Annotated in this window: 53 protein-coding genes (2 of these 53 only partly in view); 30 read left to right on the forward strand and 23 right to left on the reverse strand. The window is 35.3% G+C overall.

Annotation, left to right across the window (positions count from 1 at the left end):
* The 5 genes from BHE19_RS08770 to ychF all read right to left on the reverse strand — a co-directional run.
* Positions 1-344: the 5' portion of a transglutaminase domain-containing protein gene (locus tag BHE19_RS08770; RefSeq protein WP_070906754.1), read on the reverse strand. Its footprint begins 634 nt before the window's first position; only the first 344 of its 978 coding nucleotides appear in the window; the start codon lies at positions 342-344; its stop codon lies beyond the left edge, outside the window.
* Between the two features lie 3 nt (positions 345-347).
* Positions 348-872, reverse strand: a complete 525-nt coding sequence (locus tag BHE19_RS08775) for an NADPH-dependent FMN reductase (RefSeq protein WP_017498405.1) — start codon at positions 870-872, stop codon at positions 348-350.
* A 96-nt stretch (positions 873-968) separates the two neighbouring features.
* Entirely contained in the window at positions 969-1,898 is a 930-nt protein-coding gene (locus BHE19_RS08780; RefSeq protein ID WP_070907135.1) for a YihY/virulence factor BrkB family protein, read from the reverse strand.
* Positions 1,899-2,285: 387 nt separating this feature from the next.
* Positions 2,286-2,963: a TIGR02117 family protein gene (locus BHE19_RS08785; RefSeq protein WP_070906755.1), complete on the reverse strand. Its 678-nt coding sequence runs from the start codon at positions 2,961-2,963 to the stop codon at positions 2,286-2,288.
* Positions 2,964-3,393: 430 nt separating this feature from the next.
* On the reverse strand, positions 3,394-4,488 hold the full coding sequence (ychF, locus tag BHE19_RS08790; protein WP_017498408.1) for a redox-regulated ATPase YchF: 1,095 nt from the start codon (positions 4,486-4,488) through the stop codon (positions 3,394-3,396).
* 315 nt (positions 4,489-4,803) lie between these two features.
* Between ychF and BHE19_RS08795 the strand changes: the two genes are divergently transcribed.
* A complete protein-coding gene (locus BHE19_RS08795) occupies positions 4,804-7,470 on the forward strand; it encodes a TonB-dependent receptor (protein ID WP_070906756.1) in 2,667 nt (888 codons plus the stop codon).
* Between the two features lie 123 nt (positions 7,471-7,593).
* Here BHE19_RS08795 and BHE19_RS08800 read toward each other — a convergent pair whose 3' ends face one another.
* A complete protein-coding gene (locus BHE19_RS08800) occupies positions 7,594-7,944 on the reverse strand; it encodes a 4Fe-4S dicluster domain-containing protein (RefSeq protein ID WP_070906757.1) in 351 nt (116 codons plus the stop codon).
* A gap of 152 nt (positions 7,945-8,096) precedes the next feature.
* On the opposite strand from BHE19_RS08800, the gene BHE19_RS08805 reads away from it, so the two are divergent.
* The 6 genes from BHE19_RS08805 (at position 8,097) to BHE19_RS08830 (ending at position 13,290) form a co-directional block, all read left to right on the forward strand.
* Complete coding sequence (locus BHE19_RS08805; RefSeq protein ID WP_070907136.1) at positions 8,097-9,170, forward strand: acyl-CoA reductase; 1,074 nt, start codon at positions 8,097-8,099, stop codon at positions 9,168-9,170.
* A gap of 93 nt (positions 9,171-9,263) precedes the next feature.
* Positions 9,264-10,334, forward strand: a complete 1,071-nt coding sequence (serC, locus tag BHE19_RS08810; RefSeq protein WP_070906758.1) for a 3-phosphoserine/phosphohydroxythreonine transaminase — start codon at positions 9,264-9,266, stop codon at positions 10,332-10,334.
* A 227-nt stretch (positions 10,335-10,561) separates the two neighbouring features.
* Positions 10,562-11,512, forward strand: coding sequence for a D-2-hydroxyacid dehydrogenase (locus tag BHE19_RS08815; protein WP_017498414.1), 951 nt, complete (start codon positions 10,562-10,564; stop codon positions 11,510-11,512).
* A 108-nt stretch (positions 11,513-11,620) separates the two neighbouring features.
* The gene (locus tag BHE19_RS08820; protein ID WP_017498415.1) at positions 11,621-12,178 is read left to right on the forward strand and encodes a hypothetical protein; all 558 of its coding nucleotides are present in this window, start codon (positions 11,621-11,623) and stop codon (positions 12,176-12,178) included.
* 320 nt (positions 12,179-12,498) lie between these two features.
* Positions 12,499-12,939 (forward strand): DUF6146 family protein, encoded by a 441-nt coding sequence (locus BHE19_RS08825; protein WP_070906759.1) that lies wholly within the window; start codon positions 12,499-12,501, stop codon positions 12,937-12,939.
* Between the two features lie 33 nt (positions 12,940-12,972).
* On the forward strand, positions 12,973-13,290 hold the full coding sequence (locus tag BHE19_RS08830; protein ID WP_070906760.1) for a DUF6787 family protein: 318 nt from the start codon (positions 12,973-12,975) through the stop codon (positions 13,288-13,290).
* An 89-nt stretch (positions 13,291-13,379) separates the two neighbouring features.
* Here BHE19_RS08830 and BHE19_RS08835 read toward each other — a convergent pair whose 3' ends face one another.
* On the reverse strand, positions 13,380-13,673 hold the full coding sequence (locus BHE19_RS08835; protein WP_017498418.1) for a hypothetical protein: 294 nt from the start codon (positions 13,671-13,673) through the stop codon (positions 13,380-13,382).
* Positions 13,674-14,030: 357 nt separating this feature from the next.
* On the opposite strand from BHE19_RS08835, the gene BHE19_RS08840 reads away from it, so the two are divergent.
* The 8 genes from BHE19_RS08840 to BHE19_RS08875 all read left to right on the forward strand — a co-directional run bounded on the left by BHE19_RS08840 (position 14,031) and on the right by BHE19_RS08875 (position 23,397).
* The gene (locus tag BHE19_RS08840) at positions 14,031-14,696 is read left to right on the forward strand and encodes an ABC transporter ATP-binding protein (RefSeq protein WP_070906761.1); all 666 of its coding nucleotides are present in this window, start codon (positions 14,031-14,033) and stop codon (positions 14,694-14,696) included.
* 38 nt (positions 14,697-14,734) lie between these two features.
* A complete protein-coding gene (locus tag BHE19_RS08845) occupies positions 14,735-15,499 on the forward strand; it encodes a TIGR02757 family protein (RefSeq protein ID WP_070906762.1) in 765 nt (254 codons plus the stop codon).
* Positions 15,500-15,570: 71 nt separating this feature from the next.
* A complete protein-coding gene (locus BHE19_RS08850; protein ID WP_070906763.1) occupies positions 15,571-16,632 on the forward strand; it encodes a HEAT repeat domain-containing protein in 1,062 nt (353 codons plus the stop codon).
* The gene (locus BHE19_RS08855) at positions 16,629-18,065 is read left to right on the forward strand and encodes a glycosyltransferase family 2 protein (protein WP_070906764.1); all 1,437 of its coding nucleotides are present in this window, start codon (positions 16,629-16,631) and stop codon (positions 18,063-18,065) included. The genes BHE19_RS08850 and BHE19_RS08855 overlap by 4 nt, the downstream gene beginning before the upstream one ends.
* A gap of 7 nt (positions 18,066-18,072) precedes the next feature.
* The gene (locus BHE19_RS08860; protein ID WP_165607917.1) at positions 18,073-19,338 is read left to right on the forward strand and encodes a YaiO family outer membrane beta-barrel protein; all 1,266 of its coding nucleotides are present in this window, start codon (positions 18,073-18,075) and stop codon (positions 19,336-19,338) included.
* A 5-nt stretch (positions 19,339-19,343) separates the two neighbouring features.
* Positions 19,344-21,557: a DUF4838 domain-containing protein gene (locus tag BHE19_RS08865; RefSeq protein ID WP_233431366.1), complete on the forward strand. Its 2,214-nt coding sequence runs from the start codon at positions 19,344-19,346 to the stop codon at positions 21,555-21,557.
* Between the two features lie 9 nt (positions 21,558-21,566).
* Entirely contained in the window at positions 21,567-21,935 is a 369-nt protein-coding gene (locus BHE19_RS08870) for a response regulator transcription factor (RefSeq protein WP_070906771.1), read from the forward strand.
* A gap of 109 nt (positions 21,936-22,044) precedes the next feature.
* Positions 22,045-23,397, forward strand: coding sequence for a DEAD/DEAH box helicase (locus BHE19_RS08875; protein WP_017498426.1), 1,353 nt, complete (start codon positions 22,045-22,047; stop codon positions 23,395-23,397).
* Between the two features lie 167 nt (positions 23,398-23,564).
* Here the strand turns inward: BHE19_RS08875 and BHE19_RS08880 are convergent, their stop codons facing one another.
* The gene (locus BHE19_RS08880; protein WP_070906773.1) at positions 23,565-24,677 is read right to left on the reverse strand and encodes a lactonase family protein; all 1,113 of its coding nucleotides are present in this window, start codon (positions 24,675-24,677) and stop codon (positions 23,565-23,567) included.
* A 269-nt stretch (positions 24,678-24,946) separates the two neighbouring features.
* On the opposite strand from BHE19_RS08880, the gene BHE19_RS08885 reads away from it, so the two are divergent.
* The 7 genes from BHE19_RS08885 to BHE19_RS08915 all read left to right on the forward strand — a co-directional run bounded on the left by BHE19_RS08885 (position 24,947) and on the right by BHE19_RS08915 (position 30,947).
* Positions 24,947-26,875 carry a BatA domain-containing protein gene (locus BHE19_RS08885; protein ID WP_070906774.1) on the forward strand — a complete coding sequence of 643 codons (1,929 nt, stop codon included), beginning with the start codon at positions 24,947-24,949 and terminating at the stop codon, positions 26,873-26,875.
* A gap of 143 nt (positions 26,876-27,018) precedes the next feature.
* Complete coding sequence (locus BHE19_RS08890) at positions 27,019-28,275, forward strand: dihydroorotase (RefSeq protein ID WP_070906776.1); 1,257 nt, start codon at positions 27,019-27,021, stop codon at positions 28,273-28,275.
* 5 nt (positions 28,276-28,280) lie between these two features.
* Entirely contained in the window at positions 28,281-28,607 is a 327-nt protein-coding gene (locus BHE19_RS08895) for a membrane protein (RefSeq protein WP_017498824.1), read from the forward strand.
* A 190-nt stretch (positions 28,608-28,797) separates the two neighbouring features.
* The gene (locus BHE19_RS08900; RefSeq protein ID WP_070906777.1) at positions 28,798-29,442 is read left to right on the forward strand and encodes an alpha/beta hydrolase; all 645 of its coding nucleotides are present in this window, start codon (positions 28,798-28,800) and stop codon (positions 29,440-29,442) included.
* Between the two features lie 164 nt (positions 29,443-29,606).
* The gene (locus BHE19_RS08905; RefSeq protein WP_394332173.1) at positions 29,607-29,984 is read left to right on the forward strand and encodes a type II toxin-antitoxin system RelE/ParE family toxin; all 378 of its coding nucleotides are present in this window, start codon (positions 29,607-29,609) and stop codon (positions 29,982-29,984) included.
* 16 nt (positions 29,985-30,000) lie between these two features.
* Positions 30,001-30,288, forward strand: a complete 288-nt coding sequence (locus BHE19_RS08910; RefSeq protein ID WP_070906779.1) for a helix-turn-helix domain-containing protein — start codon at positions 30,001-30,003, stop codon at positions 30,286-30,288.
* Positions 30,289-30,377: 89 nt separating this feature from the next.
* Positions 30,378-30,947 (forward strand): cysteine hydrolase family protein, encoded by a 570-nt coding sequence (locus tag BHE19_RS08915; RefSeq protein WP_070906781.1) that lies wholly within the window; start codon positions 30,378-30,380, stop codon positions 30,945-30,947.
* A 70-nt stretch (positions 30,948-31,017) separates the two neighbouring features.
* Here BHE19_RS08915 and BHE19_RS08920 read toward each other — a convergent pair whose 3' ends face one another.
* The 3 genes from BHE19_RS08920 to BHE19_RS08930 are packed head-to-tail and all read right to left on the reverse strand — an operon-like array spanning position 31,018 to position 32,778.
* The gene (locus BHE19_RS08920) at positions 31,018-31,449 is read right to left on the reverse strand and encodes a hypothetical protein (RefSeq protein ID WP_070906783.1); all 432 of its coding nucleotides are present in this window, start codon (positions 31,447-31,449) and stop codon (positions 31,018-31,020) included.
* Positions 31,450-31,496: 47 nt separating this feature from the next.
* Positions 31,497-32,000, reverse strand: a complete 504-nt coding sequence (locus tag BHE19_RS08925; protein ID WP_035747178.1) for a hypothetical protein — start codon at positions 31,998-32,000, stop codon at positions 31,497-31,499.
* A gap of 13 nt (positions 32,001-32,013) precedes the next feature.
* Positions 32,014-32,778 (reverse strand): MBL fold metallo-hydrolase, encoded by a 765-nt coding sequence (locus BHE19_RS08930; RefSeq protein ID WP_070906785.1) that lies wholly within the window; start codon positions 32,776-32,778, stop codon positions 32,014-32,016.
* A gap of 90 nt (positions 32,779-32,868) precedes the next feature.
* Between BHE19_RS08930 and BHE19_RS08935 the strand changes: the two genes are divergently transcribed.
* Positions 32,869-34,329 (forward strand): TonB-dependent receptor, encoded by a 1,461-nt coding sequence (locus BHE19_RS08935; RefSeq protein WP_070906787.1) that lies wholly within the window; start codon positions 32,869-32,871, stop codon positions 34,327-34,329.
* Positions 34,330-34,600: 271 nt separating this feature from the next.
* On the opposite strand, the gene bcp is transcribed toward BHE19_RS08935, so the two are convergent.
* Entirely contained in the window at positions 34,601-35,053 is a 453-nt protein-coding gene (gene bcp, locus BHE19_RS08940; RefSeq protein ID WP_070906789.1) for a thioredoxin-dependent thiol peroxidase, read from the reverse strand.
* A gap of 170 nt (positions 35,054-35,223) precedes the next feature.
* Between bcp and BHE19_RS08945 the strand changes: the two genes are divergently transcribed.
* Positions 35,224-35,880 (forward strand): endonuclease III domain-containing protein, encoded by a 657-nt coding sequence (locus BHE19_RS08945; protein WP_070906791.1) that lies wholly within the window; start codon positions 35,224-35,226, stop codon positions 35,878-35,880.
* A gap of 17 nt (positions 35,881-35,897) precedes the next feature.
* On the opposite strand, the gene BHE19_RS08950 is transcribed toward BHE19_RS08945, so the two are convergent.
* The 3 genes from BHE19_RS08950 to BHE19_RS08955 form a co-directional block, all read right to left on the reverse strand.
* Positions 35,898-36,962, reverse strand: a complete 1,065-nt coding sequence (locus tag BHE19_RS08950; RefSeq protein ID WP_017498747.1) for a tetratricopeptide repeat protein — start codon at positions 36,960-36,962, stop codon at positions 35,898-35,900.
* A 671-nt stretch (positions 36,963-37,633) separates the two neighbouring features.
* Positions 37,634-37,777 (reverse strand): hypothetical protein, encoded by a 144-nt coding sequence (locus BHE19_RS22760; protein WP_017498746.1) that lies wholly within the window; start codon positions 37,775-37,777, stop codon positions 37,634-37,636.
* A 50-nt stretch (positions 37,778-37,827) separates the two neighbouring features.
* Positions 37,828-38,412, reverse strand: coding sequence for an RNA polymerase sigma factor (locus BHE19_RS08955; RefSeq protein WP_017498745.1), 585 nt, complete (start codon positions 38,410-38,412; stop codon positions 37,828-37,830).
* Between the two features lie 502 nt (positions 38,413-38,914).
* Between BHE19_RS08955 and uvrA the strand changes: the two genes are divergently transcribed.
* A complete protein-coding gene (uvrA, locus tag BHE19_RS08960) occupies positions 38,915-41,710 on the forward strand; it encodes an excinuclease ABC subunit UvrA (protein WP_070906792.1) in 2,796 nt (931 codons plus the stop codon).
* Between the two features lie 81 nt (positions 41,711-41,791).
* On the opposite strand, the gene BHE19_RS08965 is transcribed toward uvrA, so the two are convergent.
* The 6 genes from BHE19_RS08965 to BHE19_RS08990 all read right to left on the reverse strand — a co-directional run bounded on the left by BHE19_RS08965 (position 41,792) and on the right by BHE19_RS08990 (position 49,766).
* Positions 41,792-42,040, reverse strand: coding sequence for a hypothetical protein (locus tag BHE19_RS08965; protein ID WP_123923492.1), 249 nt, complete (start codon positions 42,038-42,040; stop codon positions 41,792-41,794).
* A gap of 291 nt (positions 42,041-42,331) precedes the next feature.
* Positions 42,332-43,984, reverse strand: a complete 1,653-nt coding sequence (locus tag BHE19_RS08970) for a mechanosensitive ion channel family protein (protein ID WP_070906793.1) — start codon at positions 43,982-43,984, stop codon at positions 42,332-42,334.
* A gap of 94 nt (positions 43,985-44,078) precedes the next feature.
* Positions 44,079-45,548 carry a lipopolysaccharide biosynthesis protein gene (locus BHE19_RS08975; RefSeq protein ID WP_070906795.1) on the reverse strand — a complete coding sequence of 490 codons (1,470 nt, stop codon included), beginning with the start codon at positions 45,546-45,548 and terminating at the stop codon, positions 44,079-44,081.
* Positions 45,549-45,588: 40 nt separating this feature from the next.
* Positions 45,589-46,872: a glycosyltransferase family 4 protein gene (locus BHE19_RS08980; RefSeq protein ID WP_070906796.1), complete on the reverse strand. Its 1,284-nt coding sequence runs from the start codon at positions 46,870-46,872 to the stop codon at positions 45,589-45,591.
* A gap of 63 nt (positions 46,873-46,935) precedes the next feature.
* Positions 46,936-49,395, reverse strand: coding sequence for a YfhO family protein (locus tag BHE19_RS08985; protein ID WP_070906798.1), 2,460 nt, complete (start codon positions 49,393-49,395; stop codon positions 46,936-46,938).
* A gap of 50 nt (positions 49,396-49,445) precedes the next feature.
* Positions 49,446-49,766 carry a DUF4834 family protein gene (locus tag BHE19_RS08990; RefSeq protein WP_017498738.1) on the reverse strand — a complete coding sequence of 107 codons (321 nt, stop codon included), beginning with the start codon at positions 49,764-49,766 and terminating at the stop codon, positions 49,446-49,448.
* A gap of 89 nt (positions 49,767-49,855) precedes the next feature.
* Between BHE19_RS08990 and BHE19_RS08995 the strand changes: the two genes are divergently transcribed.
* A complete protein-coding gene (locus BHE19_RS08995) occupies positions 49,856-50,833 on the forward strand; it encodes a transporter (RefSeq protein WP_070906800.1) in 978 nt (325 codons plus the stop codon).
* Between the two features lie 757 nt (positions 50,834-51,590).
* Entirely contained in the window at positions 51,591-52,709 is a 1,119-nt protein-coding gene (locus BHE19_RS09000) for a GTP cyclohydrolase (RefSeq protein WP_070906802.1), read from the forward strand.
* A gap of 97 nt (positions 52,710-52,806) precedes the next feature.
* On the opposite strand, the gene BHE19_RS09005 is transcribed toward BHE19_RS09000, so the two are convergent.
* Both BHE19_RS09005 and BHE19_RS09010 read right to left on the reverse strand, forming a co-directional pair.
* Positions 52,807-53,289 (reverse strand): hypothetical protein, encoded by a 483-nt coding sequence (locus BHE19_RS09005; protein ID WP_070907138.1) that lies wholly within the window; start codon positions 53,287-53,289, stop codon positions 52,807-52,809.
* A gap of 117 nt (positions 53,290-53,406) precedes the next feature.
* Positions 53,407-54,666: an aminotransferase class I/II-fold pyridoxal phosphate-dependent enzyme gene (locus BHE19_RS09010; RefSeq protein WP_070906804.1), complete on the reverse strand. Its 1,260-nt coding sequence runs from the start codon at positions 54,664-54,666 to the stop codon at positions 53,407-53,409.
* A 288-nt stretch (positions 54,667-54,954) separates the two neighbouring features.
* Between BHE19_RS09010 and BHE19_RS09015 the strand changes: the two genes are divergently transcribed.
* The 3 genes from BHE19_RS09015 to BHE19_RS09025 all read left to right on the forward strand — a co-directional run.
* Positions 54,955-55,737 (forward strand): NYN domain-containing protein, encoded by a 783-nt coding sequence (locus BHE19_RS09015; RefSeq protein ID WP_070906806.1) that lies wholly within the window; start codon positions 54,955-54,957, stop codon positions 55,735-55,737.
* Between the two features lie 33 nt (positions 55,738-55,770).
* Complete coding sequence (locus BHE19_RS09020) at positions 55,771-57,282, forward strand: FMN-binding glutamate synthase family protein (protein WP_070906808.1); 1,512 nt, start codon at positions 55,771-55,773, stop codon at positions 57,280-57,282.
* A 120-nt stretch (positions 57,283-57,402) separates the two neighbouring features.
* Positions 57,403-57,671, forward strand: partial view of a hypothetical protein gene (locus tag BHE19_RS09025; protein ID WP_083342498.1) — the 5' portion only. The gene runs 205 nt beyond the window's last position; only the first 269 of its 474 coding nucleotides appear in the window; its start codon is at positions 57,403-57,405; the stop codon falls past the right edge of the window.

Genomic DNA, 57,671 nt, shown 5'->3' on the forward strand with positions numbered 1-57,671 from the left:
CGGGATTCGAAAGTGTTCTGCCATGTTTTTTCCTTTAAAACTGCAATTTTCGCTTGTTTATCCGATTCATTAATATAGGTAAATCTGAGCGGTTTTGGCGGATTCAGATAGGCTTTGTAATCGTATTTTATGTTTAAAGCAATCCAGCTGTAAATAGCCCTCGCTTTATCATAATCTGAAGTAAAATCTTTTTGTATTCTTTCTGCCAGACTTTCTACTGAATTAAAATTAGTGGGATACTTTAATACCGTATTATCAATCGTATTGTACTTTTGCGCGTTTACACGAAACAGAAAGATAAAACTCAGTAAGAAAACAGTAAGGACAATCTTTTTTGGAATCATAAATTAGAAACTAGACTTAATAATGTCTTTTAATTCTTTATTTAACTCTTCATTTGAAATTTTATTTTCCTCCAAATCAAAATTCGCGTTAAATGCAGGCAATGAAAAAGTAGCCTTAATCTGTGCTCCATATCTTGGCAAAGCGTTATTGGCGATTTCCAAAACCGAAGCTCCTCCTCTTGCTCCCGGCGAAGTAGCCATTAAAAGCATTGGTTTTTGCTGAAAAATTTCTTTCATGATCCTCGAACTCCAATCAAACAAATTCTTGAAAGCTGCAGAGTAATTTCCGTTGTTTTCTGCCAAAGAAATTACCAAAAGATCTGCATTTTCAATCTTTTGCAAAAATGTTTTTGCCAACTCATGCTGACCAATTTCTTTTTCTAAATCGACACTAAACAAAGGCATGGCAAAATCATTAAGATCTAAAACCTCAACCGTTCCATTGTCGAATAAACTTGCCGCATAAGTCGCCAGTTGTTTGTTTATCGAGTGCTGACTATTACTTCCTCCAAAGGCTACAATTTTCATATACTTTATTTTAAAATTTGCTGTTTTTTGTTACCCGTTTCACCTGTTTTAAGTATTTCCATAAAACCATAAACTACATTTTTGAATCATCAAAACTTATGAAATTTCTGTTTGTTCTTTAATTTCAAATATCTCTTTTTTAATTTCGACCGAATAGCCGTTCGGAGCAATCTTCCCTCCGTACGTTTTAGCATATACTTTAGTGAACTCGGCTCCAAAATATAAAATAATTGCGGAATAATACACCCAAACCAAAATGATTATTACGGATCCTGCTGCACCATAAACACTTGCAATTGTTGAGTTTCCTAAATAAAATCCAATTGCAAATTTACCTATCATAAAAAGGATTGCGGTACATCCGGCGCCAATGAAAGCGTCTTTCCACTTTATAAGCCCGTCTGGTAAAGTTCGGAATATAATTGCAAAAAGCAAGGTGATACTACCTAAAACAATGATCAAATTTATGACGTAAAACAAATACACTGTACTGTCGGCTAAATATAGTTTTAATCTCGCATTTAAGACATCTAAAACCGCATTTAACATTAAACTTACGAGCATTAGAAATCCCACAGAAACAATCATAGAGAAAGACATAATCCGATTCTGAATGAATTTTTTAAGTCCTTTGTTCGGTTTCGCACGCAGCCCCCAGATAAAATTAATTGAACTTTGTATTTCGGCAAAAACTCCCGAAGCTCCTATTAAAAGCATCACAACTCCAAAAATTGTGACAAAAACATTACTATCAGACAATTGCACATTTTTGATTGCGTCCTGAATTTGAATTGCAGCATCGTTACCTACTAAGCGGTTGATTTGCCCATACAACTCCCCTGTTACCGCCTCTTCCCCAAAAAAGAAACCACAGATGGTTATAATAATGATCAATAAAGGCGGTAATGCAAATATGGTATAGTACGACAAAGCAGCGCTTAGCTTAATGGCATTATCGTCGTTGAACTCTAAAATAGTGGTTCGTAACAAATACCAGGTTTTAGACAAAATATTTTGACTTTCCACAAGATTCGTTTTTTGATATTCTTTCAAATTTAAAGAATAATTAAAAGATTAAATTCCTGTATTACAGACAATTTTTACATTTTTACCATGCCATATTTTTTCTATAAAATCTCATATGGAAACACATATAATCCCTACGGGACATTTTTTCAATGGGGGCCTTATTCTTTCTACCGATATTTTACTCCTAGCGGAGTTTATTTTATTGCGCCTAAATGGTATTGCCACTTGTAATCAACTATAGTTATTGTCTCCTTAAACTACAAATTACCATCATCTAACCTCAAAAAAATTATCTCGTAAAGATTCAATATCCGTAACATCCACAATCATCCAAAGCTTTTTGTCCCCTAGCGACCGAACACTCTTAAGGCCGTCTTTTTCTTTTTACTGGTAATGATAAAAAATCCCTTTGTCATAAATCGTCCATAAACTCGCTTTCTGATTGGCCGCTTTTAACGCGCAGTTTGCCCAGGTGTTACACGTATAAAAAAGACTATAACTTCCTTTAGCCTCATAAAAAGCATCCTTTTTCCCATAACTATGACCTTCAATCCATTCAGGATTCTCCGGATTATTAAAACTCTCTGAAATATAGTTTACTAATTTTTGATAGTTTTCTTTAGAAACCAGAATGCGTTTGCAATCTTCGCCTTCGCGTAATTGCTTAAAAAATGTGGTGTGCATGGCTGACGAACTCACTCCAAAAATCGCTTTTAAAGCCGTACTCGCTTTTAAATCTGACCATTCAGGCGTATCGAGATAAAAACCTTTATCACCCCAGCCAAAAGCTACAAATTTTGCCAGTGTATCATTGGACTCTGTCTGATCAAACTGAATTTCCTTTCTCCAATCTTTGACTTCACTAACGATCGGAACCACTATATCTGTGTGCACTCCGTTGGAAAGAATATAAATCGGAATCGCGTTTTGTTCGTCAATTTTGTTAATAGTGGAGTTAACTGTAATTCTGGAAATCAATAAGACAGCTGTCACATATAAAGCAAGGAAAGTAAAGATTCCGAAAAGTGTCCAGCCCAGAAATTTGAAAGATTTTTTTAGCATTTTGATTGGTTGTTTTTAGATTGATAATTGGTTGATTTTTCTGTAACCAATTTTTGAGCCATTTTTTTTGCTTCTTACAAATTACACAAAGATTATACAGATTCGCGCATGCGAAAGCGCGGATTTAAACGGATTTTTAAGTTCATTTTTTTTATTTCGAGGAACGAGAAATTACACTAGAAACTCCATTCCAAATGTTATCAATCTTTGTCGATATACGGGTGTGATTTGCTTCGCCTGTTCGTTATCTCTCGAGTCTCGTTCCTTGAAATGGCAAACTATGCGGAGCTTCGACTTCGCTCAGCCTGACAATGGCTTTCTTTAACCTCAAAATACAGATAACAATAACTTTTGTGCATAAAAAAACTGCTGAATTGCTCCAGCAGTTTTAGTCTATATTCTATAATCTTTATTCTATTCTCTAAAAAAATTACACGTTGAAACGGAAATGCATTACATCACCATCTTTTACAACATATTCTTTTCCTTCAACTTTGAACTTACCTGCTTCTTTTGCTTTTGCTTCAGAACCGTACTGAACGTAATCTTCGTATGAAATTACCTCGGCACGAATGAATCCTTTTTCAAAATCAGTATGAATAACTCCTGCAGCTTGTGGTGCTGTAGCTCCAATATTGATGGTCCAGGCACGAACTTCTTTTACACCGGCTGTAAAGTAAGTTTGTTGTTTTAATAATTTGTATGCTGCACGAATTAGCACAGAAGCTCCCGGCTCAGTCAATCCCATATCTTCAAGGAAAACCTGACGCTCTTCGTAGCTTTCCAATTCTGTAATATCCGCTTCTGCTCCTACTGAAAGAATGATAACTTCAGCTTCTTCGTCTTTTACCAATTCACGAACCTGATCTACATATTTATTTCCGTTTACAGCTGAACCTTCGTCAACGTTACAAACGTACAATACCGGTTTAGCCGTAATCAATTGAAAACCTTCCATCAAAACTTCTTCGTCGTTGCTTTGAGGAATAATGGTTCTTGCTGATTTTGCCTGCAATAACGCTTCTCTGATACGGTTCAACAAAGCTTCTTCAGTCTGAGCTTCTTTGTTTCCGGTTTTAGCGGCACGTTTTACTTTCTCCAAACGTTTCTCGATTGTTTCCAAATCTTTCAACTGAAGTTCGATATCAATCGTTTCTTTATCACGAATTGGGTTCACATTTCCGTCAACGTGAACGATGTTATCGTTATCAAAACAACGTAAAACGTGAATAATAGCATTACACTCTCTAATGTTTCCTAAAAACTGGTTTCCAAGACCTTCTCCTTTACTAGCACCTTTTACCAAACCAGCGATATCAACGATATCCACAGTTGCCATTTGTACACGCTCTGGTTTAACTAATTCTTCCAGTTTGTTAATTCTTGGATCCGGAACGTTTACAACTCCAATATTTGGTTCGATTGTACAAAACGGAAAGTTGGCACTTTGCGCTTTTGCATTAGACAAACAATTAAATAATGTTGATTTTCCAACATTTGGTAATCCTACAATTCCTGCTTTCATCTGTTGATTCTATTTGTTTTTTATGTAAACCTTTTTCTTTCGAGTTTTCTTTATACCAGTTTTTCAGTATACCAAAGTCGTTTTTAACAGGTTATAATTTTCGTATTCCTTTTGTATTTGTGCCGAAATATTATTTTTTGGCTTTAAAATTTTGCAAATATAAGATTTAATAGCTCGCAATTGAAGTAAAAATGACGATTAATGTTTTTTATGGATTGGACAATAAAAAAATTACACTTCTTATTAATTTTTTGTTAAAAATAATTACTTTTATAGAATACCAACTAAGAACAACCAAACCAAATTTAATCAACTATGAAAAAGATTGCATTATTACTAATACTGTTTAACACAGCATTTCTATTCGCCCAAAAAGAAATATCAGGAGTTGTAAGAGATAAATCAGGTAATCCGCTGCCTGGAGTTAATATCCTCGAAAAAGGAACTACAAACGGTGTATCTACCAATTTTGAAGGAGGTTACCTTATAAAAGTAAAAGAAGGTGCTATTTTAATTTTTAGCTATGTTGGCTATGCCAATGTAGAGAAATCCTCTTCAAATAGTAAAACCGACGTTACTTTAGACGAAAACGGAGGTCAGGTCCTGAATGATGTGGTAATCGTAGGATCAAGAAACACCAAAAGAACCGTAGTCAATTCGGCCGTTCCGATTGATGTTATTAGTGTAAAAGACGTCACGACACAAAGCGGTAAAATAGAGATCAATCAATTGTTACAATATGTTGCTCCTTCATTTAATGCCAACAAACAATCCGGATCTGATGGTGCGGATCACGTTGATCCTGCTTCCCTGAGAGGTCTGGGACCTGATCAGACTTTGGTTTTGATTAACGGAAAAAGAAGACATCAGTCATCCTTAATCAATTTATTTGGTACCCGCGGACGTGGAAATACGGGAACTGATTTAAATGCCATACCTGCTACTGCTATCAAAAGAATTGAGATTCTGAGAGATGGCGCTGCTGCCCAATACGGTTCGGACGCTATTGCCGGAGTTATTAATATTGTACTAAATGACAATGTCGACGAATTAACGGGATCTGTAACTTACGGAGCGTTTAATACCAATGCAAAAGGTGATTTTCTGGATGGAACTCCAAATACCAAAAACTTCAGACTGGACCAAAACGGAAACGGAAATACTTATGGTAAAAACCAATCTTTTGACGGTGGATCTGTAAAAGTAGCCGCTAACTATGGAGTTGCGATTGGTGACAAAGGAGGTTCGGCCAATTTTACAACAGAATACATCAACAAAAACAAAACGCTAAGACCTGCTTATGATTTTAGAAAAGGTTTTGGAGATGCTTCTATTCAAGGTTTTAACTTATTTGGTAACTTATCGCTTCCGGTATCCGAAAAAACGCAGTTTTATGCTTTTGGAGGCCGAAATTACAGAGATACAGACGCCTATGCATTTACCAGAAACGGAGGAGAAAGAGTTGTGGAATCTGTTTATCCGGGTGGCTACACTCCCAGAATTACTTCTAATATAATAGACAATTCTCTTGCGGCGGGATTTAGAACTAAAACAGCCAGCGGATGGAACATTGATCTAAGCAATACTTACGGAAAAAACCTTTTTCATTACTACATCAAAGGAACTATAAATGCTTCCTTAGAAGGGAAATCTCCAACAGAATTTGATGCAGGAGGACACAGTCTGACTCAAAATACAACCAATTTTGATTTTTCTAAAAACTACGATTCGGTCTTAAGCGGTTTAAACCTTGCTTTTGGAGCGGAATACAGAACGGAAAAATTTACTATTTTCTCAGGAGAAGAAGGTTCGTATGCGACTTACGACACTAACGGAAGACCAATAACCGATCCTACAACCCAAAGTGCACCAACTATTCCAAATCCCGATTATGATCCTACAGATCCAACTTCATCTCCAACAATTTCAAGACCTGGAGGTTCACAAGGTTTTCCGGGATACAGCCCTTCAAATACGGTAGACAAAAGCCGTACGAATTTATCTTTATACACCGATGCTGAACTTGACATCACAGAGTCTTTTTTACTGAGCGGTGCGGTTCGTTTTGAAAATTATAGTGATTTTGGAAGTACTTTAAACGGAAAATTAGCTGCAAGAGTAAAAGCCGGACAACATATTAACTTCAGAGGATCTGTAAGTACAGGCTTCCGTGCTCCTTCACTGGCACAAATTTATTACAACCTGCGTTTTACAAATTTTAATGCAGGAGGAGCTACCGAAGTTTTACTTGCTCCAAACAACAGCCCGGTTACCAAGGCTTTTGGAATTCAGAAACTAAACGAAGAAAAAGCGGTAAATGCCTCTTTAGGATTCACGGCTACATTTGGAGATTTCACTGCAACAGTTGATGGTTACTACATCAAAGTAAAAGACCGTATCGTTCTTACCGGATATTTTGATGCTAAACCTTTAAACCTTGGTGTCGATAAAGCCCAGTTTTTTGTGAATGGTGTAGACACCAGTACTCACGGTTTGGATATCGTTTTGGCCTGGAAGAAAAAATTCGGAGAATCATTCTTTAGTGCAACTTTGGTTGGAAACATCAACGACATGAAAATTGACAATGTAAAAAACGGAACTTTAGATGAGGGTACTTTCTTTGGGAAACGTGAAAAAGCATTCCTGCTATCATCAGCTCCGGACAACAAATTTGGTTTAAACCTTAACTATGCTAAAAATAAATTTGATGCCGGTATCGCATTCACCAGATTCAGCAAAGTAGTTTTAGTAGATTACACTGATGAAAATGATGTATACAATCCAAGACTGATCACTGACTTAACTGTTGGATATCAATTGACTAAAAACCTGAAATTAAGCATTGGAAGCAACAACTTATTCAATGTTTACCCAACCAAACAAGATGAAACAGGCAACACTGAAGCAGGTGGTTACTGGGACGCTGTTCAGATGGGATTCAGCGGAGCATACTACTATGCAAGACTTGGATTTAATTTTTAAGCAATTAGAAACTTTATACAATTAAACAGGTCAAAAGAAGCTTTTATCTGACTGAACAAAAACAAAAAATCCTGAGCATTAACTCAGGATTTTTTGTTTATATCTAATTACATCATTATTTCATTATTCACCATGTAAAAACACTTGTCTGTTCAACAAGGTTTCTTCGTCTTCAACGTGGTTATCATCCGGCACACAACAATCAACCGGACATACAGCAGCACATTGAGGTTCATCATGAAAGCCTTTACACTCGGTACATTTTCCGGGAACGATATAATACACCTCATCAGAAATTGGTGTTTGTGCATCTTCTGCATCAACCTCAGTTCCATCAGGTAAAATTATCTTTCCGGAAAGACTGGTTCCGTCTTTGTATCTCCAATCATCAGCTCCTTCATAAATTGCTGTATTTGGGCATTCCGGTTCGCAAGCCCCACAGTTTATGCATTCGTCAGTAATAATTATTGCCATTGTTTTCTTAGTCTTAAAGTTAAAAGTCTCAAAGTTGCAAAGCCAAAAAAAAGACATCCTTCTCTTTTGACTTGATGACTTTTGACTTTCGACTTATTTATCCTTATTTTTGTGCAAAATTACAATCAAAACCTTTCATAAACAAATTACTTATGTTACAAAACGAAAAAAAACAGTCTTTTATAGCACTAGGTCGATTTTTAAGTCAGTTCTCTGAAACAGAAAACACACGAAATGAATCGGTTTTAGGTAACGACCTGTTTTTTGATGATTTCATAAAACTGATTGCTCTTTCTCAATCACACAATGGGTGGTACACTCCTGAACAGGTGCATTTTGCAATACATTCATGGGCAGAAGCTTTAACGGAAGAAAACATTGAAAAATGGCTTTCAGCTTACAGCTCAGAATTTGAGAAAGCGGATAAAACTGAAAAAACTGTTGCCCTAATCCTTGCCGGAAATATTCCGCTAGTTGGATTTCATGACTTTTTATCGGTTTTAATCACTGGAAATAAGGCCTTAATAAAAACATCTTCAAACGATCAGCATTTATTGCCGTTTTTAGCCAAATACCTCATTTTTGTCGATGAAAATCTAAAAGATAAGATCACTTTCGTGGAAGGTAAACTCGAAAATTTTGATATCGTTATAGCAACCGGAAGCAACAATACGGCACGTTATTTTGAATATTACTTTAAAGATAAGCCGTCTATCATTCGCAAAAACAGGAATTCGGTTGCAATTTTAAACGGAAAAGAAACTCACGAAGAATTAGAAGCTTTGGGCGAAGATATTTTTAGATATTTTGGACTGGGATGCCGCAATGTGTCTAAACTTTTTGTTCCAAAAGATTATTCTTTTGATGCTTTTTTCCAGGCTATTTTCAAATATCAGGATGTTATTCATTACGAAAAATACGCTAACAATTACGACTACAACAAAGCGGTGTTTTTGATGAGTAATTTTAAACTGCTTGACAATGGTTTTTTAACTCTGAAAGAAGATCCAAGTTACGCCTCTCCTATTTCGAGTGTCTTTTACGAATCTTATGAAAATATCGAAGACTTACAGGCTCGTTTAGAAGCTGATGCTGAACAAATTCAGTGCATCGTTAGCAATGATTTAGCTCAAAACAGTATTTCTTTTGGGCAAACCCAAAAACCACGTTTGTGGGATTATGCAGATAATGTAGATACTATAACGTTTTTGTTAACAACAAAATAAAAATATGTTCAATTATTTCGAATTATTTATCGCTTTTTCAGCTCCTATTGCCGAAATTTGCGTTTTTAAATTTTTCGACTATTAACAAAAACCATGAAAAAACACAACTACAGCGCAGGACCTAGTATTTTACCTCAGGAAGTTTTTGAGAAAGCATCAAAAGCCATTTTAGATTTTAATGATTCAGGACTATCTATTCTTGAAATTTCGCACCGAAGTAAAGATTTCGTTGCCGTTATGGAGGAAGCTCGATCCCTTGCTTTAGAATTATTGGGACTTCAGGGAAAAGGGTATCAGGCTCTATTTTTGCAAGGTGGTGCAAGCACAGCCTTCTTGATGGCCCCTTATAATTTAATGAAAGAAAACGGAAAAGCTGCTTATCTGGATTCCGGAACGTGGGCAACTGCCGCTATAAAAGAAGCAAAGTATTTTGGAGAAACTGTTATCGTAGGTTCTTCAAAAGAAGCAAATTACAATCATATTCCGAAAGGATACGAAATACCAACTGATGCTGATTACTTTCACTGTACCAGCAACAACACTATTTTTGGAACTCAAATGAAAGAATTCCCGGCAACTAATGTTCCTGTGGTTTGCGACATGAGTTCTGATATTTTTTCACGTGAATTGGATTTCTCTAAATTTGACATCATCTACGCCGGTGCTCAAAAAAATATGGGACCTGCCGGAACTACTTTAGTTGTGATTAAAGAAGAGATACTCGGGAAAAACGGAAGAACAATTCCAAGTATGTTAGATTACGCTAAACATATTAAAGCAGAGAGTATGTACAACACTCCTCCTGTTTTTGCTGTATATGTTTCGTTACTAACTTTACAATGGATTAAAGAAAAAGGAGGAATTGCTGCAGTTGAAAAACTAAACAATGCAAAAGCTGACTTACTTTATGCTGAAATTGACAGAAACCCATTATTCAAAGGCACTGCAGCGGTTGAAGACCGTTCTAAGATGAACGTTACTTTCTTATTAAACAATGCTGATCATACAGCTACTTTTGACGCTTTATGGAAAGAAGCCGGAATTTCAGGATTACCGGGTCACCGTTCAGTTGGTGGTTACAGAGCTTCAATCTACAATGCAATGTCTATCGAAAGTGTTCAGGTTTTAGTAGATGTAATGAAAGCTTTGGAAACTAAAATTTAGTTTACAATCGCAGTTTTTAGTTTGCAGTTTGCCAAAAACAGGAATTGAACACAGAATTCCTAGCCCCGATAGAAGTGGAGATCCTTTTTTGTTTTTTCTTTAAAAACAAAAAAGATCACAACGGATAGCGGGATTAGCTCCTAAACAAAAAAGAAAAAATTATAATATTATGTTTATATTCTAATCTGTACGATTAAACAAATAAACAAATAAACACATAAACTAAGATGAAAGTATTAGCAAATGACGGAATTTCAAAAAGTGGAATTCTTGCTTTAGAAAAAGGTGGTTTTGAAGTTATTACAACAAAAGTAGCTCAGGAACAAGTAGCTAATTTTGTAAACGAAAACAATGTAGATGTCGTTTTAGTACGAAGCGCTACCAAAGTTCGTAAAGACATTATTGATGCCTGCCCGGGATTGAAAATTATTGGCCGTGGTGGTGTTGGTATGGACAACATCGATGTTGATTACGCAAAAAGCAAAGGAATTCATGTCATTAATACTCCGGCTTCTTCATCAGAATCTGTTGCCGAATTGGTATTTGGGCACTTATTTTCGGGTGTTCGTTTTTTACATGATTCTAACAGAAATATGCCTCTTGAAGGGGATTCAAACTTTGACGGTTTGAAAAAAGCATACGCTAATGGTACTGAACTAAGAGGTAAAACTCTGGGTATTGTTGGTATTGGACGTATTGGTCAGGCTACTGCAAAAATGGCTTTAGGTTTAGGAATGAGAGTAATCGCTGCTGATAGCTTTATTCCTTCTGTTGACGTTAAAGTGGAGTTTTTTGACGGTCAATCAATCACTACAACTATCGTTTCTCAATCTTTAGAATCATTGTTCAAAGAAGCTGATTTCATCACCTTACACGTTCCAGCTCAGGACGGTTACATCATTGGCGAAAAAGAGTTAGCTATTATGAAAGATGGTGTTGGAATAGTAAACTGTGCTCGCGGTGGTGTTATCGACGAAGTAGCCTTATTAAAAGCTTTAGATTCAGGAAAAGTTGCATTTGCAGGATTGGACGTTTTTGAAAGTGAGCCAAAACCGGAAATGGCAATTTTAATGCATACTAAAATCTCATTGACTCCTCACATTGGGGCTGCCACAGGAGAAGCGCAAGACAGAATTGGTACAGAATTAGCTTCACAAATTATTTCATTATTGAGCTAATAAACTAAAAATAAATTATTTAGAAGGGATTTATTAACATCGTTTAATAAATCCCTTTCTTTTTTTGATTAAATTTGAGTTTAAATTCTAACCTAAATTCTTTAAATCATGTTCGAACAATTAACACAATTAGTACAACAATACGGAGGCGATGCGGTTGTAAACAACACTGCTGTCCCAAATGAACACAATGAAGCGGTTATACAGGAAACTAGTTCTTCTATATTTTCAGGATTGCAAAAAATTGCTTCAGAAGGAGGAACAGAACAATTGGCCGGCTTATTTAACGGAACTTCTAAACTCGACAGTTCTAATCCCGTTGTACAGCAAATAACACAACAATTGAGCGGAAGTCTTGGTGAAAAATTCGGATTAAGCAGCACTGATTCTGCTGGTGTCGCTTCAAGTATGATTCCGCAGGTTTTGAATTCTTTAGTCAACAAAGCAAAAGATCCCAACGACAGTAGTTTCAATATTTCAGATATTATAAGCTCAATTTCAGGAAATAGCGGACAAGCTTCCGGTATTATGGAAACTATTAATAAATACGGAATGCAATTCGGTTTGGACCAAAACAATGATGGAAAAGTAGATGTAGCCGATGCCGTGAGTCTTACTAAAAGTGGAGGATTAGGAGGGTTATTAGGAAAATTGTTCGGGAAATGATTTTTTTGAAGGTGCTGAGATTCTAAGGTGCTAAGACTCCCCTGGTAACTTTAAATTTAAGCATTAAAACTTTTACAAAAAAGTATAAAGGCTGTTTGTTGAACTCAAACAGCTTTTTTTATTCACGAAAATCAAAAACCTTAGCGTCTCAGAACCTTAGTAACTCAGAACCTTTCTATGCAAACAGCCTTTTTTTATTTATCAAAACCAAAAACCTTAGCATCTCAGAACCTTAGTACCTCAGAACCTTTCTATACAAACTGTTAAATACCTCAAACCTCTCCTCATTTATTCGTAAATTTAAGTCTCAAACAAAATTTATGAAAAAATCTCTCTTTATATTAGGTCTGCTGTTTACCATAATAGCCTGTTCAACAGCTTCAAAAAATACGGTTGCTGCCAATAACGGCAGTAAGTCTGCTGCTGCAGTAAACGATACGGTACGAATTGCCAACGATTCTTTAGAGTACGAAGTGATCATTATCGATAACGGCTTTAGTACGTGGCTGGCTTCAAGAGCACTTCCCCGAAATTATTACTCTTTAAGTTATCTCGAAAATAAAAACAATCTGTATGTAACCGAATGGAACAATCGTGTTTTACAGCCACAGCGCTACAGTCCGAATTTATATGAAATGAGAATTGATTATCAGCCAACGATTCATTACGGTTACGAAGTAAATTACCTTATTTATAACTATATGATTTATTTTCAAAATACTTACAAACAAAAGCTCGCAGGCTATGTTCCTATAAGATAATGTTCTTATATTTGTAATCGTTATAAATAAAGAATGAACAGACTAAAAAAACGTTGGGGCATCACCTCAAATGTACAAGCCATAATCATACTAATTGTTTTTGCCATCACAGGATCGGCATCTGCATGGCTGTCTAAACCTTTTTGTGTTTTGCTGGGCATTACCAAAGAGGATTTCGGAGGCTGGTTTACTCTAATTCGACTGCTAATTATTTTCCCGATCTATCAGGTTTTACTGGTTGGTATTGGTACCATATTCGGACAATTCCGTTTCTTTTGGAATTTTGAAAAGAAAATGCTTAAAAATATGGGACTGGGATTTTTATTTAAAAGTTCAAAACCTCAACCCTAACAAATCAATAAAAAACAACCGCAAAGTTCACAAAGTTTAATTATCAAACTTTGTGAACTTTGCGGTTAATCATTTATCAGAACTACTCCTTACTCCCTTTTTGAAAAAAAGTAAGTATAAATCCAAGTTATGGTAAAGGATGGGATAATATCGGTTCCCGGAAGTATTTCTTCTATAAAAGTTAAAACACTCGCTACTTTCCCTACTCTTCCCTGATACATTTTGGTCATTATAAAAGCTGCTATTGGTGCCCAAATCAAATCGGCGGGCTCAGCAAAGCCCGGTATACTGTAAGTCAGCATTCCAATTGCATCCAATGCCAAACCCAAAAGGAGTTTCTTTGTTCTGTCGTCGTTCATTACTTTGGCTTCCTGCATTTTCATTGTATTTAGATATTCGAATTTAAAAAGAATTCTTTAAAACAAACTTATTTTCTAATGGCAATTTATTTCTTAATTCCCACCTGATCAATACTTTTCTTCACCCAAAAAGCATCTCTACTCTATCTTCTGTCAAAAACCAGACCGATTTATTCAACAGTCCGTTTTTTTCACCCTCTCCCCTTTTCACCCTTCTAAAATCAAGACCTTCATTTAAACTGCAATTGTTATTCTTATTGACATTGACATTGATATTGACATTGATATTGACATTGTCATTTCAAACTTGTTCTTAAAATTCTGTTAGATGGCATTTTGATATCGGAAGAATCTTTGTTTCTTTGTAGAAACAGTTTCAAAATGATCCACGCAAAAAATATACATAAGTTCTACGACAAATTAGAAGTTTTAAAAGGAGTCGATCTACACATTAAAAAAGGTGAAATTGTTTCGATTGTTGGTGCATCCGGTGCTGGAAAAACAACTCTTTTGCAAATTCTGGGAACACTTGACAAGCCTTCAGGATTAGAAACCGAAACTTCCTTAACCATAAACGGTCAGAATATTTTAGAGTTGAGTGATAAAGCATTATCAAAATTCAGAAATCTGAATTTAGGTTTTATTTTTCAGTTTCATCAGCTTTTACCGGAATTTACAGCATTAGAAAATGTATGTATTCCTGCTTTCATTGCCGGAAAAAAAAATACTGAAGTAGAAAGCGAGGCCAAAAAACTTTTAGATTACTTAGGGCTTTCCCATAGAATTCATCATAAACCCAATGAACTTTCAGGAGGAGAACAGCAAAGGGTTGCTGTAGCAAGGGCACTAATCAACAAACCCGACGTTATTTTTGCAGATGAACCTTCCGGAAATCTGGACACCCATTCTGCCGAAAATTTACATCAGTTGTTCTTTCAGCTTCGTGATGAATTTGGACAGACTTTTGTAATTGTAACGCACAACGAAGAATTAGCCAATATGGCGGATAGAAAGTTAGTAATGGTTGACGGATTAATCAGCAATTAAAAACGTTCAACAATTCGGTTACCTCCTTCCTTTACATTATGACACAAAAAGAACTCAAAGAATTCCTTGACGAAAAAGTCACTCAATACAACAATCTCGATTTTATCGAAAGCGATCCTGTGCAAATTCCACATTTGTTTTCTCAGAAAGAAGACATTGAGATTGCCGGTTTTTTGAGTGCTACAATTGCCTGGGGAAATCGCAAGATGATTATCAAAAATTCGCATCAAATGATGGAATTAATGGGCAATACCCCTTACGATTTTGTGATGTCACATACTGATGAAGATCTGGAGCGCCTTGAAAGCTTTGTACACCGTACTTTTAACGGAAAAGACTTTAGCGGTTTTATAAAAGGATTGCAGCACATTTATAAAAATCACAAGGGTCTTGAAGCTGTTTTTGCCAAAAATCAAGAAACTGACGGCTTACAGAAAAGCATAAGTGAGTTCAAAAAAATATTTTTTGAAATTGATCACTTGCCCCGAACCCAAAAGCACATTTCGGATCCGTTAAACAATTCGGCAGCAAAAAGAATCAACATGTACCTGCGCTGGATGGTACGTCAAGATACCAAAGGTGTCGATTTAGGTATTTGGAAAACCATTTCACCTTCATTATTGTCGTGTCCGCTTGATGTACACTCCGGTAATGTAGCCCGAAAATTAGGGATCCTAACCCGAAAGCAAAATGATGGAAAGGCCTTAACAGAACTCGATCTTAAACTCAGAAAAATGGATCCTCACGATCCGGTAAAATATGACTTTGCCCTTTTCGGATTGGGTGTTTTTGAAGGGTTTTAGCCACCAGGGAGTGACCTTTCATTAGTTTTATTGCGTTTTTTTTCGTAATTTCACTCTATAAAGCAATATTTATGGAGCATTTTATAGGTTATATAAAACACTACGCCATCCCATTATTTGTATTTACAAGTTTAGCTTTAGCACTTGCATTAATACTCAAAAGAATTCATTATCAATACACTCTTCCTTACCGGCATCATATTGTTAGAAAATCTGAAATTTTCCTTACAGAGATTACACTCTCAAAACCGGAGGAAAGCATTCTGAAATACAAAATTGCCAAATTCAGATCTGAAATTCCCATCCATAAAACCTGGTGTAAAGAAATGCTTATCGACGATATGATTCGGATGAAAAGCAATTTAAAAGGTAAAACCGCCAAGAACATTCTTATTATATACAAACAACTGGGTTTAAACCATTATTCGGCAAGTTTACTTCGGGATTTTAGAAAATATAAAAAATGTGATGGCATTTATCATTTTCAAGCCTTGGGATACAAACCGGGAATTACTCAAATCCAAAAATATTTGTTCCATCCCAATAAAGTTATCCGGTCAAACGCCAATATTGCTTACCTGATTTTAACCAAAGGAGACTGGCAGGCCGTTAATAAGATTCCGGTAAAAGTATCTATCAGTACTACTATAAAAATAATGGATGTGTTGCATTCGCAAAACATACCGATTCCACCCGATATTGAGCTCTGGATAGAATCTGATAATCCTACTATTCTGAAATTAGCCGTAATGACTATGGTATTTTACAATTACAGGAACAGATCAGGGGATATTATCAAATTGCTCAAACACGAAAATAAAAACCTTAGAACCGATGTGATTATTGCCATTCGCGACTTGTACCTGTATGAAGCCGAAGAGGATTTATTACTGCAGTTTAAGCAGGAGAGTATCGAACTTCAATTGGAAATTCTGGATGCCCTCGCCATTATAGGCTCAGAAAAAACAATTTCATTTTTAAACCACCAAATTCCGAACGAAGAAATCAAAGATCTTAAATTAAAAATGGTAGCCACTTTAAACGATCTCGATTCTGTACGTATAGATGTATTGGGAAGACAGGATTCCGATACTCAAAAAATGATTAATCACATTAGAGAATTACAACTATGACGACTGATTTTCTACATTATATTATTCACTGTTACAATGTCTTTGTAATCCATTTTTCAATCGGATATATTCTGTTCTACATCTTTCTGTCTGTCCTTTCGTATTGGGCGATTGTAAAACATTTAAAATATCAAAAATACCTGGAAGAAGAGGTTCTAATTCGTTCGAACCATATACTGGGCGTTTCCATTGTGGCTCCTGCTTTTAACGAGGGAGTAAATATCGTTTACAATGTTAAATCCCTGCTCTCTCTGACCTATCCGAAATACGAAATCATTATTGTCAATGACGGAAGCTCTGACGATACGCTGGAAAAACTAATTGCCGAATTTGATCTGGTTAAAATTGACTTTTATTATCAGGAGAAAATTGTCACACAGCCCATTCGCGGACATTATAAATCAAAGAATCCTGTTTACTCCAAATTACTGATTGTCGACAAAATAAATGGAAAAAGTAAAGCTGATGCCGCAAATGCCGGGATAAACTCTTCGCAATATCCCCTGTTTTTATGCACTGATGTAGATTGTATTTTAAAAAGAGATACTATTTTGAAACTTGCCAAACCGTTTATGGAAAATGAAACTCGTGTCATTGCCTGCGGAGCTGGAATCAGGATTTCAAACTCCTGCGATATCAAGGAAGGCTTTTTGTTTAAAGTTCACTATCCAAAAGAATGGTATCCGCGTTTTCAGGAATTAGAATACGTACGCTCTTTTTTATTTGGAAGAATGGCGTGGAGTCAGCTAAACGGTTTGCTTTTGGTTTCCGGAGGCCTCGGTATGTTTGATAAAGACATTGTGATTAAAGCTGGTGGATACTGGCATCAGTCCTTAGGCGAAGATATGGAACTGGTGACGCGCATGCGAAAATACATGCACGATACTAAAGAAAAATACTTAATCAAATACATTCCGGAATCGCTCTGCTGGACAGAAGTTCCAAGTACGCGAAAAATATTCTTAAGACAGCGCATTCGCTGGGCTCGTGGACTGGTTCAAACTTTATATTTACATCGAAAAATGTTTTTAAATCCAAAATACGGACGAACAGCATTTCTGGTATTACCTTTCTTTTTCAGTTTTGAGTTTTTAGTTCCTATTATTGAATTTATTGGTATTCTGACTCTCATTTTCAGTTTTATATTTGGAATGATCGACTACCAACATTTACTGATTATAAGCCTATTAGTCTATCTATTCTATCTCTCCATAACCATAATATCCATATTGATAGATGAAATACTGTATAAAAGTTATGCCAATTATAAAGAATTAATGATTCTTATCGGGATGGCCGCACTTGAGCCTTTTGCGTACCATCCAATAACGATTTATGCCTCACTGAAAGGCTATTGGCTCTTCTTTCGAAGAAAAGAACAAAACTGGGGCGTAATGGTCCGTAAAGGATATGAAGGTCCAACTAAAAAATAAGCTGATTATGAAACATAACAGAACTATAGCTCTAATAAGACTGCTTTTTTGTTTATTTCTAGTGACTTGCCCAACCACAAAAGGTCAAAAGAAAATAGACACTGACAGCCTTTTGACTGTTGTGCTCCACGACATGAAAAATGCCCGTCCGGACTACAAATCAAATATCCAGAGAGCTCAGTTAGGAAAAAAACTGGCTCCGGATTACCTGGATTTCTATCTGGTATTGGGGCGAAATTATGACCTGACAAAGACAAAAGACAGTGCCCGATTTTACTATAACTATGTAATTGATAAAAATCCGGCTTATGAGGATGCTTATCTCTATCTGATCAACATGGATTTAGAGGCAAAAAATTACGACGAAGCTCTCGTCTTAACCAATAAAGCAATTGAACAGTTTCCTGACAACAAAACTTTCAGACTGAAAAGAATTGCCATTTATTCTCTGCAGAATGACACTAAAAATGAAGAAAAATACCTCCAATCGATAAGAGCAAAATACCCCAATGACGCCGACATCGAACAGCATCTTTTTGCCTTGTACTCCAGAACTAATATGGATCGGGCGGGTGTTTATTACAACTTCACCACAATTGATCGTGACGGTGTTGGTCCGTGGCATCTGGCAAGTGCCGATTATACACATCAACGTACCTGGGGAAGTTTAATTGGAAGAGTCAGTTATGCCGAAAGACGATCTTCCAGTCAGGTCATGGCCAACGGACTTCAATTTGAAGTCGAATCTTATCTGTCGGGAAAGAAAAACAACTATTCCTACATTGATGTTGCCTACAGCAATGATATCGCTTTTCCTGAATGGAGATTAGGGTATTCCTATTTCTACAATTTCGCCAAAGGCTGGGAAGCAGATTTAGGCTTCCGCTACATCGAAATGCAGGACAACAGCAATTTAAAAACTTTAAATGTAGGATTAGGAAAATACTTCGGGGCATACTGGGTCAATTTAAGATCTTACATTCAAAAAGACGCACCATCCTTTACCCTTACCTCCCGCTACTATTACGGCACTAAGTTTGATTATCTTACCCTAATTGCTGGTTACGGGACTTCGCCGGACGATCAGACGAGAGCAGCGGAATATGAAAACAGAGCTTCTTTAAGTTCGTACAGACTGAGTGCCGGCTTTTACAAGTTAATCAAAACCCATTATATTTTTGGAATATTAATCACCAACAACCAACAGGAATACATCCCTAAAAAGTTTCAAAACGAACTTGATTTCGCTTTTTTACTGCAATATAAATTTTAAATCGTATGAAAAAAAAGCGTCTTCACTATTTGCAAATACTTATTCTCACCCTGCTTAGTTTTAAGATGATGGCACAATCTGAAATTATAATAACCGATAAAACCAAAATTATTGCTACCGCCGAAAGTACTCAGGGTGCAGCAAGAATACTAAAATTATATCTGGAGAAATCCGTGTCGAAACCATTTGAAATTACTACAAAAAGTCAAAAAGAGGGTGATGCTTCCGAAATCATACTGGAAATTTCCAATGATAAAAAACTCAAAGCAAATGAATTCAGTATCAAAAGCGATTCAAAATCAATTTATATCACGGCTCCAAGTCAGAAATACCTGCGTTATGCCGTTTATTCTTTACTCGAAATCTGGGAATTTAGAAAATTTACCGCAACAGAAACTTACATTCCAAAAGTAACTCAGTTTACTTTTTCTAAAAACACAAGTAAAACCTATCAGCCCTCTTTTGATTACAGAGCTTTGTTTTACCCTGATTGTTATGACGAAGATTTCAGAGACTGGCACAAACTCGATTGGCATATTGACGATTTTAGCCTTTGGGGACATTCTTTTAGCATGCTTGTTCCGCCAAAAGAATATTTTAAAAGTAATCCTAAACTTTTTGCTTTGTACGAAGGGGAACGAAATACAGAATCTTTGTGTATGACCAATGACACCGTTGTGAGTCTGGTAGAGGAAAAAATGACTGAAATTATCACAGAAACAACCCATGCGCAATTCTATTCGGTAAGCCAGAATGATGACGTCGTGTATTGCGAATGTACACAATGCAAAGCCATGAACACTAAATACGGCGGTCCGCAAGGTTCGTTTTATTATTTTTTAAATAAAATTGCGGCTCGTTTTCCTAAAATTAAAATTACTACCCTTGCCTATCTTCACACCTTCAAACCGCCTGTAAATCTGAAAATAGCTCCAAACGTTTATACGATCCTATGCCCTATTGAACTGGATCGCGGCAAACCTACTACCAATCAGAATAACCCATCATTTGTCAAAAACCTTGAAAACTGGAGTATGACTTCACCCCAGTTATTTTTATGGGATTACACCGTACAATTCTCTAATTTCATGTCCCCCTTTCCTAATTTTGAATCTTTTCAAAGCAACTATAAGCTCTTTCAAAAAAACAAAGTAAAAGGACTATTTGTACAGGGATATGCTGATGTTCCGGGCGATCTTTCGGAATTACGACAATATCTGCTGGCAAAATTAATGTGGAATACTGATATTGACATTAAAGCTGTTACTGCTGATTTCCTCAGAGGTTTTTATGGAAAAGCAGCTCCCTTTGTTGCAAAATACCTTGACCTTATAGAAGCCAATCAAAGTAAAAGTAAAGCTTATTTAGATATTTATTCTGGTCCTGTTCAGGCACGAAATACGTTCTTGACCCCTGAAGCTATGGATCAATACGATCATTTTCTGGAACAGGCCAATAATGCCGTCGAAAATGATTCCATTTTAAGCGCACGCGTTCATAAATTACGACTGGCTTTAGAATTTGTTTATTTTGAACAGGCCAAATTTTATGGAAAAAACCAACACGGAATGTTTGTCGTAAATAACAAAGGCGAAAAAGAAGTTAAAGCAGGCTTAACCGAAAGAGTTTTAAAATTCTCGCAATCCTGCAATCAATTTGGAGTTTATGAATTGAGTGAAGACGGAATTTCTCCTGATAATTATTATAAAGAATGGATTGAAATTTGCAAAAACACCACTACTCATTTAGGTGAGGATCTGAAAGTTACCTTTTTAACACCTCCATCTGATGAGTTTAAAGGCAAAGGAAATTATGGTTTAGTGGATGGAAACAGGGGTTATAAAAACTTCAATATCAACTGGATTGGATGGTATGATACGAATCCTGAAATTGAAATCGAAACTAAAAATCTTGATTTCAACATCTTAAAATTAAATTTCCTAAGCGATCAGAGACATTGGATTTTTACACCAAAAAATATAAAAATCTATGGTTTTAAGAATCAGAAATGGGAGCTTATTAAAGAGCAAATTTGCAACATTTTAACAGAAGACTACGAAATTACAACACAATCATGGGAAGTCGAAAATCAAATATTCAGTAGTTTTACCAAGATCAAAATCGTAGCAGAAAACCGGAAGGAATTGCCCATATGGAGAAAGCGAAAAAACAAAAAAGCAATGATAATGCTGGACGAAATAGAGTTGTATAAAAAATAAATAGTCAAAATGGATACTACCGATAAAAAAATTATGATCATCGATAATGATGATATGACTGTTGAGATTCTAAAATTCATTCTGAAAAAAGAAGGCTTCAAAGTAAGTATTGCGAAAGATGGTATCAATGCCATGGAGCGGCTTCCGGTTATTATGCCGGACTTGGTGATTACCACGATTACCGTACCTCTTAAATCCGGTCTGGAAATCATCAATGAAATCAAGCAAAATTACAAGGATATTCGTGTTATTGCACTTTCTTCACTAGGGGAAGAAGAAAACACTGTTGAAGAAGCTTTTGAATTGGGTGTAGACGATTTTATTGCTAAACCATTTAATCCAAATGAACTTTTACTGCGAATAAAACGATTTTTATAGCTTTTTAAACTGCATTTTTAAGAAATTCGAAGCCTACAAACTGTCGTAATTTCTAAGAAACATCGATTTTCAGCTATTTATAGCTATATTTGCACAAAATTTAATGCAAATGAGCACTTTCGAAAAATTCAATCTCCCAAAATCAGTACAAAAAGCCATCGACGAACTAGGTTTTGTTACTCCTACCCCAATTCAGGAAAAATCTTTTTCAGTGATTATGTCTGGCCGTGACATGATGGGAATTGCACAAACCGGTACCGGTAAAACATTTGCTTACTTATTACCCCTTCTAAAATTATACAAATTCACCAATACCAATACGCCTAAAATTGTAATTCTGGTTCCAACCCGTGAATTAGTCGTTCAGGTAGTAGAAGAAGTAGAGAAATTAACCAAATACATGTCGGTTAAAACACTGGGGATTTTTGGTGGAGTAAACATCAATACACAGAAAAAAGCGGTGTATGAAGGTGTAGACATTTTAGTTGGAACACCAGGTAGAACAATGGATTTAGCGTTGGATGCCGTAGTACGTTTTGATGAAACTCAGAAATTAGTTATTGATGAGTTTGATGAAATGCTAAATTTAGGTTTCCGTACGCAATTGACTGCTCTTTTGGCGATGATGAAAACCAAACGTCAAAACATTCTGTTCTCAGCAACCATGACCGATGAAGTTGATGCTGTACTGAATGACTTTTTTGACTTTCCGGAAGAGGTAACACTTGCCGCTTCAGGAACACCTTTGGAAAAAATTACACAGATTACTTATAATGTTCCGAATTTCAATACCAAAGTAAATTTGCTGAAACATTTACTGGAAACCAATGAAAGCATGGAACGTGTTTTGGTTTTCGTGAACAATAAAAAGATTTCGGATATGCTTCATACCCGAATCGAAGAGGATTTTGAAGGTCAGTTTGGAGTAATTCACTCTAATAAATCTCAAAATTACCGTTTGAGTACTATGGCAGAATTTCAGGAAGGTAATCTTCGCGGATTAATCACCACCGATATTATGGCCAGAGGTTTAGACATCTCGAACATCTCCCACGTTATTAACTTTGAACTCCCTGAATTCCCTGAATTGTACATGCACAGAATTGGTCGTACAGGTCGTGCAGATGCTACCGGAACAGCTATTAGTTTTATCACACCACGTGAAGAAGAATTCAAAATTGAAGTTGAAGTATTAATGAATCAGGAACTGGAAATTGCCGATTTCCCTGAAGAAGTTGAAATTTCAACCAAATTAATCGAACCTGAAAAAGACAAGCAGCCTATTAAGTTCTTAATGAAAAAACCAAAACTTGAGGGTGACGGTGCGTTTCACGAAAAATCGAAAAAGAACAAAAAAGTCAATCTTGGTGGTCCGTCTAAAACCAAAAAGAAAACCCACGGATCTGTCAATCGAAACATGTTAAAAACGAGAGATAAGAAAAGGAAGGATAAGGATAAATAGATTTTTTTAGATACTAAGCTTCTAAGTTGCTGAGGTTCTAAGTTACAAAAAACAAAAGCTCAAAAAAATATAGAATTAGGTAATTCTATATTTTTTTGAGCTTTGTCACTTTTCCACAGCCACAATCTTAGCAGCTTAGAACCTTAGCAACTTAGTACCTCAATAAACTATATTCTCGTAAAAACCAACCCCACTGGAGAGCACAACCCGATTCTCTTGCCTGTATCGGTTAATTTCCCGGTCGTTTTATCTCTTTTAAAAATAATAATATCATTCGTATATTGATGTCCTACTAAAAGAAAATTACCCGTAGGATCAATCGCAAAATCTCTTGGGCCTTTTCCCAGTGTACTCACCTGCTCTACCAATTCAATCCCTCCATTTTTCTGAATCTTATAAACGGAAACAGCATTCGCATCGACACGATCTGAAACGTATAAAAATGCTCCGTCAGGTGAAATTTTGATGGCTGCCGCTCCGGTTCCTCCTTTAAATCCTTTTGGCAAAATGCTGGTCTCTCCAATTACTTTCAAATTTCCGTTTGGGTCAAAACTAAAAGTCGTCAGAGTACCGTCTAATTCCTGAACCAAATACACAAATTTACCGTCTTTACTAAACGTCAAATGCCTTGGTCCGCTTCCCGGTTTTACATCTACAGCTCCCTTCAGTGTTAAAATTTCATTTTTAGAATTCGGATTGTATTTATACACAAAAACTTTATCCAGACCTAAGTCATTAGACAAAACAAACTTTTTATCAGGGGAATAAGCCACCATATGTACGTGCGCTTTTTCCTGACGCGCCGCATTAATTCCTTTCCCTTCATGCTGAACTAACTGCTGTGCTTCAGAAATACTTCCATCGGCATTTTTCTTAAAAACAGCAATATTTCCACCCGAATAATTCGCGACAAGCACATTTTTATCATCATTAATCAAATGACAGGGATCGGCACCCAACGCATCATTTTTATTTAGAAAACTTAATTTTCCAGATCCTGCGTCATAACCAAAAGCACTAACAGCACTGTGAGTCCCGTTTTCGTTTACGGCATACACAAACTTATTGTCTGCTGAAACCGATAAATAACTCGGGCTTACTACATTTTCGGAGGAACTTTTCAATTTAAAATCACCGGAATCGGCATTAAAATCATAAACGTAAATTCCGTTACTCTGACAAGTATTCGTATAAGTTCCTACCAGTAAATTAAATTTGTTCTGAGCCTGTAAACCTGCACAGGACAAAGCAGAAAAAAGCAGTATATATAATCTTTTCATAATCCTTGAATTGTTTTAGATACGCTAAAATAACGAATAATATCTTTTCCGAACCCATTTTTTTGTTACAAATGGGATTACAAAAGTTAGATTTTTCAGACGATGCAAACAGTTTCTACAACAAAAAACGATCTAAATTCATTAAAAAGAATAGCCAACGGCGTTTGCTCATAATCTGCTCTATAACTGATAAGGTTTGAGTAAAAATTTGTATTTTTGACCAGTGTCTTCGCGAAAAATAAAACGTAGTGAAGTAAATCGAAGCCCGAATGCATTTTAAACATCCCGAAATTCTATACTTTCTGTTCTTGTTAATTGTTCCAATTTTGGTTCACTTATTTCAATTACGACGTTTTAAAACCTCTTTTTTCACTAATGTCCGCTTCCTGAAAGAGATCTCTGTTCAAACCCGAAAGAGCTCAAAAATCAAAAAGCGATTGTTATTAGCCACCCGCTTACTGCTATTGACTTGTATTATTCTGGCTTTTGCTCAACCTTTTTTTGAGGCCAAAGACAGTAAAAATGCTGCCAATGAAATGTACATCGTTCTTGATAATTCGTTTAGTATGCAGGCGAAAGGAAAAAAAGGAGAACTGCTAAAACGTGCCGTGCAGGAACTTCTTGAAAACACGCCCGAAACTGCCTCTTTTTCACTGTTGACTAACACTGAAAACTATTGGAATACCGATATCAAATCATCAAAAAGTGCACTGCAAAACCTAAAATACAGCGCCACACCTCTTGAACTCCCGTCAATAATAGCAAAGATCAAAGCGCATAAATCTGCTCACAAAAAAGATATTGTAATTATTACCGATGCGGTAGGTCTTACCGGGAAGGACATAAAAAACCTTGACACCGAAGAGAAACCTTATTTTATTATTCCGGAAGCGGAACAGAAAAATAATATTGCCATTGACAGTGTTTTTATCAATCAGACGCTGGAGAATTTCTACGAGATAAGCGTTAATCTATCAGCTTACGGAGAAGATTTCAAACCTGTTTCGATGGCCTTGTACAATCAAAATAAACTGATTGCCAAAACCATTATCCATTTTGATGCAAAGAAAAAGAAAATAGACTTTACCATTCCGAAAGAAGCTTTTCATGGTTACGTTGTTATTGAAGACAATGGATTGGCATACGACAATAAGCTTTATTTCAGCATCCTGAAAACAAAGAAAACAAACATCATCAGTATTGGTGAACCCGAAAAAAGTAATTTCTTATCCCGAATTTATACATCGGCAGAATTCAACTACAACAACTATTCGATCAGCAGTTTAGATTACAATAGCTTAGACAAACAAAATACCATTATTCTAAACGAACTGACAGAAGTTCCTCAGGCCTTACAAACTACCTTAAAAGCATTTGTCGCTAAAGGTGGTAATTTAGTAGTGATTCCATCCGAAAAAACAGTTATTTCTAATCTGAATTCTTTCTTGGGTAATTTCGGAAAAATTCAGTTTACTACTCTTGAAAACAAAGCGAAATTAATCACCAAAATCAATTTTGATCATCCCCTATTCTCTGGTGTGTTTGAGAACAAAATCACGAACTTTCAATACCCAAAAACAAACAGTTCTTTTGGCATTTCAAGTCCGTACCCAGCCGTTTTATCCTACGAAGACCAAAGCGTATTTGTAACAGCCATTCAAAATCCGGTTTCGGGAATTACGGTCTTTACGGCACCTATTAATGCAACAAATTCAAACTTTCAGCAATCTCCTTTGATTGTTCCTTTATTCTACAAAATGGGGCAGAACAATCAAAAAACCGGAGTTAACGCTTTGATAATAGGCAGTAATCAGCCTTATTTTGTCGATGTATTATTAACTAAAGATGCCATTTTGGAAGTAAAAGGAAATGATGATTCCTTTATTCCTATTCAGCAAATATTAAACAACAAAGTTAAACTCACCTTTAATGATTTCCCAGAAACAGCTGGAAATTATAGTGTTTTTGACCGAAAAGAATGGGTCGAAAATCTAAGTTTTAATTACAAAAGAAGCGAAAGTGACCTGAGTCAGGTAAACACCAATGTGGTTTCTGATTTTAAAACAGCAGATACGATTTCGACCATTTTTAACACCTTACAAACGGAGCGAACAGACAGCCAAATTTGGAAATGGTTTGTTATCTTTGCACTGTTATTTTTAGCATTAGAAATGGCAATAATAAAATTTGTAAAGTAGTTCTTTTAGCATCTTTGTCATTTCGACGTAAGGAGAAATCACACTTGCTGAGAATGCACTGCACAGAATATTGAAATGCGATTTCTCCTTACGTCGAAATGACAAACGAGAATCTGTAAAATAATAAATAAATTTCTCTACATATGAAAATAATCATCCGAAGCGCCAAAATAATCGATTCAGAGAGTCCGTTTCACAATCAGACCGTTGATCTTTTAATTGCAGATGGTTTAATTGAAAAAATAGGAACTTCACTTCCTGAAATTGATAATGCAAAAGAGGTAAAATTTGATCACTTACATCTTTCTCAAGGTTGGTTTGACAGCAGCGTTTCTTTTGGAGAGCCGGGTTATGAAGACAGAGAAACGATCGCCAACGGCTTGAATGTTGCTGCAAAAAGCGGTTTTACAGCCGTTGCTCTTCAACCCAACTCCTTCCCTGTTATTGACAATCAATCACAGGTGAATTTTGTAAAAAATAAGGCAAACGGTTTTGCTACTGAACTTTTCCCAATTGGAGCTTTAACTAAAGCCAGCGAAGGAAAGGATATGGCTGAGCTTTACGATATGAAAAATGCCGGAGCTGCTGCTTTTGGAGACTACAACAAAAGTATCGACAATGCCAATGTACTTAAAATTGCTTTACAATATGTACAGGATTTTGATGGTTTAGTGATTACTTATGCACAAGACCCTAATTTAAAAGGAAATGGTGTTGCTAATGAAGGAATCGTTTCAACAAGATTAGGACTTAAAGGAATTCCTGCTTTAGCAGAAGAACTTCAAGTTGCCAGAAACTTATTTCTATTAGAATATACCGGTGGAAAATTACACATCCCAACCGTCTCTACTGCAAAAACTGTCGCATTAATTCAGGAAGCAAAAGCAAAAGACTTGCAAGTTACTTGCAGTGTCGCTGTACATCATCTGGTACTAACCGATGAAAAATTGGAAGAATTTGACACCCGTTTTAAAGTAACTCCACCACTACGAAGCGAAACAGACAGAAAAGCTCTTTTAAACGCAGTTTTAGACGGGACTATCGATATGATTACTTCCGATCATAATCCAATTGATATTGAATTCAAAAAAATGGAATTCGACACCGCTAAAAATGGAACAATTGGTCTGGAAAGTGCTTTTGGTGCTTTATTAACGGTGCTGCCTTTAGAAACTGTAATTGAAAAATTAACGTTGGGCAAAACGGTTTTCGGAATTGAAAACAGTGTCATAGCCGAAGGTTCAAAAGCCAACTTCACTTTCTTTACTCCGGAAGGAAAATCAACTTTCACAAAAGAAAACATTCTATCCAAATCTAAAAACTCTGCTTTTTTAGGAGCAGAAATCAAAGGAGCTGTGTACGGAATATTCAATCAAAATCAACTTGTTACCTCTAAATAATCACAATGAACAATTCAATTGAAAAGGGAAAACCAATCGCTATCACCAGTTATATTTTGATTATTGGGGTACTAATTGCAATGTCGATGAACTCTGAAGACAAAAACAGCTTTGCTTCATTTCACATTCGTCAGGCATTAGGACTTTCCCTGACCTTTATTTCATTCGGAGCCATCATCAGCAATTTTGACAGCTTCTTTATTACTTTCCCAATGTGGATTTGTATTTCGATTTTATGGACTTACGGGATTTTTACTGCCATTCAGGGACAAACAAAACCAATTCCATTAGTGGGAGAGCTTTTCCAAAAATGGTTCCAAAAAATAGGGTAAATTTTAAATTACAATTAGAAAAAATCCAAATTTTAAATTCCAAATTCCAACAACAATGGTTTTAAGATTTTAATCGCTTCTTTTATCAAACTGTACAAGGATAAAGCTTGTCAGGCTGAGCGAAGTCGAAGCCCGACAAGTTTTATCTTAATACAACTTACATTTTACAACTCACATCTTACAATTAAAAATGAATCTATCTCTAGAATATAAAATACAAGAACCAAAAGTTATCTTAGACAAAAATCCTGTTTTAATTTTATTACACGGATACGGCAGCAACGAAGCCGATTTGTTCTCATTTGCAACCGAACTTCCTGATCACTATTACATTATTTCAGCCAGGGCACCTTATGATTTACAATATGGCGCTTACGCCTGGTATGCGATTAACTTTGATGCAGATCAGAATAAATTTTCTGACAATGAACAAGCAAAAACCTCCCGTGATGTAATTGCCGGCTTTATTGATGAATTAACGACTAACTACCCTATTGATCCTAATAACGTAACTTTGGTTGGTTTCAGCCAGGGATCCATTTTGAGTTATTCCGTTGCACTTTCATATCCCGAAAAAGTACAGCGTGTAGTGGCGATGAGTGGTTATTTTAATGAAGATATCATCAAAGACGATTATGATAAAAATGACTTTAAAAACCTAAAATTCTTTGCCTCACATGGAACTGTCGATCAGGTAATCCCAATCGAATGGGCCAGAAAAACGCCTGCAATTTTAGAACATTTGAATATTCCAGTCACCTACAAAGAATATCCGGTTGGACATGGTGTTGCTCCGCAAAATTTCTTTGATTTTAAGAATTGGCTGGCAATATAATTAACTTTTCAATTACAGCACCGAATCTTAAATCTTTTTCTATTAAAAAAAACAATATAATTCTTACAAAAAAAATCAATTTGTAAAAAAACATTTGTATTTTTAGAGTCTAGACTTTATAATTTAAATCATCAAAAACAAAAAATAAGCAAAAGTTTCCTTACATGGAAACTTTTGCTTATTTTTGTAAATGGGAAAATGAAATGGAAAAACTTTTTGAAGTTCAGTTTCTTGAAGAAGCTTATTTATTTTTGAAAAACATGGAACCAAAACATTCTGAAAAGATTATTTACAATATACATAAAGCACAAATCAAAAACGATCCGGAGCTTTTTAAAAAACTAACAGATGATATTTGGGAACTCCGAACACTCTATCAAGGAAATCAATATCGATTGCTCGCTTTTTGGGACAAAACCAATATAAAAAGCACCTTAGTAATAGCAACACATGGATTTGTAAAAAAACAAAGTAAAGTTGCTTCCAAAGAAATACTAAAAGCAAAAAAGATACAATTGAATTATTTTAAAGAGAAAGATTAATCTAATTTATACAGTAATGAAAACATATACATTAGAAGTAGTAACAGATGAATTAGTTGGAAAAATAGGCACACCAAACAGAGACAAGTTCGAATATGACTTGCAACTTGACTTAATTGCCAATGCTATCAGACAAACCCGAAAAGAACGCAATCTGACTCAGGAAGATCTGGGCAAGCTCATTGGGGTCCAAAAAGCACAAATTTCAAAATTAGAAAATAACACTGGAAATGTAACGATAGAAACGTTAATTAAAGTTTTCACAGCCTTAAAAGCTAAAGTTACATTTGAAATAACACTGTAACATTAGCAATTAGCTAACAAAAAGTAGTCTTTCAAGATGAAATTCAATCTGAATCCTCAAAAATGATCAAAATTTAAAAAACTAATCTTATGAGTTTAAAAAAATTAGATAACCCGGCACTACTTTTAATTGATATTCAGAAAGGATTTGACGACATCGCTTACTGGGGAGGAGAACGAAATAATCCGGCTGCTGAACAAAGTGCTGCTGAACTTTTAGAAATCTGGAGAAACAAAAAGCTCCCCATTTTCCATGTACAGCATTGTTCTTCTAATCCAAACTCTATTCTGAATGAAACCCATCCGGGAAATGAATTTCAGGATATTGTAAAGCCACAAGAAGACGAAACAATCATCAAGAAGAATGTCAATAGCGCTTTTATCGAAACTAATTTAAAGGAATTACTTGACGATGCTAAAATCAAAACTGTTGTTATTGCTGGCTTAACAACAGATCACTGCGTTTCTACAACCACTAGAATGGCGGGAAACTTTGGCTATAACGTTTACCTCATTTCTGATGCTACGGCAACTTTCGGTAAAAAAGGTGTAAACGGAGAGGAATTCTCTGCCGAAATTATCCATCAAACCGCTCTTGCCAGTTTAAATGAAGAATTTGCACAGGTGGTTACTACCGAATTTATCAAAAGGATTGTCTAGTTTTCAGTCTCAGTATTCAGTCTTACTTTAAAACTGAGACTGAATACTGAGACTGTGACTGAACACTAAACTATTCTCCCGTATAAATAATTTTCCCGGCTTTCTTCAAAACATAACCTTTCCATGGAATTAATTGCAGATCACCCTTAATCCAAGGCTCTCCTTCCGATTTTCTTTCTAAAAGGATTACTTCATCTTGAGTATCCAGAAAAAGCTCTGCTTTATTTCCGTCAAAAATAACATAAGCTACAGTGGAATATGTTTTTCCATCTTCGGCATGAACTAATTTTGTACCGACTTCAAAAAGACGAACACATTCTTTTTTAAGGGCCGACCAGGTGTAACCCGCAGAAGGTTTACATCCATGAGCATCTGAATCTCCTCCAACAACAGCTGGTTTAACTTCTTCTTTCTTTTCAGAATTTTTATTCTCTTCAGCGACTTTCTTCCCGCAAGAAAATGAAAGTCCCGCAATAATAGCAAGCAAAAACACCTTTTTCATAAGTCGAATATTTAGTTAAACCGGTTTAGAAATAAGAAAAAAGCTTCTTACTTTTGATACAGCCAGGTTTGGTTTACTTCAAAAGTAATACTTTCGTCATCATTAACAAAGTACTTCAACAACACTTCTCCCCACATTTCACCATTGCTGTAATCTGCAATAATCCATCTGTGATTTAAAATTTTTACCTTATTGATGATAAATTTGTTCGGACCAATTTTGTCTTGTCCGGTATAAGGATTCCCGTTTGGATTTGCATTTAGGTCCAATAGTTTCTCTGTTACTAGCGGAATTAGTTTTTCATATAAAATAACTTTTCCTCCGGTTGCACTATTGTCAAAATAATTCTGTGCATTTTCATTATGCTCTAAAGAAAAATAATCTGCTTCCGCCAATTTTGTTGACACTAAATTGATACTGTCTCTCAGCTTTTTGGTTGTTTTCACATATCTGTCCTGCTCAAATTTTACTTCGCTGCTGTAAAACATGTAGGTAAAAACATTCATTAGTATCGCAAGGATAAAAAGGTAAAGCATTAAGGATTTTTTCATTTTTGTAATATAATTAAATTGTAATTTCTAAATTATCATAAGCCAGAAAAACATTTTCGGGCAATTGTTTTTGCACTTCTTCATGAAAGCCTAAAACGTGACTAATATGCGTTAAATAAGCGACTTCTGGTTTCACTAAATCGATAAAATCCAATGCTTCCTGTAAATTAAAGTGTGTATCGTGTGGTTCTACACGTAAAGCATTTACAACCAGCACCTTCAGATTTTTAAGTTTTTCAACCTCCGCTGCATCAACCGTTTTCACATCCGTCAAATAAGCAAAATCATCAATACGATATCCAAAAACCTGCAAGTCACCGTGCATGACATTAATTGGAATCGCTGTTTTATCGCCAATGGCAAAAGGCACGTCATTCACTACCTCAATCGTTTTAACGCTGGGTGCACCCGGGTACTTGTTTACGGTTTCAAAAACATAATCAAAACGACGTTTTAAATTGTCGATTACACGCTGATGCGCGTACACAGGAATCTCGCCCTGTCTGAAATTATAAGGGCGAATATCATCTAAACCGGCCGTATGATCAGCATGTTCGTGTGTAAATAAAATAGCATCGAGCTTTCGGCAGCCACAGGAAAGCATCTGTTGTCTGAAATCAGGACCACAATCGATCACATACGAATGATCGTCCCATGTAATCCAAATAGAAACACGAAGTCTTTTATCCTTAGCATCAGTGCTTTTACAAACAGGATGATCCACTCCGATTATCGGAATGCCTTGAGAAGTACCAGTACCTAAAAAATATACCTTCAATTGAACTTAATTTTTTTACAAAAATAGGATTATTTCTCTTTCATTAGAAGGCTAATTTACTAACTTTGTAACAAATCTATTTAAAATAAAATGGGTACAGAAATAAAACTCAAAGGTGACAGGGTCATCGAACAGATTCCTTCTATAAAAGACAAAGCACTACGCATTAATTTAAACGAGAATATTTACGGGACATTTGCTGAAATAGGCGCCGGACAAGAAACGGTAAGGCATTTTTTCAGATCCGGAGGTTCATCGGGAACAATTGCAAAAGCAATGTCTGCCTATGACAAAGATTTTAGTGATGCCGTTTATGGAGCTGAAAGCGATGGACGTTATGTAACTGAGGAGCGGTTAAAAAAAATGCTTACCCATGAAGGGCAAATCATCGAAGAACGATTAAGCAGAGAAAAACATCCAACAAAGCTTTTCTTTAGTTATGCCAACACTGTTGCTACCATAGATTTCGCTAAACAATTTAAAGGTCATGGCTGGGTAGGAATCCGCTATCAAATTGAACCGGATGAAGCATACAACGAAATTATTCTACACATTCGTTTTAAAGAAACTGATGCCAGACTACAACAGGAAACACTTGGAATCTTAGGAGTTAACCTAATTTATGGTGCTTTTTACAAATACAACGATCCAAAACGATTACTTCGTTATTTATACGATCACTTAGACAAAGACCAACTCGAAATCGACACCATCAACTTCTCAGGGCCTCGTTTTGCTCATGTTGATAATCGTTTGATGAGTTTACAGTTGGTTAAAAACGGAATGACTGACGCCGTAATGTTCAATCCGGAAGGAAAAAACATATTACCGGCAGCTATTTTATACAAAAAAAATCTTCTTGCTTTAAGAGGAAGTTTCCGTCCGGTTACAAAAGTAAACATGGACATGTATGAAAAGTCACTTAAAATGTTTTTGGAAGAAAACAAAGTAGAAAAAGACAATACACTGGTTATTTTCGAAATTACACTTTCTAACTTACGTTCTGATGGTGAAATTGACGAGCGTGACTTTATGGACAGAGCAGAATTACTTTGCTCTTTGGGTCAGACTGTAATGATTTCAAATTTCCAGGAATATTATAAGGTAGTAGAATATTTTGCCAATTATACCAAAGCCCGTATGGGATTGGCAATGGGTGTAAACAATTTAGTCGATATTTTTGATGAGAAATATTACCGTCATTTAAGCGGTGGAATATTAGAAGCTTTTGGAAAACTATTCTACAGAGACATGAAAGTTTTCTTGTATCCGATGTTAGACGAAAATGGCGTTTTAATGAACTCAAACAACTTAAAAGTACATCCAAGAATGAAAGAATTGTACAAATTCTTTAAATTCAACGGAAAAGTAATTGATATCGCAGATTATGATCCGCATAACTTAGAAGTTTTCTCTCGTGAGGTACTAAAAATGATCAATCAGGGAAAAACGGGATGGGAACACATGCTTCCAACCGGTATTGCCGAAATCATAAAAGAACACCATCTTTTCGGATACCATCCGCAGAAAGAACTGGAGCAAAATACATAATAAAAAAAAGTCCCTTTATTGGGACTTTTTTTTTGTTTCAAGTTTTCTTTGTTTCAGGTTTTGGTCCGAACAAAATTTGACCGCAAAGCACGCTAAAAATAACATATGTGTTGCGTATAAAATAAAAAAACAAAGTTCGCAAAGTTTATTCAATATGAAGCTTTGCGAACTTTGCGTATAAAGACTTAACGTGCTTTGCGGTAAAGAATTCTAAACTAAGATTTCAAACTCAAACTTGAAACTTGAAACTTTAAACCTAAAACAAAAAAACTTACTTCAAAATCTGTGCAGCATGTTCTTTCGTTTTTACTTTTTCGATTACCTCGTCGATAATTCCGTTTTCATCTATAACAAAAGTCGTTCTGTGGATTCCGTCATACTCTTTTCCCATAAACTTCTTAGGCCCCCAAACCCCAAACGCATTAATTACAGATTTATCTTCGTCTGCCAATAACGGAAAAGGAAACTCGTACTTATCTTTAAATTTTAACTGTGCTTTCTGGCTGTCAGCACTAACACCCAGAAGTTCGTAATTATTCGCTTTAAAACGCTCAAAATTATCCCTTAAATCACAAGCCTCAGCTGTACATCCCGGAGTACTTGCCTTTGGATAAAAGAAAACGACCAATTTCTTTCCGGCATAATCTGCCAGTTTATGCGCCTTCCCATCCTGATCTACTCCTGAGAAATTTGGTGCCTTATCGCCTTTTTGTAATGTTACCATTTATTTAGATTATTAGATTGTTAGACTTCTTAGATTATTCGATTAATTAGATTGCAACTTAAAAATAATTCATTCCCCATAATCAACCATTCACCTATAACATTTTACAATGTACATTTTACAATTCACAATTAAAATAATACTATTTTTACGGGATTAAATTTACGGAAATGAATAAAGAAGCTCGAGTAACATTTGTTATAAATACGTTAAAAGAACTCTACCCTACTATACCTGTACCATTAGACCACAAAGATCCCTACACGTTATTAATTGCAGTTTTACTTTCGGCACAATGCACTGACGTTCGTGTAAACCAAATTACTCCTATACTTTTCGCAAAAGCAGATAATCCTTATGACATGATTAAAATGTCGGTTGACGAAATTAAAGAAATTATTCGTCCTTGCGGTTTATCCCCAATGAAATCTAAAGGAATTCATGGATTATCACATATTCTGATCGACAAACACAATGGTGAAGTCCCTCAAGATTTTGAAGCTTTGGAAGCTTTGCCGGCAGTTGGACATAAAACAGCAAGTGTCGTAATGTCACAGGCTTTTGGTGTTCCTGCCTTTCCGGTTGACACTCACATTCACCGATTAATGTACCGATGGAATCTTTCGAACGGAAAAAATGTAGTGCAAACGGAAAAAGATGCTAAAAGATTATTTCCTAAAGAATTATGGAATGACCTGCACCTACAGATTATCTGGTACGGACGTGAATATTCCCCGGCAAGAGGATGGGATTTAGAAAAAGATATTATCACCAGAACTGTTGGTAAAAAATCGATATTAGAAGAAGCTGCTAAAAAGAAAGTTTAGCAGCTTCTTTTTTATTTTTACATGCTTCCTTTAAGAGCATTGTATTCTTTTGTCATATTCAACGATCTGTAAATACCTAAGAGTGATTTTACAGCATTTTCATTTTTAGGCTCAATCACAAGTGCTTTTTTAAGATACGGAATAGCACTTTTTACCACCTCGTCCTTCTGAGCATCCAATTTATCAAATTGTTTCATTTCATTAGCACTGGTACCCAATGATGACATCTGATCCTGAATTTCTTTTCTAAACTGCACTTTAACATAAGCCAGATTTAAGCAACAGGTAAGGCAATCCTGATTCACTTTTAATCCATCTTCATAGTATTTCTCCGCATTTCGAAAATCATTTCTCTCCAGGTAAGAAAAGCCTAAAGAAACCAGAATCTCTTCTTTCTTAGAAGGCGGATTAAAATTTCTTGGTTTTTCATATAAACCTTCATTAATACTAGATTCTCTTGCACTCATCGAAATAAATACTTCTTCTTGCTTTGTTTTTTTATTTGTAGCATAAAAAACCATCCCTTTTCCGGAATAGTTTATTTTTTTTAGCTCCTCAAAATATTTTATGGCAGCGTTGTAATCCTTACCTGCTAACGAAGAAGAGGCCGCATTGAACAAGTTTAGGGTGTCTTTTTTATCAAACAAATACACTTCATAACTCTTATCGGCACTTTCTTTAAATTTTCCAATTTTATAATCATTGTACGCACCATCGACCAATTTTGACTTCATTTCTTTCAAAGCAGAACTCGCTTTAAAAGCATACTTATAATTTCGGGATTCATTTTCATACAATAATACATCCTGATAAGCTGCTGATGCCAATGCAAAATTACTTGCAGCATCGACATTTTTAGTTGCAAGATCCTTATAAACATTACCTTTTGTAAAAAAATAATCCGTCTTTACCTCGTCCGGTGCATTTAATATCTGATATTCTATTTTTTTTAAAACGGCTAATGCTTCCTGGTTTTTCCCTTTAGCATAATAAGATTGTGCCACTTTTAATTCTTCTTTTTGAGCAAACGCTCCAATACTTATCATCAGGAATAATGATACTATTTTTAGGTTCTTTTTCATTTTCGGTTTGGTTTAGTTGTTTAAAAGATTTTAGGGTAATCCAAAATGAGGCACTATCAAGAACATCCAAACGAAAGCAGTAAAGATTAATACAACATCCGTTTAAATACCTGACAAGAACTCATCATTCTTGCTATTCTTTACAAAATACCAGGAGAAACAACAAACGAAACAAAGTGTGGGTAGTTTTTCTTCATCAATTTTTTGGTTTTTGGTTAGACTTATAAAAGAATCCTCTTAAATAAACTTTTCTATATATTGAAAGGTTTTTAATACACAAATCATCTATATAGAGCAAATTTATTGAATAAAAATCCGCTTTTTAACTATAATAAAGCTAAATATAAAATAAATAAATGAAAATCAAACAAAACATAGAAATTTAACAAATTGCCTATCCAAAATCTGAAGACTTCTTTTTACATCAATCAGAAGACACTAGCCAAAATACAAAGCTTTCCAACCTGAATATCTGACTCTTACTACAAGTTAGGTTTTGTAAAAAATTACTGATCTTAAACACAAAAGAATTCTTCCAATTCCTTGCCGCGGACCAACTGAAGCAAAAAAAAACTCACTACCTGCCTTTACATGCAAATAGTGAGCTTTCAACCAGAACGACCATCTGGTTTTTCTTTCGAAACAAACATCCGACAAATGTAGTGGGCTGTTTAATTAGCTATAATTTCAAAACTCTTATCTTCAATTTTCACAACTTTCAAGGCTTGTGAATAACTAAGTAAAAAAGAAATAACTTCTTTTTTGGGTTTTAAATCTTTAGAAGCTAATGCTTTTTTAGAGTAAATTTTCGCCATACCATCAAAACGTTTTATACTAGTATAACGAAGCAATACCTTAATTAGTATTAGTTGGTTAAAATAATTTGATGTTTATCAATTATTTTTCTCAAATTCATCAAAGCATATCGCATTCTTCCTAATGCTGTATTGATACTCACATCTGTAAGCTCTGAAATTTCCTTAAAACTCATATCCTGATACATACGCATCACCAATACCTCTTTCTGATCTTCAGGCAACTCTTCTATGATTCTTTTTAAATCAACCTCGACCTGATCAAAAATCATTTTATTCTCAATAGTCAAAGAATCATCAGACATGACAGAGAATATCGAAAACTCTTCTGTCTCTCTATACATTGGCATTTTTTTGGTTTTCCGAAAGTGATCCACAATCAGATTATGGGAAATACGCATCACCCAAGGCAGAAATTTACCTTCTTCATTATAGGAATTACTTTTTAAGGTTTTGATTACCTTAATGAAAGTGTCTTGAAAAATATCATTTGAAATATCTCTATCCGCAATCTTTGAATATATAAATCCATATATCTTAGACTCGTGCCTTTTAATTAATGTTGCAAGGGCATTTTCGTTGCCTTCAACATAATTTTTTACCAATAGAGCGTCAGGAATATGCACATCAGCCATAATACTACTTTTTTAGTTTCTATTTAAAATTTGGAGTAATTTTATAAAAAGTAGTTTTATTTTATAGGCGTGGCTTTTGAGTTATGGACTAGTGTTAATATTTTGATCAAATTTAACAAATTAATATTTTAAAAAGCAAACAAAAAGACGAATAATTAACAATAAATTGTTAATTATTGCAGGACACATTTCATTTTTGTCTCCTTTCAGATCAAGCCAAACCCAATTCGACACTCTTTTAACATGAAAAAGCACAATTAAAAAACAGAAAAGCGAGCATTTGTGCAACCTTAAAACGATTTGTCTGTTTTTTAATTTAGAATAAGAATTTGATCCGCTATTTTTTCTCCAATTATATTCATTATTTTTCTCACACTGATCTGATCGCTTTTAACTCTTAATCTATCCAATCACTAAATCACAATTCTGTTAGAATTTGGAACAATCTGATTAACAAAATTGAAATCAAAATTGATTACTTTTGTAGAAATTGACTTTTTTTATGCAAATTGATCTTTCGACACTCGACCCAAAACATAATATTATCATTAAAGGCGCACAGGTACATAATTTAAAAAATGTAGATGTAGCGATACCCCGAAATAAATTAGTTGTTATTACAGGCCTTTCAGGATCAGGTAAGTCGAGTCTTGCATTCGATACCTTGTATGCCGAAGGACAACGTCGTTATGTTGAAAGCTTATCTTCGTATGCGCGTCAGTTTTTGGGACGTCTGGACAAGCCAAAAGTAGAATACATTAAAGGTATTGCACCTGCCATTGCTATTGAGCAAAAGGTCAACACTACCAATGCGCGTTCTACTGTGGGGACTTCAACGGAGATTTACGATTATATGAAATTGCTTTATGCCCGAATTGGTCGTACCTATTCTCCGATTTCAGGCCAGGAAGTCAAAAAAAATACCGTTACCGATGTAATTACAGATGTAAAAACGTTAGAATTAGACAGTAAATGGCTCCTCCTAGCCCCTATTCATCTTGAAGAAGGCAGACAGCTGGAAGACAAACTGAAAGTACTGCTTCAACAAGGTTTTGCACGTATTTTGGTTCATAACGAGATGGTTCGTCTGGATGATTTTTCACCAACAGATCTTCATCAATTAGACAATAAAGACATTCTATTGATTATCGACCGAATTGTGGTTAAGGAAGAAGAGGAATTCTACAATCGTCTGGCCGATGCAGTACAGACCGCTTTTTTTGAAGGAAAAGGCATTTGCTATTTACAAGAACTGAACTCCGATAAAAAATTCTCTTACTCGAATAATTTTGAGCTTGACGGAATTACTTTTTTAGAGCCTAACGTTCATTTATTCAGTTTCAACAACCCCTACGGAGCCTGCCCGGTTTGTGAAGGCTACGGAAATATTATTGGTATCGATGCTGATTTAGTGATTCCAAATACTTCTCTGTCCGTTTTCGAAAGCGCCATTTACCCCTGGAGAGGGGAAAGTATGAGCTGGTACAAAGACGAACTGGTAAAACACGCTTATAAATTTGATTTTCCTATTCACAAACCTTTTTTCGAACTTTCAGAAGAACAGAAAGATTTAATCTGGAAAGGAAACCAATATTTTCAAGGTCTAAATGATTTTTTCAAAGAACTTGAAGAGAAAAACTATAAAATCCAGAACCGTGTAATGTTATCCCGTTACCGTGGAAAAACAAAATGTCATGCCTGTCGTGGCAAACGCTTGCGCGAAGAAGCATCTTATGTAAAAATAAACGGCAAAACGGTCTCAGATTTAGTCGATTTGCCCATCAAACATTTAGTTACTTTTTTCAAAAACATCGATCTGAATGTTTACGAACAGCAAATTGCAAAACGATTAATGGTCGAAATCAACAATCGTTTGTCTTTTTTAACTGAAGTTGGTTTAGATTATCTGACTTTAAATCGAAATTCGGCAACACTTTCGGGCGGTGAGTCACAACGCATCAATCTCGCTACTTCTTTGGGAAGCAGCTTAGTTGGATCGATGTACATTCTGGATGAACCTAGTATTGGTCTGCACCCAAAAGATTCTGAAAGATTAATTAAAGTTCTATTGTCACTTCGTGATCTTGGTAATACAGTAATCGTAGTTGAGCACGACGAAGATATTATGAAAGCCGCCGATATGATTATTGATATTGGTCCCGAAGCGGGTACATTTGGCGGAAAACTGGTCGCTCAGGGTACGTATAAAGAAATCCTGAAATCAGATTCACTAACCGCCCAATACCTGAACGGTGATTTAGAAATTTCTGTTCCGAAAAGAAGACGTAAATTCAAAAACCATATTGATATTGTAGGAGCAAGAGAGAACAACTTAAAGAATATCAATGTTACTTTTCCTTTAGACGTTTTAACCGTCATTACCGGAGTTTCCGGAAGTGGAAAAAGTACATTGATTAAAAAGATATTGTTCCCTGCCATGCAGAAAAAACTGGACAGTGCTGCTGAAAAAGCAGGTCAGTTTAGTGAACTAAAAGGTTCATTTTCACAAATCAAACATATCGAATATGTCGATCAGAACCCAATTGGAAGAAGTTCCAGATCCAATCCGGTCACTTATATCAAAGCCTACGATGATATTCGGGACTTGTATGCTAAAGAAAAACTCTCTAAAGTTAGAGGATATCAGGCCAAACACTTCTCTTTTAACGTCGATGGCGGCCGTTGTGAAACTTGCAAAGGAGAAGGCGCTATAAACGTCGAGATGGTCTTTATGGCCGATGTTTCGCTACCGTGTGAAACCTGTGGAGGAAAACGTTTCAAAAAAGAGATCTTAGAAATTAATTTCGATGAAAAAAACATCAACGATATTCTGACCATGACTATCGATGATGCAATTGCTTTTTTTGATAAAAACAAACAATCCAAAATTACTCAAAAGCTACAGCCCTTGCAGGATGTAGGGTTAGGATATGTACAGTTAGGACAATCCTCTTCTACTCTTTCCGGTGGTGAAGCACAGCGTATTAAGCTGGCTTCCTTTTTAGTCAAAGGAGCTACGAAAGACAAAGCCTTATTTGTTTTTGATGAGCCAACAACCGGCTTGCATTTTCACGACATTAAAAAATTAATGACTTCCTTTGATGCCTTAATTGAAAAAGGTCATTCTATAATTGTCATCGAACATAATCTTGATCTTATAAAATGTGCTGACTGGATTATTGATCTGGGGCCGGAAGGTGGTGAAAATGGCGGTCATCTACTAGCTGCAGGAACTCCCGAAGATATTGTAAAAGTAAAAGAGTCGGTTACCGGAGTGTACCTGAAAGACAAACTTTAACCTTAGCAAAAATTTCAATAAAAAATCCAAATCTCAATACTATAATTGAAATTTGGATTTTTTTTCTTCATTTTTAAGCTGCTATGCCACTAAACATTTTTCTTCAAAAGGAAAGCCGTCTTCATCAATGGCAACTAATATTTTCTTTTGCTTTGTGGCTTCTATGGTCAGATAAAGCCATGCAAACGACCACAATCCCAGCGTAAGGCAAAAAATCATAAAATTTAAACTGTGGTTTACTACTTTTCCTCCTTTACTCAAAACCGCAAAAAGCAATTCATCGTTCCTTTCCTCCAGCGTAAATCCATTTTGCACTTTATTTGATATCATATTAGAAAATACTTGCAAGCTTTGTTCCTGACTGAGTTGGCCGTTCTTCATAATAATTCCTTAAAAATTAATCCAAATACTACTACAATTACTTCACAATTTAAAATTCTAAAAACATTCTAATTTAAATAAACACTATAACATGTACTTTTATTGTCTGCTTTTCATAAGATATTTTTATCCTAAAACAAAAAGTATTGCCATATTCTTAGCTAAAGTTAATTTTTATAAAATAAACCACAAAACAAAAGACTGTTAAAATTTTAAGATTACGTGCAGAACTTCAACACTTTACTCTTTATTCTTAACATTAAAAGGAGGTGCCTGATAGTCATTATTCAGATAATTCGCAGGAATTGTAGTGGCATTACCATCACGAAGTGCTCCGTAATGAGGAGACATGATTTCTATTCCGGCAGCATTAAACGAATCCTGAATGTTTTGATGCAAAGACGAATAAATTCTGGGTTGTTTCGTTGGCTCTTTGGTGTAAACATTGATCTGATAGGAAACATAAAAGTCATCCAGACTCGTTTGCAGAACGAAAGGAGATGGTGTCTGCTCGATCATTTCCGTTTTTAGAGCAGCTTCAATCAATGCTTTATAAATATCTTTATAAGGAACATCATACCCAATCGTAACGGTAGTATGAATCAATAAACCATTATTAGCATGTTTTGTATTCGCTGAATAATTGGTTGAAGTACTTGATAAAACAGTCGCATTAGGAATCGTGATATCCTCAAATTTAGGTGTTCTGACACGAGTAACTAAAGCCGTTTTTTCAATCACCTCTCCGCTAACATCGCCAATTTTTATAAAATCACCAATCTTAAACGGACGCATATAGGTAATCACCAAACCCGCCACCATATTAGCAATCGCATTAGAAGAACCTAAAGAAAATAAAACCCCAACAAATACCGAAACACCTTTAAATATTGGAGAATCCGATCCTGGCAAATACGGAAATATAACCACCAGCATGAAAGCAAGCATCAGAAAACGAATGATATTAAAAGTGGGCATTGCCCAATCGCTATAAAAACCATCAATTTTAATATTCTCTTTTTTTATCTCATCAAAAAAGAATTTGATCACTCTTATGGAATATTTAAAAATAACAATGATAACCACTATAGTGACTAAACTTGGCAGAAACCCCACAAATCCCATTACTGCAAGTTTTGCAGGCGAAAGAATCCAACGCAGCAAAGTAGTCGTATACGCTTCGGTAGCAGGAAAAATACTGAATAATAGTGGTAATGAAAGATATACTATTAAAATAAGCGTAATTACTTTAATAGCACTATACAATCGCATGAGCAAAAATTGCTGCTTTTGAGGTGAGAGGATATTGATATTATTATACTTGAATCCTTTAAAGTGTCGGTCGCTATTTTTTAGAATGTACAGCTTTACCCTGTTGAATAATTTACCCACAAAGTACAAAACAAATCCAATAATTAAAACCAGTAATGCTGTATATCCTAATCTTTTTGGAAGCATAGAGTAATTGTCATTCTGATATACAATCGCTCTTTTAATCAGGTATAAATTTCGCTTTGCGATGAAATCTGCGGTTTGATTCTCTGCTTTTGCATCTACATCTAAAACAGACATGATGACAAAATCATTCTTATAAACAATGTCCTGGGAAATATCTGAAGGTACAACCGAAATCGAATCAGCTATAAAGAATGAATCCTCGTATAATTTTCTGATCTTTTCTGTAATTGCATTTGCTCTGTTTTCGGGCGAAAAAGAACCTACTTTATGGTACACATAAAAAAGTGTGTCTTTAAACGGTTTTACGGGATATCCCTTTGTTTTTACTTCTTTAACAGTCGTTTTCGATGTTTGAGAACTGTCTTTCTGAGCAAAAGTCACAGAAGAAAACAAAGTAATAAAAAGCGCTAAAAAACAAACAATTTTATTTTTCATATACTGTCAGCAATAAGTTAGTTAACCTTTCTAACAAATATAAAGACAAAACAGCTTCAATTGTAAATTACTTTTGCTCCTTTTTAGAAATGTACTAAATTTTAATTCCTATCTTTTTTAAAACAGTATCGATTACTTTATTGATATCAGGGGAAATATTGAACTTATAGTTAAGATAAACATATAAAACGGTTACTAAAACTGACTTTAAAGCAATACTAACCAATTGATAAAAAGGGAATTCCCAAAAATAAAACAATAAAAATAATGCAAATGTAATTAACATCGAGTATATTGTCTGAATAGTAAAAGGATACAAATGAAGCCTTTTAACCACAAAAAGTAATTTTGCCAAACTATATAAGGTAATCGATAGTAAAGTAGCAAAAGCAGATCCGAAGATTCCAAAAATTGGAATAAAGATCATGTTTAAAATTACGGTCAACGCAACCAGCATTAATCCTAAATACAATACCATACGGTAATATTTAGTATTAAAAATGATCGCATTATTGTTTCCTAAAATTAAATCAAAGTATTTAGACAAGCCAATCATAAATACAACTGCAATTCCACCACTGTATTCTTTTGGAACCAACTCGTACAACTGACCGATATTTACAAATATGCAAAGCATTACAAAACCACCCACAATCTGTAGGTTTATTGACGTTTTTTTGTAAAGCTGATTCAACTCATCATGTTTATTATCGTGCATTAATTTTGCTGTAATTGGATATACGATCTGGTGCATGGCACGGCTTGGAACCGAAATAACCAAGGCAATATAGGTAGCTACAGAATAAAAAGCAATATTTTCAATCTGCATATATTGATTTAATATCATTTTATCTCCATCCAAAAGCAAATTGGCAACACTTCCTGATAAAATAATATAAAAAGTATATACCAGTATATCTTTTGTATTTGCTGGTATTGTAAACTGAAAAGTTGGCTTCTGAATACTAAATGCATATAACATGGTTATCAGGAATGCTAAAAAATATAAAATTGCTGTTGCATACACAAAACCTTCAACGCTAAGCCAATTATAATAAACACCTATTAATAGAAATAATGAAAATAATCGTAAGCCCACTTCTTTTACAAAATTTCCAAAAACGGAATGCATATTTACCCTCAACCAGGCATAAAAAATCTCAAAATATGCCATACACAATCCAATAAAAGGTATTAACCATATATAGCTTCTAACAATCGCATTCTTTTTTGACAAAAAGAACAGAATCTCATCATAAAAAACAAGACCTATCAGTAAAAGTGGGATTATTAATAGCAAAGGAAACAAAACCGTAAAGGATAGAAAACGGGATTTTTCTTCTTCAGTTTGGTATTGCGAATAAAATTTAACCAAGGTATTTTGCATACCAATCGCAAATAATGGCATAATCACATTGGCACAAGAAGTCACATAATTAGTTAAGCCATAAAAAGTGGCACCCAAAAAAACCGGATACAAATAAAGTGTATTAATGGCTCCAATACCAAAACCTATATAAGTGATAATTGTATTCTTGAAAGACTGATTTAAAACAATACCCATTTTTGGATTTCTGAATTTAGATTTTAGATTGCAGATTAGCTTAATTAATCAACTGTGCTAATTGCTTGGTTAGATTCTTTCTGGAATATTGTTGTAAGCCAACACCATTGGCCTGTAGTTTCCCTTCTAAAAACTGATTATAAAAGTCCAAAATTACACTTTTTAACTTCGCTTTTTCAGAATAATCAAAAAATACTCCTGTATTGGTTTGTTTTATAATATCAGCAAAATCAGAACCCTGAGGTCCTATGGCTATTATTGGACGATTGGACACCATATATTCGAATAATTTACCCGGAATTATACTTTTGGTATCTTCAGAATTAATTTCGATTAAAAGCAAAACCTGCGATTTCTTTTGGTGCGCTATCGCTTCATGATGCGAAACATATCCTAAAAGATTCAAATAATTCTTCAAATCAAATTCAGTGATAGCATCCAATACTTCCTGACTTACTGCTCCAATTAATTTAATTTCTAAATATGACTTGAACTCCGGAACTTCCTGAAGCAATTCTACCAGACATTCCCATAAAAATTGAGGATTTCGATCGGATAAAAAAGATCCGATATGCGCCAAAGTAAATTTTGCATCTAAGGTTTGTTTCTCTACGTTTTCGACGTCATAACCATTGGTAATCACCGAAATTGGTTTGTTGGTAATGGCCTCAAACTCCACTTTCGTAGTTTTACTTGTGACAATAATAATGTCGGCACTATTTAGTACTTTATGTTCGAGGTTTTTATGTTTTTTGGCGGCATAACCCGATAAACGCAATGCTTTGTGATATCCAATTGTAGTCCATGGATCACGGAAGTCGGCAAACCATTTTACATTCAGTTTCTCTTTTAGTTCTAAACCAATCAAATGCAAACTGTGCGGCGGCCCCGAAGTAACAATGGTGTCAATATTATTTTCTTTGATATACTTTTCTAAATAAGCCACTGAAGGTTTTACCCAAAAAACACGGGCATCCGGAATAAATAAATTACCGCGAACCCAAAGAAAAGTTTTGTCTAAAAAGGTTTGTTTCTTCTTGTGCGGAAAAATTCCCGAACTAATTTTCTTAGTTTTATTCTTCGAAAAAACAGAAGCCAGCTGATACGGCTCCCAGATTTTATTTTTAAGCACAATTACTTTATCGGAAATCTCATTAACCAGACCTTCATCAACAATTGGGTAGGTTGGGTTTTCAGGAACATAAACTATTGGCTGTATGCCAAATTCGGGTAAATATTTTACAAATTTTAACCAACGCTGTACACCTGGTCCCCCAGCCGGTGGAAAATAATAGGTAATGATTAAGAGTTTTTTTTGTTCCATCAGATTTCATTCATTTCACAGAGATTCACCAAGTTTTCACCAAGCCTCACAAAGATCTTTAATTTATTTTAGCGTATCTCCGTGATTTCTTTGCGAATCTTTGCGGAAGAATTTTTCGAAATAAACTCCGCCAATTAAAAGTAGTAACATTCCAATGCAGCTTGCCAATGTAATTACACTTCCTGTTTTAACAACCTGCGGTTCAAATTTAAATTCGATAGTATGTTCGCCACCCGGAATTTCCATAGCTCTTAAAACATAATCTACAGGGAAATGATCCGTAAGTTTACCATCAATATAGGCATTCCATCCATTCTTATAATAGATCTCAGAAAAAACAGCCAAAGCATCTTTTTCGTTGTTTGATTTGTATTTAATGTAGTTAGGCTTGTACTGTACTACCTGAATAGTCCCTGTAGTGTCCCACTGTTTTTTCATACGGGCATTTCTAAATTTACCCTCATGCTCACGAACGTTGAAAACCGCTACTGTCTTAGTATCGATATGATCCAATGCTTTCATTACATCATCCGGTTTATTTACCAATTTTACAGTACTTACAAACCATGCATTTCCATTAGCATTTGGATTTATTGTTGGAAATTCTTTTCCTTCTTTATCCGTTTGGATGATGTATTTTACATTCAACATGTCTAAGACTTCGACATTGTTTTTTGCAATCTGATAGTCAAAAAGCTGTTGTATTCTTCTTGGTTTTGCGGCATGGTATCCGCCTAAAGAATGGTGAAAATAAGAAGCACGTGCACTTGACATGTTTCCGCTTACTTCAAAAACTCTGTAATGTGTAGTATCTTTTAAAATCTGAGCATCAGAAGGTGTTTCCTGAAATGGCGCCGCAATTTGTACCGGGCTCACAAAATCCTTGGCTGATACATATTTTTTATCAACAAAAAATAAATCAAAAATCATCAAAAGACCAACGATAATCAAAGTAGTATTCTGAGCCAGTTTATTTTTGATGAACAACCAAAGGATTCCAAAAGTAATCACGATAAAAAAGCCCGATCGCAATAAATCAGCGGAATACAAACTCTTTCTGTCTTCTTTCAAGGCATCTACAAAAGCAGGTCCGTAACTTTCTAAAAAATAATTATCACTGCTGCCTGTAAAATGGAACATGCTTTTAGCGAATACTAAAATCAAAATAACGCCTAATCCGAAAACTCCTGTCTGCACAAGCGCTTTCTGCTGCAATTTAGGTTCTTCTTTAGCTTTAAAAAACGATTGTAATCCCATAACAGCCAGAACAGGGAAACACAATTCAAGAATAACCTGAATCGATGACACCGCTCTAAACTTATCATACATTGGAATGTAATCGATAAAGAAGTCTGTCAGTAAGGCGAAGTTTTTCCCCCAGGAAAGTATTAGCGAAACTAATGCTCCTGTAAAAAACACATATTTTATTTTTCGATCATCAATAAATAAAGCTAAAACGGCTAAAAAGAAAACCACAACTCCAATATAAGCCGGAGCTGCTACTATAGGCTGATCTCCCCAATACGTTGGCATTCCCGACACAAAATCCTGCGCCTGCTCTGAGGGTACTCCCTGTTCAATCATGAAAGAATACATACGACTGTCTGTTCCTACATTTTCATGATTTGAACCACCAAAAAGTCTTGGAGCAATCAAGTTAAAACTTTCAGCAATTCCGTAACTGTATTCTGTTATATATTCACGGCTTAGTGCATTTTCATTAGTTTTTTTAGAACCATCAGGATTAAAAGTTAATTCACTGTTACTACGGGTACTAAATTTAGCATATTCACTGGTTGCCAACAAATTAGTAGCATTGGCTCCAATAGCAAAAATTCCGGCTACGGCCAAAACACCAATAGCCGTTAAAAGCGATTTATATTCTTTTTCTTTGATAAAATTAAAAGCAAAATAAGCTGAAAGTATCAATAAGAAAATCAATAAATAATACGTCATTTGAAAGTGGTTGGCATTAACTTCTAATGCAACCGCAAACATGGTGAGCAGACCTCCCCAAATATACTTTTTCTGGAAAACGAGTATGAATCCGGCGATAACAAGCGGCATATAGGCAATAGCATGCGCTTTTGCATTATGCCCAACACCTAGAATGATAATCAGGTAAGTCGAAAAACCAAAGGCAATTGCCCCTATAAATGCTTTTAAAGGATCAGTTTTTAAAACCAGCAACAGTCCGTAAAAGCCTAAGAAATATAAAAATAAATAATCGGCAGGACGAGGAAGAAAACGCAAAGCATCGTCTAATTTACCCACAAAATCATTGGGATAATTAGCTCCCAGCTGATAAGTTGGCATACCTCCAAATGCAGAATTTGTCCAATAAGGTTCAGAATGTTCTGCAGCTCTAAAATCGTTTTGCTCTTTAGCCATTCCGGTATATTGAGCAATATCCGACTGGAAAATTTGTTTTCCTTGTAAAACCGGGTAAAAATAAATTAAAGAAACGAGAATAAAGCCCAGGATAACAAGGGCATGCGGATAGAACTTATTTACTATTTTCAATTTAGGCTGGTTTGGGTTAAATGATGAATCCTATAAATTAGGTCACAAATTTAATCTATTTCTTCGTAATCAACATAATCGCCAACCTTTTTGGTTTCACGAGTTTTTTTTGCATTGGATGTATCAATAATAATTTCATCATTATTCGTACGTGTTTTTTGCCATGTATTACCCTGACTATATTGTTGTTGTCTTTGAAAATTCTCTCCAGCTTTTTCTACTGCTTTTTTTACCAATACCGGCAAAAAGATTCGTGCTAAAAATTTAAAAATATAATAAAACGCAACGATCCACATTATCGTTTTAATCAGATTTACAAAAGATGCTTCTTGCATGATCATATAATTTTTTTTCAAAATTAATAAATCCATCGTTTAAAATTAAAATATCAATCTTAAATAAATAATAAAATATAGTACATTTGAAATGCGTTATTACTTTTTAATCCAAAAACACGTTTATGTTAAAAAATAAAAACTTTTTTACTGCAGCTCTTTGTTTATTACCTCAATTATTTTTTGCACAGTACACTGATGTCATCAATTCAAACCGTCCCGGCGAAACGATGTCAGCCTATGCTGTTGGAAAATCAGTTATACAGGCAGAACTTGGTGTATATGGCATCAAAGAAAAACACAATCTGCTGGATTATGACGCCAATGGTTTTGGTACAGATCTGACTATTCGTTATGGTGCTTTTTTAGAAAAACTGGAACTTATTGCGGACATACAGTACCAAATGGAAAATTTTGACACGCCATACACGAGTTATAAAAAAAATAATTTCAGACAAACGGTTTTAGGAGCCAAATATCTGATTTATGATCCCTATAAAAACTACAAAAAAGAAGCCAATATTTACAGCTACAAAGCCAATCGCAGCTTTAATTGGCACGAGCTAATCCCTGCCGTTTCGTTATTTGCCGGCGCTAATTTTGTGGGTAAAGACAATCCTTATTCTTTCTCTCCACAATCGAGTATTTCTCCAAAAGTGATGTTGATCACTCAGAATCTTTTTGGTGGCGGAAAATGGGTTTTCGTAACTAATATTATTGCCGATTATATTTCAACAGACTACCCGAGCTACGGCTATGTGCTTACTCTTACACGCGGATTTAACGATAAATGGTCCGGTTTTGTTGAAAATCAAGGTTATAAAAGTGACTTTTACAGCGATGCCATTGTTCGTGGAGGAGCAGCTTACCTTATTAATCCGAACCTTCAGGTAGATGCATCTATAAGTACAAACTTCAAAAACACGCCTTCTATATTGTACGGAGGAGTTGGGGTTTCCTGGCGCTATGACGGACGTTACAAAGAAAATCAACTGCAAACTAAACGTGAAGACAGAGCCAAAAAGAATAAAGATAACGAGCTGGAACAAAAAGAAATCGATTATCAGGCAAAAGAACGAAAACGTAAATCGAAATACGAATAGTTAAAATTGTAAGAAAAAAAGTACTTTATTTTTTCTTATAATGTAGGGAAATAATTATATTTGAAAAATTATACGCCAATTTTCAAATACGAGAAAGATAAATTATGCCTTTCTATTATCACTGTTAATCTGTTTATCAGCCAAATCCCAAAATACCGGAGTAGAAAAAGACATTTACAATCTACAAACCGGCTTTTTGGGAATATGGATAAATTAACGAGCATCGATTACTCAATCAAATAAGTTTACGAACCGAAATTGGTTTTGATGGTGGTTTTCGTGGATGTTCTGGCTGTACTACTACACATGCAATAGTTCCTGTAATTAACCTGGAACCAAGGTGGTATTACAACATGAATAAACGGAATATTAAAAAACAAAGAATAGTGCCAATTTTATAACTTTAGGAATCAACTATTATCCCAACTGGTTTGTTATTTCAAATCTTGGAAATACCTACATTACTAATCAAATTGCGCTAATTCCTAAATGGGGAATAAGACGAAATATTGGAAATACCAATTTCAATTATGAAGCCGGTATTGGAATTGGGCGTAGATTTTATCTGGATAAAAAATTTTCAGATACTACCGCAGACCTTCATCTTCGAATCGGCTACACTTTCAAATGATTCACTAACCTTATTAATCAGGGCTTTTTTTACACAATTCTTTTTTGTTAAATCAAAGATAGCTATATTCGTTTCTTAAATCGTAGCACCTAATTTAAAGCAACATTCTTAACAAAGAAAATCTTAATGATTACAATTAAAGAAGCCATAACCAAAAAGGAATTAACTGACTATATCAAATTTCCGTTTTCAATCTACAAAGACAATGCCTACTGGGTCCCCCCTATTGTGGCAGATGAATTAGAGTCATTTGACAAAACTAAAAATCCTGCTTTTGACAATGCCGAAGCCTATTTTTATCTGGCTTACAGAAATAATGAAATAGTAGGACGAATTACGGCTATCATCAACTGGTCTGAGGTAAATGACCAACATAAAAGAAAAGTTCGATTTGGATGGTTTGATGCAATAGACGACATCGAAGTCACAAAGGCCTTGCTGGATAAAGTTTACGAATTGGGAAAAAAACACAATCTGGAGCACGTTGAAGGCCCAATGGGATTCTCGAATCTGGACAAAGTTGGCGTTCTTACAGATGGTTACGATCAATTGGGAACTATGATTACATGGTACAACCACCCCTATTATGTCACACATTTTGAGCAATTGGGTTTTCAGGTTGAAAAAGAGTACCTCGAAAGTATCTTCCCTTTTTCAAACGTCAAACCTGAATTTTTCCTTAAAGCACAAGAACTCATCAAAAAAAGGTATGGCTTACGCTCCTTGACTTTTACCAAAACAAAAGACATCATGCCTCACGTAGACAAAATGTTTGATTTGTTTAATGATTCATACGCTAAATTAGCTTCGTTTGTTGCCATTTCGGATGTTCAGAAAGAATACTTCAAAAAGAAATACATCAGCTTTATCAATCCGGAATACATCAAGTTTGTGGTTGACAAAGACGATAATCTGGTGGCCTTTAGCATTGTAATGCCTAGCTTTTCTGAAGCTTTACAGAAAGCAAAAGGAAAATTATTCCCGTTTGGGTTTATTCATTTACTAAGAGCCCGTAAAAAGAGTAAAGATGTTGTTTTTTACCTGATTGGGGTGCACCCCGAGTATCAAAACAAAGGAGTTACTGCTATTATTTTTGATGAATATTATAAAACTTTTTCCGAAAAAGGAATTCAGAATTGTATCAGAACTCCTGAATTAGCGGATAATACAGCCATTCATTTACTTTGGAAAAATTTCGATCCAAAAGTGCATTGCCAGAGAAAAACGTATTTAAAATACTTGTAAATAATTTTCAGCATCAGTCGCAGTTAACAATTTTACCCTTAAAAAAAATCCATTCGTTACATGAATGGATTTTTTTACTTTTTAATACAATCAGAGCTTACTCTACTTTGCAATCTACTTTAGTCAGAACGTTTTTCTGGTCAAATTTCAACTGCTTTTTATCTTTAAAAGAAAACTTCCCGTTAGCTTCTACTACATCGCCATAGCCTTCAATAAAAGCTCCATCTTTTTTCAAAAACACAACTTCTCTGACAGAGGAAACGCCTTCAGACATGAAAGTATAATCGGCAATTAACGTATCACCTTTCATATTACCAATCAAAGTTCCTTCGTTTTTATCCTTTCCTGATATGTTATAACTTAGTTTCCCGTTTACTTCCTGATGAGAATTTACATTAAGACTCATCTCGGTCACGCTATTACGAGTTCTTGCTGCATAACATTGATCTCCTGCCGGTTCAACGATCTCAGCTTCTTTTGGCGGACTTGGCGCTATCTGCACCGGATCGGTATCAGTCGCTTTTTTACAGGAAATAAAAACAGTGAGCATTATCATGGATATTACTATTACTTTTTTCATAATTGACATTTTACTGATTTTGAATGATAAAAGTACCCCAAATAAAAAAAATCCACTCGTATAACGAATGGATTCTTTTATATAATTCCCATATCAGGAATTTATTTCTTTAAAGTTTTACGAAACGTCAACAGTAGTACGTTCAGCGATTTCTTTATAAGTTCCGTTTACTAATTTTTCACGAATGGCTTCAAAAGCAGTTAACGTTTCATCAATATCAGCCAATGTATGAGAAGCTGTTGGAATCATTCTTAACAAAATAATCCCTTTTGGAATTACCGGATAAACAACAATAGAAAGGAAAATACCATAATTTTCTCTTAAATCATTTACCATTACCATCGCTTCAGGAATACTTCCTTCCAGATAAACCGGAGTAATACAAGTATTCGTATCTCCAATGTTAAATCCTTTTTCTCTTAAACCGTTTTGTAATGCGTTTACATTCTCCCAAAGTTTGTCTTTAATTTCAGATGAATTACGCAACAACTCCAAACGTTTTAATGAACCAATTGTCTGGATCATTGGCAATGCTTTAGCAAACATTTGTGAACGTAAGTTATATTTTAAGTAATCAATTACGGTTTTATCTGCTGCTACGAAAGCTCCGATATTAGCCATAGATTTTGCAAAAGTAGAGAAATAAACATCAATTTCATCCTGAACTCCCTGCTCCTCACCCGCTCCGGCTCCTGTTTTACCAAGTGTACCAAAACCATGTGCATCATCCACTAACAAACGGAAATTGTATTTTTGTTTCATAGCAACAATTTCTTTCAATTTTCCTTGTTGTCCACGCATTCCAAAAACACCTTCGGTAATAAATAAAATACCTCCACCCGTTTCCTGAGCCATTTTTGTAGCACGCTGAAGATTTTTCTCCATACTTTCAAGATCATTGTGCTTGTAAGTAAAACGTTTTCCCATGTGTAAACGAACACCATCAATAATACAAGCGTGCGAATCTACATCGTATACAATAATATCATTTTTAGTAACTAAAGCATCTATGATCGAAACCATCCCCTGATATCCGAAGTTCAATAAATAAGCCGATTCTTTCATTACAAAAGAAGCCAATTCATTTTCTAATTGCTCATGATAAGTAGTGTGTCCTGACATCATACGAGCTCCCATAGGATATGCTGCTCCATATTGAGCTGCTGCATCAGTATCTGCCTTACGAACCTCAGGATGATTAGCCAAACCTAAATAATCATTTAAACTCCAGTTTAGAATATTTTTTCCGTGAAATGTCATTCTAGGACCCAACTCTCCTTCTAACTTTGGGAAAACATAATAACCTTCTGCCTGAGAAGCCCATTTTCCTAATGGTCCTTTATTGTCCTGAATTCTTTCGAATAAATCTTTTACCATAATATATTGTGTAGTAATATTTTTATTTTATACAGGGTGCAAAAATAAATATTTATTCTGTGCTATCATAATAATTTAAAAATGATTCTGACCAAAATTGTTCTTTGATAAAATTTTACCACAAAACCATTAATTAAACACTACTTTTCTTAACAAAAAATAGTACATCTTCAAAAAACTGCAATTTATACCAGTTATAAATATAACCAAAAATACCTCAATCATTTTATTTTTATTAATTTTAAAGGGCATTTAAAAAAATGAATTACAAATACTAAAACCAAAATAATGGCTTTAAGCACTTCAAAAGATCTAAAACTCGCTGTTCTTATTGATGCCGACAATGTACCTTACAGCAATGTAAAAGGAATGATGGAAGAAATTGCGAAGTTTGGAACCCCTACCACTAAACGCATTTATGCCGACTGGACAAAACCAAACTCAAATGGTTGGAAAGGGGTTTTACTGGAACACGCCATTACCCCCATTCAGCAATACAGTTATACCGTTGGAAAAAATTCTTCTGATTCCGCCCTTATAATCGATGCAATGGATTTACTGTATTCCGGAAAACTGGACGGTTTTTGCATTGTTTCCAGCGACAGCGATTTTACACGTCTTGCCATTCGATTACGAGAATCCGGTATGAAAGTAATTGGTATTGGAGAAAAGAAAACCCCCAATTCTTTTATTGTGGCCTGTGACAGATTTATATACATCGAAGTTCTGGACGGCGCTATTCAGAAGAAGAAACCCAAAGTTACAACTACAACCGACACTAAAAAACCGGTCGAAAAACCGGCTGAAAAAGCACTGCATAAAATTGACAAACAAACCATTGACCTTATCGAGGCTACCATTGAAGATATTGAAGACGACGATGGCTGGGCATTTTTAGGAGATGTTGGAAATCTTATTGTAAAGAAAAAACCAGAGTTTGACCCTCGAAATTATGGCTTTTCAAAACTTACTCCAATGCTAAAATCACTGACCGATATTCTTGAAATCGACGAAAGAGAATCGGACAAAAAAGGAATTAAGCACGTTTATGTACGCCTGCGATTCAATTGATTATAAATTATTACTCTTTAAATACTTGCAAACATGAGAAAAAAATTCTTCATCTATGGATTCTTATTGTTTCTAATTGTTTTAGCAATTTATCTTTACACGAAACGAGGTTTTTTACTGGTAATTATTCTACCTATATTATTAGTGGTAGGTATTTACAATGCTACTCAAAAAAAACACGCGATTTTAAGAAACTTTCCGGTTTTGGGCTATTTCAGATATTTATTTGAAATGATTGCTCCCGAAATCCAACAGTATTTTATTGAACGATCAACTGATGGAAAACCATTCTCCAGAAACCAGCGCTCTATGGTTTATCAAAGAGCTAAAAACATCGATTCAAATACGCCTTTCGGAACACAACAAAATCTGAATCATGACAGTTACGAAGGAATAAAACACTCCATCTTTCCCGCAAAAGTTAACGAGGAATTACCTCGTGTATTGGTGGGCGGAAAAGACTGTAAACAACCTTATCTGGCCTCGTTATTTAATGTTTCGGCAATGAGTTTCGGTTCACTAAGTGAAAATGCCGTTCGTGCCATAAATATTGGTGCTCAAAAAGGAAATTTCTATCAGAATACCGGAGAAGGCGGTTTAACCGAATTTCATCTTGCAGGTGGTGGCGATATCACCTGGCAAATTGGGACAGGATATTTTGGCTGCAGAGATACTGAAGGCAACTTCAGTCCTGAAAAGTTCTCCGAAAAAGCCAATCTCCCTAATGTAAAAATGATCGAAATTAAGCTTTCACAGGGAGCAAAACCAGGGCATGGCGGTGTACTTCCGGCGAGAAAAAATACCGAACAAATTGCTAAAATCAGAGGAGTTGAACCTCACACCACCATTCTTTCTCCTCCGGGACATCATGCCTTTTCAGACACCAAAGGTCTTATCCGTTTTGTAGCACAATTGCGTGAACTATCGAACGGGAAACCTATCGGTTTTAAATTATGTATTGGAAATACTGCCGAATTTGAAGCCATTTGCCACGAAATGATTACCGAAAATATTTTCCCTGATTTTATTACTGTTGATGGTGCTGAGGGAGGGACGGGAGCTGCTCCTTTAGAGTTTGCCGATGGCGTAGGAATGCCGTTTGAACCCGCATTAATATTTGTAAACAAAACATTAGTTGGTTTAAACATTCGTGATAAAATCCGCATTATTGGAAGCGGGAAAATTATTTCCGGCTATTCCATCCTCCATGCAATAGCTTTGGGTGCCGATATGTGCAATAGCGCACGTGGTTTCATGTTTTCATTAGGCTGTATTCAGGCCTTGCGTTGTCACAATAACGAATGTCCGACCGGAGTAGCCACTCAAAACAAAATGCTCATGAAAGGCTTGGTGGTAACCGATAAATCCGATCGCGTGTATCATTTTCATAAAAACACCTTACATTCTGCCAACGAGCTTTTAGCAGCAGCAGGTAAAAAAAGTTTTAGCGAAGTCGATATTAATATTTTCATGCGGGGTGATGAATTTGGCAATTTATCTGACAACTATTTCCCGGACAACTTAACAAATGTAACAAAACATTAAAAAAATACTTATAAAACAAAAACTAATACATAGCTTTTTTATTACATTTGTATAGATGTTAACTTATTTAACCACTAAGATAAATCGTTAATTTTTTAACCTAACTAAACAAATTAATCAATGCTATTAACACCCAAAGGCTATCGCATAGAAATGCTTGATCATCATCAAAAAGAAAATCTGGCAAATGATTTTATTCACGGATTTAAAAATGTTTCAGAATACATCAATGGTGTTTGCTACGAAACCGTTGCCTATGTTCAGTATTTACTACATCCCACAAAAATTTCACTCCGCGAAATGGAAACCATTACAGGTAAACACTGGGTGGAGAAATTCACTACACAGAGAGAGTGGACAGGCGAAACAATTCCTGCCGGAACTGCTAT

It is taken from the genome of Flavobacterium tructae, assembly GCF_001853485.1.
Classification (GTDB): domain Bacteria; phylum Bacteroidota; class Bacteroidia; order Flavobacteriales; family Flavobacteriaceae; genus Flavobacterium; species Flavobacterium tructae.

What these genes read in the sequence shown, in the direction of transcription:
- BHE19_RS09015 (WP_070906806.1), top strand. Translation starts at nt 54,955, where the DNA reads ATGGCTTTAAGCACTTCAAAAGATCTAAAACTCGCTGTTCTTATTGAT.
- BHE19_RS08850 (WP_070906763.1), top strand. Translation starts at nt 15,571, where the DNA reads ATGGAGCATTTTATAGGTTATATAAAACACTACGCCATCCCATTATTT.
- BHE19_RS08910 (WP_070906779.1), top strand. Translation starts at nt 30,001, where the DNA reads ATGAAAACATATACATTAGAAGTAGTAACAGATGAATTAGTTGGAAAA.
- BHE19_RS08895 (WP_017498824.1), top strand. Translation starts at nt 28,281, where the DNA reads ATGAACAATTCAATTGAAAAGGGAAAACCAATCGCTATCACCAGTTAT.
- BHE19_RS08875 (WP_017498426.1), top strand. Translation starts at nt 22,045, where the DNA reads ATGAGCACTTTCGAAAAATTCAATCTCCCAAAATCAGTACAAAAAGCC.
- BHE19_RS08920 (WP_070906783.1), bottom strand. Translation starts at nt 31,449, where the DNA reads ATGAAAAAGGTGTTTTTGCTTGCTATTATTGCGGGACTTTCATTTTCT.
- BHE19_RS08945 (WP_070906791.1), top strand. Translation starts at nt 35,224, where the DNA reads ATGAATAAAGAAGCTCGAGTAACATTTGTTATAAATACGTTAAAAGAA.
- BHE19_RS08800 (WP_070906757.1), bottom strand. Translation starts at nt 7,944, where the DNA reads ATGGCAATAATTATTACTGACGAATGCATAAACTGTGGGGCTTGCGAA.
- BHE19_RS08905 (WP_394332173.1), top strand. Translation starts at nt 29,607, where the DNA reads ATGGAAACTTTTGCTTATTTTTGTAAATGGGAAAATGAAATGGAAAAA.
- BHE19_RS09005 (WP_070907138.1), bottom strand. Translation starts at nt 53,289, where the DNA reads ATGAAAAAAGTAATAGTAATATCCATGATAATGCTCACTGTTTTTATT.
- BHE19_RS08915 (WP_070906781.1), top strand. Translation starts at nt 30,378, where the DNA reads ATGAGTTTAAAAAAATTAGATAACCCGGCACTACTTTTAATTGATATT.
- BHE19_RS09010 (WP_070906804.1), bottom strand. Translation starts at nt 54,666, where the DNA reads ATGGTAAAAGATTTATTCGAAAGAATTCAGGACAATAAAGGACCATTA.
- BHE19_RS08860 (WP_165607917.1), top strand. Translation starts at nt 18,073, where the DNA reads ATGAAACATAACAGAACTATAGCTCTAATAAGACTGCTTTTTTGTTTA.
- BHE19_RS08775 (WP_017498405.1), bottom strand. Translation starts at nt 872, where the DNA reads ATGAAAATTGTAGCCTTTGGAGGAAGTAATAGTCAGCACTCGATAAAC.
- BHE19_RS08785 (WP_070906755.1), bottom strand. Translation starts at nt 2,963, where the DNA reads ATGCTAAAAAAATCTTTCAAATTTCTGGGCTGGACACTTTTCGGAATC.
- BHE19_RS08925 (WP_035747178.1), bottom strand. Translation starts at nt 32,000, where the DNA reads ATGAAAAAATCCTTAATGCTTTACCTTTTTATCCTTGCGATACTAATG.
- BHE19_RS08885 (WP_070906774.1), top strand. Translation starts at nt 24,947, where the DNA reads ATGCATTTTAAACATCCCGAAATTCTATACTTTCTGTTCTTGTTAATT.
- serC (WP_070906758.1), top strand. Translation starts at nt 9,264, where the DNA reads ATGAAAAAACACAACTACAGCGCAGGACCTAGTATTTTACCTCAGGAA.
- BHE19_RS08870 (WP_070906771.1), top strand. Translation starts at nt 21,567, where the DNA reads ATGGATACTACCGATAAAAAAATTATGATCATCGATAATGATGATATG.
- BHE19_RS08975 (WP_070906795.1), bottom strand. Translation starts at nt 45,548, where the DNA reads ATGGGTATTGTTTTAAATCAGTCTTTCAAGAATACAATTATCACTTAT.
- bcp (WP_070906789.1), bottom strand. Translation starts at nt 35,053, where the DNA reads ATGGTAACATTACAAAAAGGCGATAAGGCACCAAATTTCTCAGGAGTA.
- BHE19_RS08820 (WP_017498415.1), top strand. Translation starts at nt 11,621, where the DNA reads ATGTTCGAACAATTAACACAATTAGTACAACAATACGGAGGCGATGCG.
- ychF (WP_017498408.1), bottom strand. Translation starts at nt 4,488, where the DNA reads ATGAAAGCAGGAATTGTAGGATTACCAAATGTTGGAAAATCAACATTA.
- BHE19_RS08955 (WP_017498745.1), bottom strand. Translation starts at nt 38,412, where the DNA reads ATGGCTGATGTGCATATTCCTGACGCTCTATTGGTAAAAAATTATGTT.
- BHE19_RS08865 (WP_233431366.1), top strand. Translation starts at nt 19,344, where the DNA reads ATGAAAAAAAAGCGTCTTCACTATTTGCAAATACTTATTCTCACCCTG.
- BHE19_RS08830 (WP_070906760.1), top strand. Translation starts at nt 12,973, where the DNA reads ATGAACAGACTAAAAAAACGTTGGGGCATCACCTCAAATGTACAAGCC.
- BHE19_RS08980 (WP_070906796.1), bottom strand. Translation starts at nt 46,872, where the DNA reads ATGGAACAAAAAAAACTCTTAATCATTACCTATTATTTTCCACCGGCT.
- BHE19_RS08880 (WP_070906773.1), bottom strand. Translation starts at nt 24,677, where the DNA reads ATGAAAAGATTATATATACTGCTTTTTTCTGCTTTGTCCTGTGCAGGT.
- BHE19_RS08855 (WP_070906764.1), top strand. Translation starts at nt 16,629, where the DNA reads ATGACGACTGATTTTCTACATTATATTATTCACTGTTACAATGTCTTT.
- BHE19_RS08890 (WP_070906776.1), top strand. Translation starts at nt 27,019, where the DNA reads ATGAAAATAATCATCCGAAGCGCCAAAATAATCGATTCAGAGAGTCCG.
- BHE19_RS08805 (WP_070907136.1), top strand. Translation starts at nt 8,097, where the DNA reads ATGTTACAAAACGAAAAAAAACAGTCTTTTATAGCACTAGGTCGATTT.
- BHE19_RS08840 (WP_070906761.1), top strand. Translation starts at nt 14,031, where the DNA reads ATGATCCACGCAAAAAATATACATAAGTTCTACGACAAATTAGAAGTT.
- BHE19_RS22760 (WP_017498746.1), bottom strand. Translation starts at nt 37,777, where the DNA reads ATGGCGAAAATTTACTCTAAAAAAGCATTAGCTTCTAAAGATTTAAAA.
- BHE19_RS09000 (WP_070906802.1), top strand. Translation starts at nt 51,591, where the DNA reads ATGATTACAATTAAAGAAGCCATAACCAAAAAGGAATTAACTGACTAT.
- BHE19_RS08990 (WP_017498738.1), bottom strand. Translation starts at nt 49,766, where the DNA reads ATGGATTTATTAATTTTGAAAAAAAATTATATGATCATGCAAGAAGCA.
- BHE19_RS08935 (WP_070906787.1), top strand. Translation starts at nt 32,869, where the DNA reads ATGGGTACAGAAATAAAACTCAAAGGTGACAGGGTCATCGAACAGATT.
- BHE19_RS08965 (WP_123923492.1), bottom strand. Translation starts at nt 42,040, where the DNA reads ATGATATCAAATAAAGTGCAAAATGGATTTACGCTGGAGGAAAGGAAC.
- BHE19_RS08795 (WP_070906756.1), top strand. Translation starts at nt 4,804, where the DNA reads ATGAAAAAGATTGCATTATTACTAATACTGTTTAACACAGCATTTCTA.
- BHE19_RS08950 (WP_017498747.1), bottom strand. Translation starts at nt 36,962, where the DNA reads ATGAAAAAGAACCTAAAAATAGTATCATTATTCCTGATGATAAGTATT.
- BHE19_RS08995 (WP_070906800.1), top strand. Translation starts at nt 49,856, where the DNA reads ATGTTAAAAAATAAAAACTTTTTTACTGCAGCTCTTTGTTTATTACCT.
- BHE19_RS08970 (WP_070906793.1), bottom strand. Translation starts at nt 43,984, where the DNA reads ATGAAAAATAAAATTGTTTGTTTTTTAGCGCTTTTTATTACTTTGTTT.
- BHE19_RS08835 (WP_017498418.1), bottom strand. Translation starts at nt 13,673, where the DNA reads ATGAAAATGCAGGAAGCCAAAGTAATGAACGACGACAGAACAAAGAAA.
- BHE19_RS08845 (WP_070906762.1), top strand. Translation starts at nt 14,735, where the DNA reads ATGACACAAAAAGAACTCAAAGAATTCCTTGACGAAAAAGTCACTCAA.
- BHE19_RS08815 (WP_017498414.1), top strand. Translation starts at nt 10,562, where the DNA reads ATGAAAGTATTAGCAAATGACGGAATTTCAAAAAGTGGAATTCTTGCT.
- BHE19_RS08900 (WP_070906777.1), top strand. Translation starts at nt 28,798, where the DNA reads ATGAATCTATCTCTAGAATATAAAATACAAGAACCAAAAGTTATCTTA.
- BHE19_RS09020 (WP_070906808.1), top strand. Translation starts at nt 55,771, where the DNA reads ATGAGAAAAAAATTCTTCATCTATGGATTCTTATTGTTTCTAATTGTT.
- uvrA (WP_070906792.1), top strand. Translation starts at nt 38,915, where the DNA reads ATGCAAATTGATCTTTCGACACTCGACCCAAAACATAATATTATCATT.
- BHE19_RS08825 (WP_070906759.1), top strand. Translation starts at nt 12,499, where the DNA reads ATGAAAAAATCTCTCTTTATATTAGGTCTGCTGTTTACCATAATAGCC.